General features: G+C 58.5%; 44 protein-coding genes and 3 tRNA genes (2 of these 47 only partly in view). 32 read left to right on the top strand and 15 right to left on the bottom strand.

Features of this window, described 5'->3' with window-relative positions; translation table 11 throughout:
• Positions 1-840, top strand: the final stretch of a protein-coding gene (locus GYN01_RS01050) for a hypothetical protein (RefSeq protein WP_238936065.1). It extends 2085 nt beyond the left edge of the window; 840 of the gene's 2925 nt are visible here — the last part of the coding sequence; its start codon lies off the left edge, out of view; the stop codon is at positions 838-840.
• 155 nt (positions 841-995) lie between these two features.
• On the opposite strand, the gene GYN01_RS01045 is transcribed toward GYN01_RS01050, so the two are convergent.
• Together GYN01_RS01045 and GYN01_RS01040 are read right to left on the bottom strand one after the other, a co-directional pair.
• A complete protein-coding gene (locus tag GYN01_RS01045; protein ID WP_048399422.1) occupies positions 996-1445 on the bottom strand; it encodes a DUF1289 domain-containing protein in 450 nt (149 codons plus the stop codon).
• Positions 1446-1488: 43 nt separating this feature from the next.
• Positions 1489-2721 (bottom strand): ribonucleotide-diphosphate reductase subunit beta, encoded by a 1233-nt coding sequence (locus GYN01_RS01040; RefSeq protein WP_048399424.1) that lies wholly within the window; start codon positions 2719-2721, stop codon positions 1489-1491.
• A 331-nt stretch (positions 2722-3052) separates the two neighbouring features.
• On the opposite strand from GYN01_RS01040, the gene GYN01_RS01035 reads away from it, so the two are divergent.
• Entirely contained in the window at positions 3053-3967 is a 915-nt protein-coding gene (locus GYN01_RS01035) for a LysR family transcriptional regulator (protein ID WP_048365400.1), read from the top strand.
• A gap of 4 nt (positions 3968-3971) precedes the next feature.
• Here GYN01_RS01035 and GYN01_RS01030 read toward each other — a convergent pair whose 3' ends face one another.
• The 7 genes from GYN01_RS01030 to GYN01_RS01000 form a co-directional block, all read right to left on the bottom strand.
• Entirely contained in the window at positions 3972-4913 is a 942-nt protein-coding gene (locus tag GYN01_RS01030) for a cupin domain-containing protein (protein WP_203306467.1), read from the bottom strand.
• Between the two features lie 243 nt (positions 4914-5156).
• The gene (locus GYN01_RS01025; protein ID WP_203306466.1) at positions 5157-5519 is read right to left on the bottom strand and encodes a hypothetical protein; all 363 of its coding nucleotides are present in this window, start codon (positions 5517-5519) and stop codon (positions 5157-5159) included.
• A gap of 90 nt (positions 5520-5609) precedes the next feature.
• Positions 5610-8087 carry a TonB-dependent siderophore receptor gene (locus tag GYN01_RS01020; RefSeq protein WP_048399428.1) on the bottom strand — a complete coding sequence of 826 codons (2478 nt, stop codon included), beginning with the start codon at positions 8085-8087 and terminating at the stop codon, positions 5610-5612.
• 170 nt (positions 8088-8257) lie between these two features.
• On the bottom strand, positions 8258-9922 hold the full coding sequence (locus GYN01_RS01015) for a cyclic peptide export ABC transporter (RefSeq protein WP_048399431.1): 1665 nt from the start codon (positions 9920-9922) through the stop codon (positions 8258-8260).
• A gap of 159 nt (positions 9923-10081) precedes the next feature.
• Positions 10082-10954 (bottom strand): dihydropyoverdine dehydrogenase, encoded by an 873-nt coding sequence (pvdO, locus tag GYN01_RS01010; RefSeq protein ID WP_203306465.1) that lies wholly within the window; start codon positions 10952-10954, stop codon positions 10082-10084.
• A 15-nt stretch (positions 10955-10969) separates the two neighbouring features.
• On the bottom strand, positions 10970-12319 hold the full coding sequence (gene pvdM, locus GYN01_RS01005) for a pyoverdine-tailoring dipeptidase-like protein PvdM (RefSeq protein WP_048399434.1): 1350 nt from the start codon (positions 12317-12319) through the stop codon (positions 10970-10972).
• A gap of 132 nt (positions 12320-12451) precedes the next feature.
• On the bottom strand, positions 12452-13360 hold the full coding sequence (locus GYN01_RS01000) for a LysR family transcriptional regulator (protein WP_203306464.1): 909 nt from the start codon (positions 13358-13360) through the stop codon (positions 12452-12454).
• Positions 13361-13455: 95 nt separating this feature from the next.
• Between GYN01_RS01000 and GYN01_RS00995 the strand changes: the two genes are divergently transcribed.
• Positions 13456-14322, top strand: a complete 867-nt coding sequence (locus GYN01_RS00995) for a pirin family protein (RefSeq protein WP_048399439.1) — start codon at positions 13456-13458, stop codon at positions 14320-14322.
• A gap of 80 nt (positions 14323-14402) precedes the next feature.
• Positions 14403-15029: an isochorismate family cysteine hydrolase YcaC gene (gene ycaC, locus GYN01_RS00990; protein WP_048399441.1), complete on the top strand. Its 627-nt coding sequence runs from the start codon at positions 14403-14405 to the stop codon at positions 15027-15029.
• Between the two features lie 27 nt (positions 15030-15056).
• Here ycaC and GYN01_RS00985 read toward each other — a convergent pair whose 3' ends face one another.
• Positions 15057-16535, bottom strand: coding sequence for an alpha/beta hydrolase (locus GYN01_RS00985; protein ID WP_203306780.1), 1479 nt, complete (start codon positions 16533-16535; stop codon positions 15057-15059).
• A gap of 138 nt (positions 16536-16673) precedes the next feature.
• On the opposite strand from GYN01_RS00985, the gene GYN01_RS00980 reads away from it, so the two are divergent.
• Positions 16674-17930: a cytochrome P450 gene (locus tag GYN01_RS00980; RefSeq protein ID WP_048399445.1), complete on the top strand. Its 1257-nt coding sequence runs from the start codon at positions 16674-16676 to the stop codon at positions 17928-17930.
• Positions 17931-18176: 246 nt separating this feature from the next.
• Here GYN01_RS00980 and GYN01_RS00975 read toward each other — a convergent pair whose 3' ends face one another.
• Positions 18177-19358, bottom strand: coding sequence for an acetyl-CoA C-acyltransferase family protein (locus GYN01_RS00975; protein WP_203306463.1), 1182 nt, complete (start codon positions 19356-19358; stop codon positions 18177-18179).
• 204 nt (positions 19359-19562) lie between these two features.
• Here GYN01_RS00975 and GYN01_RS00970 point away from each other — a divergent pair, with 204 nt between their 5' ends.
• The gene (locus tag GYN01_RS00970) at positions 19563-20021 is read left to right on the top strand and encodes a lipocalin-like domain-containing protein (RefSeq protein ID WP_048365410.1); all 459 of its coding nucleotides are present in this window, start codon (positions 19563-19565) and stop codon (positions 20019-20021) included.
• Between the two features lie 23 nt (positions 20022-20044).
• Here the strand turns inward: GYN01_RS00970 and GYN01_RS00965 are convergent, their stop codons facing one another.
• Positions 20045-23251, bottom strand: coding sequence for an EAL domain-containing protein (locus GYN01_RS00965; RefSeq protein WP_238936092.1), 3207 nt, complete (start codon positions 23249-23251; stop codon positions 20045-20047).
• 81 nt (positions 23252-23332) lie between these two features.
• Positions 23333-24238: a LysR family transcriptional regulator gene (locus GYN01_RS00960; protein ID WP_048365412.1), complete on the bottom strand. Its 906-nt coding sequence runs from the start codon at positions 24236-24238 to the stop codon at positions 23333-23335.
• Between the two features lie 130 nt (positions 24239-24368).
• Here GYN01_RS00960 and leuC point away from each other — a divergent pair, with 130 nt between their 5' ends.
• From leuC to pelG, 26 genes are all read left to right on the top strand, one after another.
• Positions 24369-25787 (top strand): 3-isopropylmalate dehydratase large subunit, encoded by a 1419-nt coding sequence (gene leuC, locus GYN01_RS00955; RefSeq protein WP_203306461.1) that lies wholly within the window; start codon positions 24369-24371, stop codon positions 25785-25787.
• Between the two features lie 10 nt (positions 25788-25797).
• Entirely contained in the window at positions 25798-26442 is a 645-nt protein-coding gene (gene leuD, locus GYN01_RS00950) for a 3-isopropylmalate dehydratase small subunit (protein WP_048365414.1), read from the top strand.
• Positions 26443-26543: 101 nt separating this feature from the next.
• Positions 26544-27308: a class I SAM-dependent methyltransferase gene (locus GYN01_RS00945; protein ID WP_203306460.1), complete on the top strand. Its 765-nt coding sequence runs from the start codon at positions 26544-26546 to the stop codon at positions 27306-27308.
• Positions 27309-27364: 56 nt separating this feature from the next.
• Positions 27365-28447 carry a 3-isopropylmalate dehydrogenase gene (gene leuB / locus GYN01_RS00940; RefSeq protein WP_203306459.1) on the top strand — a complete coding sequence of 361 codons (1083 nt, stop codon included), beginning with the start codon at positions 27365-27367 and terminating at the stop codon, positions 28445-28447.
• Between the two features lie 68 nt (positions 28448-28515).
• Positions 28516-29628: an aspartate-semialdehyde dehydrogenase gene (gene asd / locus GYN01_RS00935; RefSeq protein ID WP_048365417.1), complete on the top strand. Its 1113-nt coding sequence runs from the start codon at positions 28516-28518 to the stop codon at positions 29626-29628.
• A 157-nt stretch (positions 29629-29785) separates the two neighbouring features.
• Positions 29786-30796 (top strand): aspartate-semialdehyde dehydrogenase, encoded by a 1011-nt coding sequence (locus GYN01_RS00930; RefSeq protein WP_203306458.1) that lies wholly within the window; start codon positions 29786-29788, stop codon positions 30794-30796.
• A gap of 186 nt (positions 30797-30982) precedes the next feature.
• Complete coding sequence (locus tag GYN01_RS00925; protein WP_203306457.1) at positions 30983-33628, top strand: motility hub landmark protein FimV; 2646 nt, start codon at positions 30983-30985, stop codon at positions 33626-33628.
• Positions 33629-33823: 195 nt separating this feature from the next.
• A complete protein-coding gene (gene truA / locus GYN01_RS00920) occupies positions 33824-34648 on the top strand; it encodes a tRNA pseudouridine(38-40) synthase TruA (RefSeq protein WP_048365545.1) in 825 nt (274 codons plus the stop codon).
• Positions 34649-34712: 64 nt separating this feature from the next.
• A complete protein-coding gene (locus GYN01_RS00915; protein ID WP_048399462.1) occupies positions 34713-35336 on the top strand; it encodes a phosphoribosylanthranilate isomerase in 624 nt (207 codons plus the stop codon).
• A gap of 270 nt (positions 35337-35606) precedes the next feature.
• Complete coding sequence (gene accD / locus GYN01_RS00910; protein ID WP_048365421.1) at positions 35607-36527, top strand: acetyl-CoA carboxylase, carboxyltransferase subunit beta; 921 nt, start codon at positions 35607-35609, stop codon at positions 36525-36527.
• On the top strand, positions 36524-37831 hold the full coding sequence (folC, locus tag GYN01_RS00905) for a bifunctional tetrahydrofolate synthase/dihydrofolate synthase (protein WP_203306456.1): 1308 nt from the start codon (positions 36524-36526) through the stop codon (positions 37829-37831). Before accD ends, folC begins: the two co-directional genes overlap by 4 nt.
• Positions 37815-38447 (top strand): SPOR domain-containing protein, encoded by a 633-nt coding sequence (locus tag GYN01_RS00900; RefSeq protein WP_203306455.1) that lies wholly within the window; start codon positions 37815-37817, stop codon positions 38445-38447. Before folC ends, GYN01_RS00900 begins: the two co-directional genes overlap by 17 nt.
• A 106-nt stretch (positions 38448-38553) precedes the next feature.
• A complete protein-coding gene (locus GYN01_RS00895) occupies positions 38554-39111 on the top strand; it encodes a CvpA family protein (protein ID WP_048365424.1) in 558 nt (185 codons plus the stop codon).
• A gap of 41 nt (positions 39112-39152) precedes the next feature.
• Positions 39153-40658 carry an amidophosphoribosyltransferase gene (gene purF / locus GYN01_RS00890; RefSeq protein WP_203306454.1) on the top strand — a complete coding sequence of 502 codons (1506 nt, stop codon included), beginning with the start codon at positions 39153-39155 and terminating at the stop codon, positions 40656-40658.
• Positions 40659-40725: 67 nt separating this feature from the next.
• Positions 40726-41937, top strand: a complete 1212-nt coding sequence (locus tag GYN01_RS00885; protein WP_048399466.1) for an O-succinylhomoserine sulfhydrylase — start codon at positions 40726-40728, stop codon at positions 41935-41937.
• An 8-nt stretch (positions 41938-41945) separates the two neighbouring features.
• Entirely contained in the window at positions 41946-42713 is a 768-nt protein-coding gene (locus GYN01_RS00880) for an SDR family oxidoreductase (RefSeq protein WP_420850372.1), read from the top strand.
• A 122-nt stretch (positions 42714-42835) separates the two neighbouring features.
• Positions 42836-42911, top strand: a tRNA-Val gene (locus GYN01_RS00875).
• Positions 42912-42966: 55 nt separating this feature from the next.
• Positions 42967-43043, top strand: a tRNA-Asp gene (locus tag GYN01_RS00870).
• Between the two features lie 100 nt (positions 43044-43143).
• Positions 43144-43220, top strand: a tRNA-Asp gene (locus tag GYN01_RS00865).
• A gap of 521 nt (positions 43221-43741) precedes the next feature.
• Entirely contained in the window at positions 43742-46552 is a 2811-nt protein-coding gene (locus GYN01_RS00860) for a bifunctional glycoside hydrolase/polysaccharide deacetylase family protein (protein ID WP_203306452.1), read from the top strand.
• Positions 46530-50141, top strand: coding sequence for a tetratricopeptide repeat protein (locus GYN01_RS00855; RefSeq protein WP_203306451.1), 3612 nt, complete (start codon positions 46530-46532; stop codon positions 50139-50141). The genes GYN01_RS00860 and GYN01_RS00855 overlap by 23 nt, the downstream gene beginning before the upstream one ends.
• Before the next feature lie 34 nt (positions 50142-50175).
• A complete protein-coding gene (locus tag GYN01_RS00850; protein ID WP_048365431.1) occupies positions 50176-50694 on the top strand; it encodes a hypothetical protein in 519 nt (172 codons plus the stop codon).
• Between the two features lie 5 nt (positions 50695-50699).
• On the top strand, positions 50700-52064 hold the full coding sequence (locus tag GYN01_RS00845; RefSeq protein WP_048365546.1) for a PelD GGDEF domain-containing protein: 1365 nt from the start codon (positions 50700-50702) through the stop codon (positions 52062-52064).
• Positions 52042-53028: a transporter gene (locus GYN01_RS00840; protein WP_048399478.1), complete on the top strand. Its 987-nt coding sequence runs from the start codon at positions 52042-52044 to the stop codon at positions 53026-53028. The genes GYN01_RS00845 and GYN01_RS00840 overlap by 23 nt, the downstream gene beginning before the upstream one ends.
• On the top strand, positions 53025-54542 hold the full coding sequence (pelF, locus tag GYN01_RS00835) for a GT4 family glycosyltransferase PelF (protein ID WP_203306450.1): 1518 nt from the start codon (positions 53025-53027) through the stop codon (positions 54540-54542). Before GYN01_RS00840 ends, pelF begins: the two co-directional genes overlap by 4 nt.
• Entirely contained in the window at positions 54543-55913 is a 1371-nt protein-coding gene (pelG, locus tag GYN01_RS00830; RefSeq protein WP_048365434.1) for an exopolysaccharide Pel transporter PelG, read from the top strand. It abuts the gene before it with no gap.
• A 24-nt stretch (positions 55914-55937) separates the two neighbouring features.
• On the opposite strand, the gene GYN01_RS00825 is transcribed toward pelG, so the two are convergent.
• Positions 55938-57035: a GGDEF domain-containing protein gene (locus GYN01_RS00825; RefSeq protein ID WP_048365435.1), complete on the bottom strand. Its 1098-nt coding sequence runs from the start codon at positions 57033-57035 to the stop codon at positions 55938-55940.
• Between the two features lie 167 nt (positions 57036-57202).
• Positions 57203-57671, bottom strand: partial view of an HPP family protein gene (locus tag GYN01_RS00820; RefSeq protein WP_048399481.1) — the 3' portion only. 251 nt of this gene lie beyond the right edge of the window; only the last 469 of its 720 coding nucleotides appear in the window; its start codon lies beyond the right edge, outside the window — the gene reads right to left on this strand; its stop codon occupies positions 57203-57205.

Genomic DNA, 57671 nt, shown 5'->3' with positions numbered 1-57671 from the left:
GATTGGATTCGCACTGAGGGGCAAGGAGGAAGTTGGCCATGGCGCAGGAGCAGTTCGCCGACTACGCCAGTTGCTGAAGAGAGGCCTGCTTCACCCTTGGCAGCCAAGTTTGAGGTGGAAGGGCTGGACACCACGGGCGCCGAAAAGCTTGATGAATATTTAAAGTTCGATAAAAACATCGAATACGATTACGGGGTTAAAAATACACGGCAAGAAAACGGAGTAGTAACGCAAAAGCAATTCCAGCTTTCTTGGCAGGTTGAAGAGGATAATTTTATGGTTACGGAAGGGGAAAGAGCCAGACCCAACCACTTGTCAGACACCGACTATTCGCACAACTTTTTATTAGACCTTGATCGCAATTACTACTCGGTCATCAATCGAGAAAAACCTGAGCTCAATATGATGCCTGACGCTGAAATTATGACGGGAGATGAATTTACCTTACTAAAACTTCGTCAGTTTGAGGCCGCTATTCCTGATCCGTTAATGCGTACGCGCATTTCCGAAGTGGCGCATCAAGGTGCGACGGTGCACGGATTTAGTAATGTAACGAGCGGGGACGCCGGATTAAAAGGCGATCTGCTGCCCAGTGGCAGGGGCTTGAGTTTTATAATTGATTATGATCCTGTACATAAGGCAGCTAATGTCAATGTCGTTGCCAAAAATATCGTCTTTGACGTCGGTGATGAAATACGGCAAGTTCCGGATGTAGACTTTACGGTAAAACGCACTTATACCATAAGGGAGGGCAATGAGATCGGCGTGGACAGTAATCCTTACGTAATCGATAAACATGCGCCTTCCACCATAGAGTTTTCGCTGACCACGGATGTTTAAAACGGGCTGCTGACAACGTTGTGCATCGCGGATAACTCTCCCGGCTTGAGAGTCAGCCTCTTAGGTCGGTTTAAACGATGCCATGTTGCAGTGCAATTACGCCGCATCAGAACGCGAGTAAGCGCGTTCTGATGAAGTGTTGTCTTGTTGAATAATTAACGCTCGCCTATCGGTATTCGCTGGTAATGCATCTCGGACAGGATAAAAAACTCCTTGTCCAGCAACGTACGCACATCAACCAGGGGCATCCCCCGTAAGTCGGGGGCCAGCCTTATCCCATAATCCTCAATGTTCTTGATCGTCTGCGCTCCTCGCCAGATCACGTGGTACGCCAGGTAATACACCGACTGGCCAGGGCGCAGCCCAATGTTTCGCTGCGCCAGTTTGTCAATGAGCAATGGCTCATCAAACACATCGACCAGGCCTTGTGTTACACGCTCCAGCACGTGCTCCAGGCGCAGCAGCACAGACTGCTTCTCGGTTTCGCTGTACCCGTTCCACCCTACGATTTCGTGATGAAAGCGTTTGCAGCCACGGCATACAAGGTCGCCAAAAACCGTTGAGCATAATCCCACGCAGGGCGTTTTAATTTTCTGGCTACACATAAGCATCAGTTTGTAAGGGGGAAGGGTGAATGAGGCAGCGGGCTCAATCCCAGCTCAATGCGCCGCCAGTCTGGTACTCGATGACGCGGGTTTCGAAGAAGTTCTTTTCTTTCTTCAAATCCATGATTTCACTCATCCACGGGAAGGGGTTGGTGGTGCCCGGGAACTCTTCCCTCAAACCGATCTGCGACAGGCGGCGGTTGGCAATGAACTTCAAATAGTCTTCCATCATCGCCGCGTTCATCCCCAATACACCGCGGGGCATGGTGTCGCGGGCGTATTCGATTTCCAGCTGGGTGCCCTGCAAAATCATTTGCGCCGCTTCATCCTTTAAATCGGCATCCCACAAGTGCGGGTTTTCCAGTTTGATCTGGTTAATCACATCAATGCCAAAATTCAGGTGCATGGACTCGTCGCGCAATATGTATTGGAACTGTTCAGCCACGCCATTCATTTTATTGCGCCGTCCCATGGACAGGATCTGAGTAAAACCGCAGTAGAAGAATATGCCTTCCAGAACGCAGTAGTACGCGATCAGGTTTTTCAGCAGTTCTTTGTCGTTTTCGACGGTGCCGGTTTCAAATGTCGGGTCGCTGATTGAACGGGTGTACTTCAATCCCCACGCGGCCTTTTTAGCCACCGACGGGATCTCGTGATACATGTTGAAAATTTCGCCCTCATCCATGCCCAGCGACTCAATGCAGTATTGATACGCGTGGGTGTGAATGGCCTCTTCAAAGGCCTGGCGCAAAATATATTGGCGGCATTCCGGGTTGGTGATCAGTCGATAGACGGCCAGTACCAAATTGTTGGCCACCAATGAATCGGCCGTAGAGAAGAACCCCAAATTGCGCATGACAATGCGGCGCTCATCATCGGTCAATCCTTCAGGATTTTTCCAGAGGCTGATGTCGGCAGTCATGTTGATTTCTTGCGGCATCCAATGATTCGCGCAACCGTCCAGGTACTTCTGCCACGCCCAGTCGTACTTGAACGGCACCAACTGGTTAAGATCGGCGCGGCAATTGATCATGCGTTTTTCATCCACCGCCACCCGTGCCGAAGCGCCCTCCAGCTCAGCCATGCCCTCAGCGATGTCCAGCGAATTCAGGGCCGCCTTGGCCCGAATGATGGCCGGGGTGTCACCTGCGGTGACTTGGCGTGCTTTGGCGGCCTCTTGATCGCCAGCGTTGTTGAGTGCGTCCAGTGCAGCCGGTGCGGGTTGCGCGGCACGCAAATCAATGTCTTCGTTGTCAGAGCTGTCCCAATTCAACATAGGAGTTTCCTTTCGCAGGAGGCGGGTTTGACCAGGGTGTGTGGTCTTGGACGGGCGTAAAAATGTTCAAGCATTAACAAAAACACACCAGGAGTGAGCTGGCCTCGCGATCTTGCGGGTGCGACCTCTCGCGAGTAATCGCGCTCCTGACGGTCGTGTTGATAGCGTAGCTTCTCAGGCTAAAAACACACTATGTGGTGTTTGTCGCTCTTTGGTGACACACCATATAGTCGACGGGGAGGGTGGTCAACCAGATTTCCTGTTCGTGACCACGCCAGCGCAGTGATCAATCTGATAGCCTTTGGCAACTTTTCTTTCGTGCGGACTCGCCATGGACTATTTCGCAGCGCTGAATGCTTTTGTCGAAGCGGCGCACGCCAACAACTTTTCCAGGGCCGCCGAAAAACTGTCGATCAAAGCCTCAACGGTGTCGCGTTACATCAAGGATCTGGAACACGATCTGGGCATCGCCTTGTTCAATCGCTCAACCCGTACCTTGCGCTTGACCGAGGGGGGCGAGACGTTCCTGCACCATGCGGTGCGGGTACTGGATGAACTGGAGCAGGCCAAGCACGCGACGGCGTCGCTCAACCAGCACCCGCGTGGCCTGCTGAAACTCAATCTGCCCCCCGCATTCGCCCGGCATCACGTTCTGCCACTCCTCGGTGAGTTCATGGCGCAGCATCCCGAAGTCCGCCTGGAACTGATGCTGGACGATCAACATGTGAACTTGATCAATGCCGGCGTCGATCTGGCCTTGCGCATTGGTGTCTTGCCCGACTCCACCCTCAAAGCGCGCCAGCTGGCCAGTGAACGCACGCTGGTCTGTGTCAGTCAGGCGTTCGCCCGTCAACACCCGGCCCCTTCAAACCCGCAGGCGCTTGGCGCGGTGTTGTTGAACGGCAATTTGCCCGACGATGTTTTCTTTGTGCCGGCTGACGGTTTTATTCACCCCGTGCAGCGGGTGCAAGTGGCAGGCGGGCTGCGCATCAACGACCTGGAGGCGCAATTGCTGGCGGTTGAGCAGGGCTTGGGGGCGGCCTGTTTACCGGACTGGCTGGTAGCGCACAAGCTGGCCTCGGGCGCTTTGGTGCGTTGGTTGCCTGAATGGCAGGTGCAAGCGACGCAGGTGCCTGCGTCGCTGTGGTTGGTGTACCCACCCAAACGCACGGTGTCGTCGAAGGTGCGTTGTTTCATCGACTTTATGGTCGAGCGTGTCGGCAGCCCCGCGTATTGGCAGTCTTGAGGGGTTAGCTGAAGCGGATATCCAGCGCCCGCAGATACGTTTGCAAACCTGCGTCCTGGATCGGGATCAAGAACGCTTCGCTCTGCGACTCATTGAAGTGCGCATGCCAATAACCCGGCGGCGTGACAAACGCCAGCCCCGGCGCCCAGTCAACTCGGGTCGGATTACGGATCTGGCCGTTTTCATCGATGTCCGTGCCGACCAGGGTGTAGCAACCCGCAGGGCAGTCAATGATGAAGTCCAGCGCAATGGATTGATGGCGGTGTGGTTTTTGCACCGAACCTGCGGGCAAAATCCCGTACATCGCCCATAACACGTGAGTCACCGTGCGGGTTTGAGGAAAATGCCGATTACCCAGCAAGATACTGATACGGCTGCGATCCTGCGCTCGCGGGTCATCCGCGGCTTCGCGCAGCTTGGTATTGGCGGTGTGAGCGGGATACAGCGTGGCGCTGAACTGTTGTTGCGCAGGCACCACCCCCAAGTAGCGCAGCAGCGGCTCGTCATGTACGTAATAGAACCGCGCATCTTCACTGGCGCTCAGCTGAACCGCTTCTATTCCGGGCATGGCGATAAAACAGCCTTTCTCCCATTCAAAACGCGTGCTGCCCTGCACCAATTGCCCACGCCCGGCGATCACATACACCACCTGAGAGGTCGTGACAGGCGCCAGCGTCAGGCTGTCACCGGCATTCAGACGAATGAAGTTCGCCAGCAACCCCGGCCCGGTTGCGGGTCCCGGACAGCCCAGTGCCTCGCTCAAGTCCAGCGGGACCACGCGACTTGGGCCTGTGTCATACAGCGATGAAGGGAAATTTTGATAAGGAATACGGGAAATCAACCCGGCACTGATCGGGTTGGCGGCTTTGCTGTACTCAAAGTATTGCGCGTCGTGTTCGGCATCCAGCACATCAAGGTGTTGCAATGGGGCATTCAGGCTACTCATGGAAACCTCTTCTTATCAGTCGCATCACGGCTGCACGGAGTCGCCACTATAAGAGGCGTTCACGCCCGGATTAAAGCCTCAAACGGAACAGCAGTTGTGCCGAAAGGGGTGTCCAGGACAACGCTTTACCCCCGACAGGCGTTAGGGGGGTAAGTGGTTAAAAGTGGACAGTTATCCTGGCTGGTGTGCGTTATCGATCATCAAGTTCCAAAAGTCACCGAAATAATAGGGACTGGTCTTGACTCAGTACTCTTTGCCGGTCGCAGAAAGGGCGTATGACGATGCGTGACGGTGTATGAAGCCAAACGCAGTGCTCACATTAAGCAGCGTATTCATTGCCCGTGGCGCAAGCCCAAGATGATTGCTTAATGAGGTGATACTCCATTCGCCCGGTTGATGGAGTGTTTCAAACAGGCCCAACGTGTGTGCGATTAAAACTGCGGGGTAGGTAAATAAATTCAGGGTGGTATCAAAAACGTGGGTGTCTTGAGTCTTTGGGGGCGTTAAGCGCATGTGTTTACCTGCGAAATGATGGCAGCGCTTTAGGAGGGAAGGTGCGGTACGTCTGGGTTTGAGCGCTGCAACGCGAAAGTCTAGTTCAGGCATGCGCGCGCCCCCGTACAGCCGCTGGCAACCCTCAAACGCAAAAGCCCCGGCACGTGAGCACCGGGGCTTTTTGGGTGGGGCGGGTGACGCTTAGAACGTGTATTTGGTGGTCAGCATCAGGCTGCGTGGCTCACCGTAGTACGTGGTGTTGAAGTTGCCCAGGCCGGACAGGTACTTCTTGTCGAAAACGTTGTTGGCGTTGAGGTTGAACGTCAGGTGTTCGTTGTACTCGTAACGGGTCATCAGGTTAACCAGCGCGTAGCTGTGCTGTTCGATGATGTCGTAGTCTTCTTTGGCATCGTTGTAGATCTGGCCGTAGAACGGGCTTTGCCAGTTCACGCCACCGCCAACAGTCACTTTGTTCAACACACCGGGCAAGCGATACGTGGTGAACAGTCGCGCCACGTTTTCAGGCTTGGTGGTTTGCAATGGATAGCCATACACGCGCTTGCCATCTTCGGAGCGGGTTTGAGCATAGGTGTAACCGGCGATCAGGTTCCAGTCCGGCATGATTTCGCCGGTCAGCTCCAGTTCAACGCCCTTGGTGGTGGCACCGTCCAGAGACTCATAAATGCCTTCGTTAGTGATCGGGTTGGTGCCCACGTTGATGGGTACCTTTTTCTGCTCGGTACGGAACGCCGCGATACTGGCGTTCAGGCGACCATCGAAATACTCGCTTTTCAAACCGATTTCGTAACTGTTGCCTTCAGTCGGCGCCAGGGTGGTGCCTGAAGCGCTTCTGTCCGTGACCGGTTTGTAAATGGAGGTGTAGCTGGCATAGACCGAGTAGGTGTCGTTGATGTCATACACGGCACCGGCGTAAGGCGTCACACGGCCGTGTTGCTTGGACGTGGTTTTGTTGTCTTCGAAGTTCGGTGGTGCTTGTACGTAGTATTTGTAAGTACTGTTGTATTGGAAGTCGCTCACACGACTGCCCAGGATCAACGACAAATCGTCGGTAGGCTTGAAGCGTGCCGCTATGTAAGCGCTGTTCTGGTTTTGATTGGTCTCGTACTTGCCGTTTTTCGGGAAGTCAGGCTCCGGGTATTTGCCCTTCCAGTCAAAAATGCTGCCCGGTACTTTGGTGAACTGGCTGCCGTCAAACGTGGCCCCTGTTTGTCTGGATTCCTGAGAGGTGTAGCCCACCACCAATTCATGCTCACGACCGAACAGGCTGAATGGGCCGGTTGCGTTGAGATCGAAGGTGTTTTGAACGCGATGGCCTTCCCATTTACCCCAGTAGAAGAACATGCCATCGCCGGTCACCGGGTCAGGCTTGTCGCCACTGGCAGAGCCTAGCTGTGTGTCGTGATCGTTGACCTGCTGGTTGATCGTGCCTTTGATTTTCCAGTCGTTGGCAAAGCGGTGCTCAAGGGACGCGAAAGTGGAGCGCGCTTGCACGTCACGGCGGCTCCAGTCGGTGGCCGGGTTGAACGAGCGGCTGAAATCGGTCTTGGTGTAGTTGGAGAAGTAGTACGGGTTACCGGTCCAGGATGAGCCGCGCGGCTTGATGTCCTGGTAATCCATGCCAAAGGTGAACAGGGTGTCCGGGGTGATGTCGGCTTCAATAATCCCGTAGAACACTTGGTTCTTTTTTGTGTAGTGGTCGCGGTAGGAGTCGGCATCCTGAAACGCCGTCACAAAACGCCCACGCACACTGCCGTCGTCATTCAGCGGGCCGGAAATATCACCTTCGGTCCGGTAGTCGTCCCACGAACCGGCACTGGCGGTAATCGAAGCCTTGAATTCGCGGGTCGGTTTTTTGCGGATCAGGTTAACGGTCGCGGAGGGATCGCCGGAACCGGACAACAGGCCCGTTGCGCCCTTGACGATGTCTACGCGGTCGTACAACGCCATGTCGACCTTGGTCGCGCCTTCGTCGAATACCCCGTCGTATAACGAGTTGACGCCGTCGTACTGGAAGTTGGTGATGGCGTAACCGCGTGCCGAATACTCCATGCGGTCACTGTCGTACGCCTGGGTGCTGATCCCCGGCGCGTTACGCAACACATCACCAATACTTTGCGCGCCTTGGTCGTCCATGTTCTGACGGGTGATCACGGTCACGGTTTGCGGCGTTTCACGAATCGACAGCGGCAGCTTGGTCGAGCTGCTGGTGGCGCCGGTGGTATAGGAACCGGTGTCTTCGGTCGTCAGCGAGTTGCCCAGACCTTGGCCGGAAATGGTGGTTGCGCCCAGCTCCAGCCCTTTGCCTTGCGGGGCGTTGAGGATCACGGTATCGCCATTGAGCTGGTAGGAAATGCCGCTGCCTTGCAGCAGGGTTTCCAGGGCTTTAACGGGTTCCAGTGAGCCGGACACGGAATGCGACTTGATCCCTTGAACTTGATCGGCGCTGTACAGGATCTGCAAGTTGGCTTGCTTGCCCAGCTCATTCAGCGCGTTGGCCAGCGACTGCGCCGGGATGTTCAAGGCTACCGGGGCTGCTTGAGCAACCGATGAACCCAGCAGCACCGAAGCGACAAAAGCACTGGACAACAGCGTGCGGCGAACGGTCTGGCGCTGGGTAGCGATCGAAAGCGGGGTCCGTCTCAAGTTTGGTCGTTGCATGGCGTGCCGAGGCTCCGAAGGAGGGGGAATTATTGTTTGTTAATGGGAATAGTTATTAGACGCAGCGCGATTAATAAACCGGAAAGAAGTTCCTCATTTAGTTGGAATTTATTTTTTCTGAGCAAGAAATCACCGTAGGAGCGAGCAAACTCGCTCCTGCATGGCGGGGATCAGGCAGGTTCCAGCGCGGTGCTGACCTTGCCGCTGTCCATGCGCACCAGTTGGTCTGCGACATCGAAGTAACGGTCGTCGTGGGAGATGACGATGATGGTTTTGCCCAGGCGCTTGAGGTCCGGCAACAACTCGGTGTAGAAAATGCGGCGGAAGGTCGGGTCTTGATCGGCCGCCCATTCGTCAAACACCAGAACCGGGCGTTCTTCGAGCCACGCGTTGACCAGGGCCAGACGTTTGCGTTGGCCGGTCGACAGGTCGGTGGTGCTGAACTGACCGTCGTTGATGCTGACCTTGTGCGAAATCTCCAGACGTTTGAGGTACTGCTCGGCGTCCTGCGGGATTTTCATGTCGCCCTGCACCACGTCGTCGAACAGGTAGTAGTCGGCAAAGATGGTGGTGAACAGCTGGCGGTAGTCATCGCGGGTTTGAGCGCTGACGGCCTGGCCATTGAGACGGATTTCGCCCTGTTGCGGTGCGTACAGACCCAGCAGCAACTTGATAAGGGTGGTTTTGCCACAGCCGTTTTCGCCGACGATAAACACGATATCGCCTTGATTGATTTTCAGGTTCACCGGTCCCAGGCGGAAGGGCGCGCTGCCCTCTACGGCCGGGAAGCTGTAGTTCACGTCCACCAGTTCGAGGCTGTTAACGGTTTTGTCTTGCGCGCCATCTTCGCTCAACAGCAGATGTGGCTCTGGCGAGTTGAATTGCTCGGAGAGGTCGGCAATGCGGCGGAAGGCAATTTGCGCGCGGCTGATGATCGGCAGGGTGCTGATCAAGTGCTCAAGCGGCCCTTTCATGTACAACAGCACCAGCACAAACCCGCTTATTACGCCAGGATTGGCGCTTGGCCACAGCGATTGCATGGCCAGCGCCAGGCCTATGACCACGAAAAACAGCATCGACCCCAGGCTTTTGGCGATAACGAAGGTGTTGATCGAGCGCACCTGAATGTCACAGATTTTTTGTGCGGTGCGCGCGATGCCTGACACAAACATGCGCTGACGACGCGGGCGGTGAATGCGCAATTCCTTGGCGCCTTCGGCAATCGCGTTGTAATGCTTTTGCAGCTCATCTTCAGCTTCGCGGGCCTGGGTAAAACCGTTCAGGCCGTAGCCGCGCGCGATGTACTGAATCACCGTGCCGATCACAATGGCCACCAGCATCATCAAAAACATCGGCCACGAGAGCATGGCCAAATAGCCCATGCAACCCAGCGTCACCGTCAGGGAAATCGCCAGCGGGGCAAAGGCAAACGCGAAATCGCTGATGGTGTCGACGTCGTGGGTCAGCACCGGGATCAGTCGGTGGCTGCGGTAGCGTTCGATTTGCGAAATGGGCGCCGAGAGCACTTTTTCGCCCAGCTCTTTGCGCAATTTGGCAATGATGTGCTGGCCTACATAGTTGCTGCCAATGTCTGAGCAAATGGTGCTGATCAGCGCTAATACGCACAGCCCGGCGAACAGGGCGACCACATGGTTGGTGAGGCCGCTTTCGCTGTGCAACGCATTATTGATGGTGGCCAGCAGCACCGTCACGCTCAAGCCGCCGACCATGCCCAACAGGACGGACAGGCTGACAATGAGCCGGAACGGCTTGAGCAGTTGGAACAGTTCTCGAAGAACCCCGGGGTTGTGTCGGGGCGTGGCGGGCTGGCTCATAAACAAGAGTTCCTTGAATCAAGGTAAGGGCAGTCTCTTGAGAACGAGCGATTGGGGTGGGGATTTAGTGTGAGGCGGCCCAGGTCTACATCCCTTGGGCTGCGGTCTTTTTTATCAACATAAAAGCCCGCAGCCTTCTCCAGCGGCTACACAGTGGGGTTAAAGTTCGCGCTGCACGCGAAAGCCCACCCAGTCGCCACGGGTTTGCGGGTAAATATCGTTGCGGTTGCCGGAGCGGGAGAACACCGGCGCTTCGCCCCAGTCGTTGCCGCGGATCTGGCGCAGTTCGCAGGTGCTGCCGCTCACCCAGGCACTGCCATCAGTCGGCGCGCCGACGTAGTCATGGTGCTTGCAGTCTTCCAGCCATTCGTAAACGTTACCGTGCATGTCATACACCCCAAACGCATTGGCCGGGTAGCTGCCTGCGGGCGAGGTATAGCTGTAACCATCGGTCGGGCCGTAGGTGTTGGCATGTTTGGCGATGCTGTACTCCTTGCCTTCGTCCATCGGGAACGGGAACGGGCCGGTCGAGCCTGCGCGCGCTGCGTATTCGCGGGTGGCTTCGCTGACCATGCGATAAGGCTTACCGGTTTTTTTCGCAATCCAGCTGACGTAGTTTTTGACGTCGTCGAAGTCCATGCACACAGCCGGCTGGCGTGGGCCTTGCGGGTAGCGCGGTTTGCTGGCAATGCACTCGCGTCCCGGGCGGTCATCGCCATCAGCAATCTTGACCCCGGTTTCCTTGATATAGGCGTCAAACTCGGCAGCAGTGACCTGGAAGCGGCTGATGGCCAGCGGCTTGCTGAAGGTCACTTTATGCCGGGGACCTTCATCGGGCTCACGCCCGACTTCATCCTCTGGCGTGCCCATCATGAAGCTGCCCGTCGGCAGGACCACCATTTCAGGGCAGTCTTTACAGTCTTTGAACACCGTGCCCGGCTTGGCAGGTTCGGCTGCCTGAGCCAGTGCAGGCACCAGGCTGGCAAGCAAGGCGGCCAGCGATAAACGGTAAAGCGGTTTCAACGTAAGCATGGTCGGCAAGTTCACTTATAGAGTTGATGTGGGTTTGGCAGCTTTTTGCACGGTGTCCCACACGCGCAGGAAATTGCCACCCCACAATTTGGCGATATCAGCCTCCGAGTAGCCGCGTTGCAGCAGTTCGGCGGTGACGTTGCGGGTTTCGCTCACATCCTTCCAGCCGTCTAGTCCGCCGCCGTCATTGAAGTCAGAACTGATGCCCACGTGGTCGATGCCGATTTTTTTCACCGCGTAATCAATGGCGTCGCCGTAATCCTTGAGCGTGGCTTTGGGTTCTTCTTCGACGATGCCGTACAGACCGGCCGCGTACTGGCCAAAGCGTTGTTCGGGCCATACGGTGATAATCGCGTCGCCGGGCATCAGGGCCATTTCCAGGCTGTGCAACGGCGGCAAGTCAAACTGGCTGCGCAGGGTGTTGAGTTTGTCCTGGCTGGCAGTGCTCAACGGGCGCAAGTAGGTCGCAAAACCCACAATCTGCACCACGCCGCCACTGTCTTTGATCAGTTGCATTTCTTTGTCGCTGAGGTTGCGCGGGATGTCCACCAGCGCCCGTGGGGCTGAGTGCGACGCGATCATCGGGGTACGGCTCAGTTGGCTGACTTGCTCCAGTGCCTTGGTCGACATCTGTGACACGTCAATGATCACGCCCAGATCGTTCAGGCGTTGCACGGCTTGCTTGCCCGTATCGGACAGGCCGCCGAGGGCATCCGGGGTGTCGTTGAAAAAGGGCAGGGGGCGCGAGGAGTCGGCCCAGTCGTTGTTGCCGACATAACTGAAGCCGAACATGCGCATGCCGCGCGCCGCCCATTTGTCCAGTTGGTTGAGGTCGTTGCCCAGCGGGTAAGCGTTGAGCATGCTGATAAACACCGCGAACTTGCCTTCGCCATGCAAGCGACGCAAATCATCCGGGGTATAGGCAATGCCGACCTGATTGGGAAAGTCGCGCACCATGCCCGTGATGATCTGATAGCGCGCTTCTTGCTCGTTGCGCGCCGCTTCGACAAACCCTGCGGTGGGGCGGTGCGGTGCGTTGGGTCCGTTCCAGATTTCCGGCCAGCCGAAAACCGTCAGTGCTGCACCGGACAGCCGTCCCTTGGCGGCCTTGGCCAGGTCGAATTGGCCAGGGCCGTCCTTGTCGGCTTCATTGCCCGCTGTGCCGAACTCCAGCGGCACCGTGATGTGGCTGTCAAAAGACAGCACGCGGTCCTGTAGCTCGTCGGCTTGCTTGATGATCTTGAGCGGGTAGCCCGGGTTACCGTTGTAAAACGTGTTCCACACCAGGAAACCACCGCCGATGGCTGCGGCCAGGGCCAATGGGATACCGATTAACAGGGCTTTTTTTGAACGTGATTGAGTCATTGCCATCTCAGTAGAAATCCGCCGTCAAGGGGCCGGCGCACGGCCTTTGCTATCTGGAGAGAACGAGGGGCAAGACAAATAATTTAGCGTCACGCAGGCCCGTCACCGCCGCAGATGCCACTTGGGTATGAATCAGATGACATCGCTGTGGCTGAATTCCTCGGCCAGAAAGTCAATCAGCGTACGCACCGACGGCAGTAGCCCCCGGCGAGAAGGGAAAACCGCGTGCACGATCCCGCTTTTGGGTGCCCATTGCGGCAACACGTTGATTAACTGCCCGCTGGCGATGTGATCGCGGACCACCACATTGGGGACATGCACCACGCCGAGGCCGGCCACAGCGGCCTGGCACAGTGCCGGCAGGTCATCGGTAATGAGTTTGGGGGTGTGCGAGATGAGTGCGGTGGCTCCGTCGGGTCCGAACAGCTCCCAGGCATAGTCGCGCTGGGCCGACCCCCAATACAAACTGGGCAGGCCACTCAAGTCGGCGGGCGTGGGCGGCGTTGAAAAACGCGGCAGGAACGCAGGGCTGGCGACCAGACTTTGAACGCTGTTGCCCAGCACTTTCATCACCAGATCGCTGTCTTCCAACGGCGGAAAACGCACCCGGATAGCCATGTCGAAGCCTTCTTCAATTACGTCTACCCGGCGATTGGTGCTTTCAACATGCAATTGCACCAAGGGGTAAGTGAGCATGTAACGCGCCAGCATGGCACTGACCCACGAGTTGAGCAGCGAGGTGGGGCAACTGAGACGCACAATGCCCTGTGGTTCTGAGCGATTTCGTTCAATGACTTCCGCCGCTGCCTGCGCCTCAATGCACATGGCCCGACACCGCTGGTAGTACTCCTGTCCGATTTCAGTCAGGGAGCAGTGGCGGCTACTACGCTGTATCAACCGCACGCCAAGGCGCTCTTCGAGTTGGGCAATACGCCGGCTGAGTTTGGACTTGGGCATGTTCAGCGCCCGGCCCGCTGCAGCGAAGCCACGATGCTCGACCACTTGGGTGAAGTAATAGAGGGTGTTGAGGTCTTCCACCATCGTTCTCCAAATAGAACGCAACGGTTCAAAAACGCAGTCTAGTCGACAAAACAGATCAAACCTATGCTGTTGCCATGAATTACAGGAGGTGCAAGATGAAAAAAATTCTTGGCGTTTACACCGCTCCACGTCCCCATTGGGTGGGTGATGGCTTTCCGGTTCGCACGCTGTTTTCCTACGACAGCATGGGGAAACACGTCAGCCCGTTCTTGTTGCTTGATTACGCAGGGCCAGCCGAATTTACCCCGACCACTGAGCGTCGTGGTGTAGGCCAGCACCCGCACCGCGGTTTTGAAACGGTGACCATTGTCTATAAAGGCGAAGTGGAGCATCGCGACTCCACGGGCAATGGCGGCGTGATCGGGCCGGGCGATGTGCAGTGGATGACTGCGGCATCAGGGATTTTGCATGAGGAGTTCCACTCCGAGGCTTTTGCCCGCAGTGGCGGCACCCTGGAGATGGTCCAACTGTGGGTCAACCTGCCCGCCAAAGACAAAATGGCCGAGCCGGGTTACCAAGGCATTGTGGATCGGGACATTCCTGAGGTGGCGCTCAAAGACAATGCCGGGCGTTTACGCCTGATTGCCGGTGAGTTTGACGGTCATCGCGGCCCGGCACACACGTTTACTGACATCGACGTGTGGGACATCCGTTTGAACGCGGGCAAGTCGACTGCACTCGACGTGCATCAGGGTCGCAACACCGCCTTGGTGGTGCTGCACGGTGCGGTTGAGGTCAATGGCAAGGAGGTGGTGCGCGAAGGACAGTTGGCGTTGTTCGAGCGTGACGGTCAGCGGGTGCAGCTCGAAGCCAATAACGACGCGGTGCTGCTGATCCTCAGCGGTGAACCCATCGACGAGCCGATTGTGGGTCACGGGCCGTTTGTGATGAACACCGACGCTGAAATCCATCAGGCGTTTGCGGATTTTCAGTCGGGTCGTTTTGGCCGCATGCCGGCCTGACGCATCCGCTAACCCGCACACCCGGGCCGTGAACGGTCATGGCCCGGGCTTATCGTTTCATCCCAAGAGAGGAACATCCTGTGACAACTTCTTACAAGCGCTTGGACAAGGACAATGCCGCCGTTTTGTTGGTGGATCATCAGGCCGGTTTGCTGTCGTTGGTGAGGGACATCGAACCGGACAAGTTCAAAAATAACGTGCTTGCACTGGCCGATCTGGCCAAATACTTCAACTTGCCGACCATTTTGACCACCAGTTTTGAAACAGGCCCCAATGGCCCGTTGGTGCCGGAATTGAAAGCGCTGTTCCCGGATGCGCCCTACATTGCGCGCCCTGGGCAGATTAATGCATGGGACAACGAAGATTTCGTCAAGGCGGTCAAGGCTACCGGCAAGAAACAACTGATTATTGCTGGCGTGGTGACTGAAGTTTGCGTGGCTTTTCCGGCGCTGTCTGCCTTGGCAGAGGGCTATGAAGTGTTTGTCGTGACCGATGCATCGGGCACGTTCAACGAAATCACCCGTCACTCAGCCTGGGATCGCATGTCGGCCTCTGGGGCGCAGTTAATGACCTGGTTTGGTCTGGCCTGTGAGCTGCATCGCGATTGGCGCAACGACGTGGAAGGTTTGGGGGCGCTGTTTTCCAACCACATCCCGGACTACCGCAACTTGATCACCAGTTACACCACCCTGACGGCGGGTAAGTAAGCTGACAGGCAACTGGCGCTTTTCGCGTCAGTTGCCTGCATCTTTAACCTGAGTTCCGCGCTTAATATCCTGCTCAATACGTTCAAGCAAATACCCATAGAAGGGGTTTGAAGTGACGCGCATCAGTGTGTCCATCGGCACCATTAATACGCCGCGCTCACCGCGTGCCGCGAGTGTGCCCAGGTGTACGCCAAAATCTTCGTCTTTGTCCGGTTGCTGACCATAAAGCGCATCGCTTTGTGGGAAGGGCAGCGCGACATGTGACAGCGAATAAATGTCTTTCGGGTAGTCCAGCCCTAAGGGAGTTTGTGTGGCTATTTCAGACCGCGCCGGTGTGTTACGTACAACCATTTCGCTGCTTTCAGCGGACAGGTGGGTGACCAGGCTGGTTTGATAATTACGCGGTGGCGGTGGCAGCATCTGCTCGATTGAAGCGCTGGCAGCGGGGGTCAATAAACCACCGAATTCGCGGCTGCGATTAATGTCGAACAGCACCAGCTCGCTGCCATTGTCAGGCAATAAACGGAACAAGCCGTTGACCACAGCGGGTGTGCTGACCGTGTGGTCCATGAGTGATTGAAAGGCAAGAATCGGCGGTAAGTCGCGCAGGGCATCTTGCTTTGACAGTAGCAACAGCTGGCTTTGCAACGCGTCAGTCAAAAGCCACGATTGGCGAGCACCGTTGACTGGAAATGAGTTGTATTTGAACGGATTGAACTCCGGCAAGCGGCCTAGCCAGGCGGCTTTACTGAACGCCGGCAGCACCGCAGGCAGTCCGGCCAGCCCGGCATAGCGGGCGAAACTGTTCACCCCGATCATGGGCGAGATGAGGATCAGTTGGTCGGCCCGCGCCAGTTGCGGATCGCTCAGGCTGTCGAGGGCATATTTCACCGCCAATGCGCCGCCGTTGGAAAACCCCACGAGGTGCAAAGGCGCAGGTGCGGGCACTTGTTGGCGGGCTTCGCGCACCGCCAGGCGAGTGGCGGCCATCCAGTCTGGCCAGTCAGCGTCGGTCAGGCCCGCGGGGACGGTGCCGTGACCGGGCATGCGAATACCGATGGCCACAAACCCCGATTCACAATAGCGACGGGCAATGTGCCTGAGGCTGTAGGGCGAGTCGGTAAGGCCGTGCAACAGCACCACCACACCTTTGGCCACACCCACGGGTTCGAGCACGTAGGAACGGTTCCAGTCTTGAGTGAAGCGGGCAGGATAGACACGGCTCTGTGGCTGATAGCGGTTGATGGCCGGGGTGTCTTCTACGGCGAGTTTGTCGCTGACCTCGCGACGTACTTCGTCAAACACTCGCTGCTCCGCCGCCTGCCATTGCGCCCAGTCGGCCTTGTCGATCTGCTGTGCACTGAGTTCGTGAGGCACCACGGTGTGCCAGAGCTCCAGCGGCGGCCCAAGCTCAGTGTCATAGACACGCCAGGCGAGTAGCGTCACGGCCGCCACGCCAGCGATCAGGGCACTGCGTTTTAACCAGAATTTAAGCGGCGCAAGCATCGTGGCAAAAACTCCGGCAATGAAGGAGGCGAGCTGGTTCGGGTAAAGCAGGCGTTTCGTCAAATCCGTTCTAGGCTTGTGCCCGGGCGCGAAGGACGCTGCCTCAGTATGGCTCGCTACTCACATGGAGACGTGGACATGGACAACTATTATCAGGAAATGGATTACATGCTGACCGCCGATCCGGCGACCTTGGCGTTGGACCGCTTTGACGTCAGTCATCCAGGGTTGGTGCAAAACGACACCCTGGGCCCTTTTTTCGCACGCATGCGCCGCGAAGCCCCGGTGCATTACTGCGCGCACAGCCCTTATGGCGCTTACTGGTCCGTCACCAAATTCAAGGACATAGCTGCTGTCAGCACCAACCACGCGGTGTTTTCTTCGGACGCGGCCTTGGGCGGGGTCACCCTTCACGATCAACCCAAGGACTTTCACCTGCCGATGTTTATCTCGATGGACCCGCCTCTGCATACCCAGCGGCGCAAGGTCATCAGCCCGTTCACCACGCCTGAAAACCTGGCCAAGCTGGCGGGCACTATCCGCTGTGTGGCCGGACGCATCCTGGACGACTTGCCGCGCAACGAAACCTTCGATTGGGTCGAGCGGGTCTCCGTCGAGCTGACGATCCATATGCTGGCGGTGTTGTTTGACGTGCCCCAGGCGGACCGGCACAAGTTGATGCGCTGGTCGCAAGTGGCCACTTCGATCCCAGGTTCAGGTGTGGTGAAGAACAAGGCGCAACTGCGCACAGAACTGCTGGAGTGCCTGAGTTACTTCACTGACTTGTGGAATGAACGGGTTAACCGTGAGCCGCGCAATGACCTGATTTCGATGATGGCCCATGCCGATGTGATGCGTGAGATGCAGCCCATGGAGTACCTGGCGCATGTGCTGCTGTTGATCGTGGGCGGTAATGACACCACCCGTAACTCGATCACGGGCGGGGTGATGTTCTTGCACCAAAACCCTGAGCAGCAGCGCAAACTGCACGCCAATCCGGCACTGGTCGAGGGCATGGTGCCTGAAATCATTCGTTATCAAACCCCGGCCACGCACATGCGTCGCACGGCTTTGCAGGACATTGAGCTGGGAGGCAAGTTGATTCGTAAGGGTGATCGCGTGGTGATGTGGTACTTATCCGGCAACCGTGACGAAGAGGTGTTTGAGCAGCCCGATGCGTTCATCATCGACCGGCCCAATGCGCGGCGGCACCTGTCGTTTGGGCAAGGCATTCACTACTGTGTGGGCAACCGGGTGGCCGAGATGCAGCTGAAAATCCTGTGGGAAGAAATCCTCAAACGTTTTCCGGCCATTGAGGTGATTGAACCGCCACGGCGGATCTTCTCCAGCATGTTGCGTGGTTTTGACCGCATGCAGGTGCGCATCCCCGGTTGAAGCACGGGTAGCACCGCGCTCTGGCGGCGTAGCCGTTGCCGAATTGTCGTGAACCCAGGATTTTCGACGACGTTGTCGCCAGACGCAGCCTGCGCAAGCTACGGGGTTGAGAGGTTGTTGACGGGCACGTGTCGTTGCTGCCCAAGGCTGCGTCCGATTGCGCAGCGATCGCAAAACCGGAGGACACGGTTTAGCAGGCGGATTCAATACGCGGGTTCAACGACGGCTACGCCCCAGCACACAGCGTTACACCCGTTCGAAAATCACGGTAATCCCCTGGCCGCCTCCGATGCACAGGGTGGCGAGCGCGTAACGGCCTTGAATGCGCTGCAACTCGTGTATGGCTTTGGTCGCGATAATCGCGCCGGTTGCACCCACCGGATGGCCCAAGGCTATCCCCGAGCCGTTGGGGTTGACCTTGGCCGGGTCCATGTCCAGTTCCTGCATCACGGCGCACGCTTGCGCTGCGAAGGCGATGTTGGTTTCGATCACGTCCATGTCGCCGATGTGTAGCCCGGCCCGCTGGAGCGCAAGACGGGTGGCAGGGATTGGTCCCAGCCCCATCAGCTCAGGCTCGACGCCTGCATGGGCATAAGCCACTAATCGGGCCATCGGCTTCAGGTTGCCCGCCAGCACGGCGTCAGCACTGGCCAGTACCAGCGCGGCAGCGCCATCGTTCAGCCCTGACGCGTTGCCTGCGGTCACGGTGCCGTCTTTTTTGAACGCAGGCTTCATGCCCGCCAATTGTTCAAGGGACGTTGCACGCGGGTGTTCATCGGTGCTGAACAACGAAGTGCCTTTACGCGTCTGGACCTCGACCGGGGTAATTTGCCGCTCAAAGTAGCCGTGTGCGATCGCGTGGGCGGCACGCTGCTGGTCGGTATGGGCCAGCCTGTCCTGTGTCTCGCGGCTGATGCTATTGCGCTCGGCGATGTTCTCGGCGGTGATGCCCATGTGAATGCCATGAAAAGGGTCGTGCAGCACACCGAGCAGGTAGTCCTGCACCTGTGCATTGCCCATGCGCGCGCCCCAGCGGGCCGACGGCAGCACATAGGGGCCACGGCTCATGGACTCGACACCCGCGCCAATGGCGAAGTCAGCATCACCGAGCATCAGGGTGTGGGCCGCCGAGATAAGTGCTTGCAAACCCGAGCCGCACAGGCGGTTAACGTTGTAGGCCGGGGTGTGCAGGGGAATGCCGGCGTTGATGGCCGCGACCCGCCCTACATAGGCATCCTGCGGCTCAGTGGGTATCACATTGCCCATCACCACATGCCCGATGCGCTCAGGCTCGACCTGGCTGTTGAGCAGCGCCGCCTTGACCGCAGTGGTGGCCAGGTCACACATGGGCACGTCTTTGAGTGCGCCACCAAAGGTGCCAATGGCGGTGCGCTGGGCACTGAGGATGAAAATGTCAGGGGTAGGCATCACGCGTCCTTGTGGTTGTCTGGTTGGCCGTTGTGCAGTATTCCACAGCGGGCACGCTGGCAGAGTAGTCCGTTTGAGGGGGAATTGGATCAGTGGTAGTGCCAGTGGGTGGTTGTCTGTGTCTGTGTGGCTAAGCTGTTCCGGTGCTGAGAAGTGTTATCCCCTTCGTGTTTTCATCCCCCCCATGCAAAGGGTAGGCATGCCATGACAAACATAGTACGCAACGCGCTGATTGGCGCATGGAAGCTGGTCAGTTTTGTAGAACGTGATCCTCGCACCGGTATAGAAACGTACCCGATGGGCACACAACCCGAGGGCATCATCATGTACACGCCCGATGGCTATATGTCTGCGCAGTTCTGCCCGCCCGGTCGACGTGAACTGGCCGGCAATGACCCGTTCACAGCCAGTGAACGTGAATATAAAGACGCTGCACAAACCTATTTTGCCTACAGCGGGCCGTTCTATCTGGATGAGTCACGCGGGTTGCTGGAACACGAAATGTTCGTCAGTTTCTTTCCTAATTGGCGCGGACAACGCCAGGTCCGTACCTGTCGTATCGAGGGCGACATGCTCTACCTGTCCCCTGAAGACCCGGTCAGGTTCAACGGCTCGATGAAAATCGCCCACCTGGCGTGGCAGCGCGTCCCGCCAAACATCTAACACCGCAGGCAAGCGAGCGCCTCTCACGCCAGCAGCAAGGTTTTGAACTCGGCCAAGGGCACGGGTCGACTGTGCAGATAACCTTGGTACACATGGCAGTCCAGGCTTTGCAAAAATTGCAATTGCTGCATCAGCTCGACGCCTTCTGCCACCACGTTGAGTTTCAGACTGCGGGCCATCGCCACAATGGCGCGGATGATTTCCGCGTCATTGGGGTCGTTGATGGCATCGCGCACGAACGATTGATCGATTTTCAGCGTGTCGACGGGCAAGCGCTTGAGGTGGGTCAATGAGGAGTAGCCGGTGCCAAAGTCATCCATCGCGAAACTGACACCCAAGGCCGTCAGTTGGTGCATTTTGGCGATGGTGTCTTCCAGGTTTTGAATCACGATGCCTTCGGTGATTTCCAGTTTGAGCATGGAGCTGGGCAGGTGGTGAGCCAGCAGGCTGCGCTGCACGCGTTCGACGAAGTTGCTTTGGCGAAATTGCCGGGGGCTGATGTTGACGCACAGGCTGAAATCGCGTGAATCAATCAAACCTTCACTCAGCAGCGTGCCAAACGCGCGGCAGGCTTCATCCAGAATCCAGGTGCCGACTTCGAGGATCAGTCCGCTGTCTTCCAGAATCTTGATGAACTCGGCGGGCGACTGAGGCCCCAGCAGCGGGTGTTGCCAGCGCACCAAGGCTTCGGCACCGACGATACGGTTTTGGCGGGCGTCGATCTGAGGCTGGAAGTGCAAGCTGAATTCGTTGCGCGCAAGCGCAGTGCGCAAGTCACTTTCCATGCGCATGCGTTCACTGGCGGCTGCCTGCATGTCGTGATGAAACAGTTGCGTGGTATTACGCCCCGAGTCCTTGGCGCGGTACAGCGCGATGTCGGCGCGCTTGAGCAAGTCCGCCGGGTTCGAGCCGTGGTCGGGCATCAGGGCAATGCCAATGCTGGGCGTGACTTGCAGGCGTTGACCGTCGAGAAACATCGGCTCGGCGAGCAACTCGCGCAAGGTGTCGGCGGTGGCGCGCACGTGCTGGGTGACGTCATCGAGCGAGCCTTGAAGGCCGGTGAGTAACACCACGAATTCGTCGCCGCCCAGTCGCGCGACGGTGTCTTCGATGCGCACGCTGGCCTCCAGGCGCGCCGTGATGATTTTCAGCACCGCATCGCCCACCGGATGGCCCAGCGAATCGTTGATGTGCTTGAAGTGGTCAAGGTCCAGAAACAGCAAGGCGCCGCGCAAGTGTTGCCGGGTGAGCAAGGCACTTTGCTGGCTCAAGCGGTCCATGAGCAAGGCGCGGTTGGGCAAGTTGGTTAGCGGGTCGTGGTAGGCCAGGTGGCGGACTTGCGCCTGGGCGGTTTTAAGCTGGCTGATGTCGCGGGCCGTGAGCAGCAAGCACGCAGTGCCGTTGAGGGTAATGGGCTCAATCGAGAGCTCAACGTTAAGCAGGTCGCCGCGCCGCGAGCGTCCAAGCACTTCGCGGTTGCTGATACGGCCCTTGGCCTTCAGCTCATCCAGTAACTCCTGACGTTTGGAGCTGTCGCCCCAAATCCCCAGCTCGTAGGGGCTGCGGCCCATCACCTCGGCGCTGGTGTAGCCCGTGAGGCGGGTGAAACCGTCGTTGACCTCCAAATAACAGCCGGTGGCGTAATCGCTGATGGTGATTGCATCCGGGCTTGAGTGAAATGCCTTGGCGAATTTCTCTTCACTGGATTTCAAGGCGGCTTCGGCGCGCTGTTGCTGGGTGATGTCGCGCAAGGTGATGACGATGCAGGGCTGGCCGTCCACTTCAATCGGACGGCTGGACAGCACGCAGGTCAGCGGTTCTGCGCTCTTGTGGTGCAAGGTCAGTGTGGCGTTGTTTTGGATCGGGGCGCGAAGCGTACTCAGCAGTTGCTGTAAATGCGGTTGGTCGTGAGCCGGCTCGCACTGCAAATCCACCATGTGCCAGCCGAAGGTTTGACTGAAGCTGGTGTTGATTTCGATCACTTGCCCGCTTGGCGTCTGTATCACGCAGATCGGGTCAGGGCTGGTCTGAAACACGCTGGCAAACTTTTCTTCAGAGGCGCTCAGGCGTTGCTCGCGCTCCACTTGTTCAGTGATGTCGAGCAGGGTACCGGCCATGCGCAACGGCTGGTCGTCAGGCCCGCGATAGAGGCGGGCGCGGCTCTCCAGGTAACGCGAAGTGCCGTTTTCGAGCTGTACGCGGTAAGTCAGTTGGTAATTGCCAGCCGGGCCTTCGCGCAGGGAGCGGTAGGCATTGCGCATGTTGTGGCGCTCCTCGTCCGGCACGCCTGCAAAAAACGCATCGAATGATTCATTGAACGCCACGGCGTCCAGGCCGTGTAACTGCGCTGCACGGGCCGAGCCGTAGAGGCGGCCGCTGGGAATATGCCAATCCCAGGTGCCCAGTTGGGCAGAGTCCAGTGCCAGATCCAGGCGTTCCTGGCTGTCTTTGAGGGCCTGCTCGTTTTTTTTACGTTCGCTGGTGTCCAGAAAGGTGCTGACCAGATAGGCCTCGCCCTCCAGCTCGACGCGTTGTGCACTGAGAATGCCGTCGTGCAACTGGCCATGACGGTCGCGCAGTTGCACTTCCATATCGACCGGCGCGTGCTTGCTGCGTATCGCCTCGATGAAGGCTTCGCGCTGTTGCGGGTCCGGCCACAGCCCTAATTCCACCGTTGTGCGACCAATCGCGTGTTTGACCGGCCAGCCCAGCAAGCTTTCAAAGCAGTGGTTGGCTTCACTGATCAAGCCGTCTTCGAGGCGTACCAGCAGCACCATGTTGGGCGACAGATGAAACAGCGTGGCGAAGCGTTTTTCTGAACTGTTGAGGGCTTGCTGGCGTTGGCGCTGTTGAGTGACTTCGCGGATGACGCCCATCATCCGCGGTTGCTCATCCGGGCGGGAGACTACACTGCCGCGTATTTCCAGCCAGTGCAGGCTGCCATCGGCCCAGCGGATGCGGTGATGCAGGCTTTGCTCCAGAGGAGCGCCCTTGCTCACCGCCTCGAAGGCGCACTGGGCTTTGGGCCAGTCGTCAAATGGCAGTTCAGACAATTGCTCAAGGTTGCCAGGCAGCGGGTGATGCGGGTCAAGCCCAAATAACGCTTGCGAGCCGTGGGACCAGCGAATGTCGCCGCTGTCCATGTCCCAGCACCACGCGCCGAGTTGCGCAGCGTTCAAGGCCGCCAGCAATGGGGGGCCTTCATGCCAGTGTTGTTCCACGCCTGGCATGTCTATATCTGTCAAACCACCAAGAAATGGCACAGGGTCAGCGGGGTTTGGCATTGACGGCAATCCTTGAACTGAAAAGCTTTAGGGCTGGCTGGCGGGTTGCGCAGTGTGCCGCGTGTCCACCTGACCATCCAGCAGTGTCATGAAGGCATGTGCGGCATTCGACAAAGTTCGTTCTGTATGAACGATATAGCCTAGCTGGCGTGTCAGTTGTATGCCCGGCAAGGTGATGGATGCCACTTGTTCATCGAGCATGGTGCGCGGCAATACGCTCCAGGCCAGGCCAATGGACACCATCATTTTGATGGTTTCAAGGTAGTTGGTGCTCATGGCGATATTGGGTGTCAGCCCTTGGGCTTCAAACAAACGCTGCACGATGTGGTGTGTAAACGTGTTGCCGCCGGGGAAAACTGCCGGGTGATGGGCGATGTCCGCCAGGCTGATCGGGCCTTTATGGGTCAGCGAGTGCTCGGGCGCGACGACGAAATCCAGCGGGTCATCCCACACCGGTACCGCGCGGATCAAGGAATGCGGCTCGGGCGCCAACGTGATGACTGCCAGTTCGGCCCGGCCGTGCAGGATTTCTTCGTAGGCCACTTCTGAATCGAGAAACTGAATGTCCAGCGCGACCTTGGGGTAGGTGCGGGTAAATTCGCGCAGCAACGGCGGCAAACGATGCAGGCCAATATGGTGGCTGGTGGCCAGGGTCAGGCGACCGCTGACTTCTCCATTGAGGTTGTTGAGGGCGCGACGGGTGTCGTCCAGCACGTTGAGAATCTGATAAGCGCGTGGCAGTAAGGCGCGGCCTGCCTCGGTCAAGCTCACCTCGCGGCCCAGGCGGTCAAACAGCCTGAGCTGGAGTTGTTGCTCAATGCTGGCGATGCGTTTGCTGATTGCAGGCTGGGTCAGAAACAGCCGTTCGGCGGCGCCCGAGAAGCTGCCGGTTTCAGCAATCGCAATAAAAGCATTGAGATTGGCGAGGTCCATGTTTCGAATTCCTTTTGGTTATCCAAACTATGAAAATTATGAATTTGAGTTATTAACTGTAACGCCCTAGCATCGACCTCACAAGCCAAGTGGTTATTGGCACAGAAAGTAGCTGATGAGGAACCGTGTGATGGCCGGCAAAACGCTCTACGACAAGCTCTGGGATTCGCATTTGGTCAAGCAGCGCGACGATGGTTCGGCGCTGATCTATATCGACCGTCACATCATCCATGAAGTGACTTCGCCGCAAGCCTTTGAAGGGCTGCGTCTGGCAGGGCGCAAGCCTTGGCGCATCGATGCCAACATCGCGACCCCGGATCACAACGTACCGACCACGCCAGAGCGCAAAGGCGGGATCGAAGCGATTGCTGACCAGGTTTCACGTTTGCAAGTGCAAACCCTTGATGACAACTGTGACGAATACGGCATCACCGAATTCAAGATGAATGACGTGCGTCAGGGCATCGTGCACGTTATCGGCCCCGAGCAAGGCGCCACATTGCCAGGCATGACCGTGGTCTGCGGCGACTCGCACACCTCGACTCACGGCGCGTTTGGTGCATTGGCCCACGGCATCGGGACCTCCGAAGTCGAACACGTGCTGGCCACCCAGTGCCTTGTTGCAAAAAAAATGAAGAACATGCAGGTGTTGGTAGAAGGCCAGTTGCCATTTGGCGTCACCGCCAAGGACATCGTCCTCGCGGTGATCGGCAAAATCGGCACAGCCGGTGGCAATGGTCATGCGATTGAGTTTGCGGGCAGCGCAATTCGCGACTTGTCGGTAGAAGGGCGCATGACCATCTGCAACATGTCCATCGAAGCGGGCGCGCGCGTCGGTCTGGTGGCTGCGGATCAGAAGACCGTTGACTACGTAAAGGGCCGTCCGTTTGCACCTCAAGGCGCCGAGTGGGCATTGGCGGTAGAAGCATGGAAAGACTTGGTCTCGGATGCAGACGCACGCTTTGACAGCGTCATCGAGCTGGATGTGACGCAGATCAAGCCACAAGTGAGCTGGGGCACGTCCCCGGAAATGGTCTTGGCGGTGGATCAGAACGTGCCGGACCCCGCGCAGGAAGCTGACTTGGTCAAGCGTGGTTCAATTGAGCGTGCCTTGAAGTACATGGGCTTGAGCGCCAATCAGGCGATCACCGACATCCAGTTGGACCGTGTGTTCATTGGCTCGTGCACCAACTCGCGCATCGAAGATTTGCGTGCGGCCGCGGTCATCGCCAAAGGCCGTAAAGTGGCTTCGACCATCAAGCAAGCGATTGTGGTTCCGGGCTCCGGTTTGGTGAAGGCTCAGGCCGAGGCTGAAGGGCTGGACAAAATCTTCCTTGAAGCCGGTTTTGAATGGCGTGAGCCGGGTTGCTCGATGTGTTTGGCCATGAACCCGGACCGTCTGGAGTCGGGTGAGCATTGTGCATCCACCTCCAACCGTAACTTCGAAGGCCGTCAGGGTGCCGGGGGACGCACCCACTTGGTCAGCCCGGCGATGGCCGCCGCCGCCGCTGTCAACGGTCGTTTCATCGACGTCCGCGAATTGATTTAAGGAGCGCAGCATGAAAGCTTTCACCCAGCACACCGGTCTTGTTGCCCCTTTGGATCGAGCCAACGTTGACACCGACCAGATCATTCCCAAGCAGTTCTTGAAGTCCATCAAGCGCACCGGTTTTGGTCCTAACCTGTTCGACGAATGGCGTTATCTGGACGTGGGGCAGCCGTATCAGGACAACTCCAAGCGCCCATTGAACACAGACTTCGTGCTCAACGCCGAGCGCTATCAAGGGGCGAGCGTGTTGCTGGCCCGCGAGAACTTCGGGTGTGGCTCCAGCCGTGAGCACGCGCCGTGGGCGCTGGAGGAATATGGCTTTCGCAGCATCATCGCGCCGAGTTATGCCGACATCTTCTTCAATAACAGCTTTAAAAACGGCTTGTTGCCGATCATCTTGAGTGACGCCGAAGTCGACGAGCTGTTTGCGCAAGTTGAGGCGACACCGGGTTATCAGCTCAATATCGACCTGCAAGCCCAAACCGTGACCCGCCCGGATGGCAAGGTGTTGAGCTTCGAGATTGATGCGTTTCGCAAACACTGCTTGCTCAACGGCCTGGATGACATCGGTTTGACCTTGCAGGACGATGACGCGATTGCGGCGTTCGAAAGCAAGCACCGAGCCAGTCAGCCGTGGTTGTTTCGTGACGCCTAACCCCCGCAGGTGCTGGCGCAGGCTGTGATGTTTTTAAACGTTCAACACATCGCAGTCCACGCCAGCCCTAACGATGAGCCATTGGCCTGAAGGACATCAGCATGACCAACGCCCAGCACAGTCAGGTCGTACAAAAACAGTTCGGTGAACAGGCAGCGGCCTATCTGAGCAGCGCCGTGCATGCGCAAGGGGCCGAGTTCGGGCTGCTGCAAGCTGAGTTGGCAGGCAAGTCAGGTGCGCGCGTGCTGGACCTGGGGTGTGGCGCGGGGCATGTCAGTTTTCACGTCGCGGCACGGGTCAAAGACGTCGTGGCCTACGACCTGTCGCAGCAAATGCTCGATGTGGTGCAGGCGGCGGCTTCAGAACGTGGCCTCCACAATATCAGCGCCGTGCGGGGGGCTGCCGAACGCTTGCCCTTTGCCGACGGTGAATTCGATTACGTGTTCAGCCGCTATTCGGCGCATCACTGGAGTGATCTGGGCCAGGCCTTGCGCGAAGTGCGACGGGTGCTCAAGCCGGGCGGGGTAGCGGCCTTTATTGACGTGATCTCGCCGGGCAGCCCGTTGTTCGACACCTACTTGCAGAGTGTGGAGGTGCTGCGCGACACCAGCCATGTGCGTGACTACTCGGCAGGCGAATGGCTGCGTCAGGTCAGCGAAGCCGGTTTACACACCCGCAGTACGCTGCGTCAGCGTTTACGTTTAGAGTTCGGGTCCTGGATTGCACGCATGCGCACACCGGTCGCCATGAGCGTGGCAATACGGGCGTTGCAGCAATCAATGGGCAGTGAAGTGCGCGAGTATTTTGAAATTGAAGCCGACGGATCGTTCAGCACCGACGTGCTGGTGCTGTGGGCTGAGAAGTAACCCTACCTATTTCAAGGTGCGCCTGCGGGGGCACTAACAGACAAAAAGAGGAACCCATGAGCAAGCAGATTCTGATTCTCCCAGGTGACGGCATTGGCCCAGAAATCATGGCTCAGGCGGTCAAGGTGCTGGAGGTAGCCAACGACAAGTTCCAGCTCGACTTTGAACTGACCCATGACCTGATCGGCGGCGCCGCTATCGACAAACATGGCGTGCCGCTGGCGGATGAAACTTTGGCGCGTGCGCGTGAAGCTGACGCCGTGCTGCTCGGCGCGGTGGGTGGGCCTAAATGGGACACCATCGAGCGTGACATCCGTCCTGAACGCGGCTTGTTGAAAATCCGCGCTCAATTGGGCCTGTTCGGCAACCTGCGTCCGGCGATCCTTTATCCGCAGTTGGCGGATGCTTCCAGCCTCAAGCCCGAGATCGTTGCGGGTCTGGATATTCTGATCGTTCGTGAGTTGACCGGCGGCATCTACTTCGGCGCACCACGGGGCACCCGTGAGCTGGAAAACGGCGAGCGTCAGGCGTATGACACGCTGCCGTACAGCGAAAGCGAAATCCGCCGTATCGCCCGCGTCGGTTTTGACATGGCGCGTGTGCGCGGTAAAAAACTGTGTTCGGTCGACAAGGCCAACGTGCTGGCCTCCAGCCAGTTGTGGCGTGAAATCGTCGAACAGGTGGCCAAAGACTACCCGGACGTTGAACTGAGCCACATGTACGTTGACAATGCCGCGATGCAGTTGGTGCGCGCACCCAAGCAATTTGACGTGATCGTGACCGACAACCTGTTCGGCGACATCCTGTCTGATGAAGCGTCTATGTTGACCGGTTCCATCGGCATGCTGCCATCGGCTTCGCTGGATGCCAACAACAAAGGCATGTACGAGCCGTGTCATGGCTCGGCGCCGGACATCGCGGGGCAGGGCATTGCCAACCCGCTGGCGACCATTTTGTCGGTCTCGATGATGCTGCGTTACAGCTTCAATCAGCACTCGGCGGCAGACGCCATCGAGCAGGCGGTGAGCCGGGTTCTGGATCAGGGCTTGCGCACCGGTGACATCTGGTCGGCGGGTTGCACCCAGGTCGGCACACAGGAAATGGGCGATGCAGTAGTCGCCGCGCTACAGAATCTGTAATCTCTCGGGCCCGTTACTTCCTGTTGGTGGAAGTAACGACCCCACTTTTTGTTAAAGGTGTAGTTGCGATGAAACGTGTAGGTCTGGTCGGTTGGCGCGGTATGGTCGGTTCCGTGCTCATGCAGCGGATGCTGGAAGAGCAGGATTTCGATCTTATTGAGCCGGTGTTTTTCACCACTTCCAATGTCGGTGGACAAGGTCCGTCCGTGGGCAAAGATATTGCCCCGCTGAAGGATGCTTACAACATTGAAGAGTTGAAAACCCTCGATGTGATCCTGACCTGCCAGGGCGGCGACTACACCACTGAGGTGTTCCCCAAGCTGCGTGAGGCAGGCTGGCAAGGTTACTGGATCGACGCAGCGTCGAGCCTGCGCATGCAGGATGACGCGGTGATTATTCTGGATCCGGTCAACCGCAAGGTGATCGACCAGCAGTTGGATGCGGGCACTAAAAACTACGTGGGCGGTAACTGCACCGTCAGCTTGATGCTGATGGGCCTGGGCGGCCTGTTTGAAGCCGGTCTGGTTGAATGGATGAGCGCCATGACCTACCAGGCAGCCTCCGGTGCCGGTGCGCAGAACATGCGCGAGCTGATCAAGCAAATGGGCGCAACCCACGCCGCAGTGGCCGATGAACTGGCTAACCCGGCCAGCGCCATTTTGGACATCGACCGTAAGGTTGCAGCCGCCATGCGCAGCGATGCGTACCCGACCGAGAACTTTGGTGTGCCACTGGCTGGCAGCTTGATCCCCTGGATCGACAAAGAGCTGCCTAATGGCCAGAGCCGTGAAGAATGGAAAGCGCAAGCAGAAACCAACAAGATTCTGGGTCGCTTCAAAAACCCGATTCCTGTCGATGGTATTTGCGTGCGCATCGGCGCCATGCGCTGCCACAGCCAGGCGTTGACCATCAAGCTGAACAAAGATGTGCCGATTGCCGACATTGAAGGCTTGATCAGCCAGCACAACCCTTGGGTCAAGCTGGTGCCCAATCAACGCGAAATCAGCATGCAGGAACTGAGCCCGACCAAAGTCACGGGCACCCTGAATGTACCGGTAGGGCGTTTGCGCAAGCTGAACATGGGCTCGCAATTCCTCGGGGCTTTCACGGTCGGCGACCAACTGCTGTGGGGCGCAGCTGAACCGTTGCGTCGCATGCTGCGGATCTTGCTGGAGCGTTAATTCGCGCTGCTCGCTCTCAAGCCCGCGTCTCGCAAGAGTCGCGGGCTTTTTAGTGGGTGTAATGTTTGTCTGATTGTTGAACGGCGCCACCGTGCGTTGCCTACCGGGGTTGTGCCCGGTAAAGTGCCGCTCCCAATGTTTCGCCTGAGGTAGCTACATGAACCAGTCCTTTGATATCGCCGTCGTTGGCGCCACCGGCACTGTCGGCGAAACCCTTGTTCAAATTCTCGAAGAACGTGATTTTCCGATCACAGCATTGCATTTGCTGGCCAGTATCGAATCGGCCGGAAGCTCGGTGCCTTACCGCGGTAAAAATGTGCGAGTGCGTGAAGTCGACGCGTTTGATTTCAGTACCGTGCAGTTGGTGTTTTTTGCCGCCGGGCCCGCCGTGACGCTAAGTTATGCCGCCAAAGCCAGTGCCGCTGGTTGCACAATCATTGACTTGTCCGGTGCATTGCCCGCCGTGCAGGCGCCGCAGATCGTGCCCGAAGCCAATTCGCACGTACTCAAGGGGCTGGCCAAGCCGGTGCAAGTCAGCAGCCCAAGTGCCTCTGCCACCGCATTGGCGGTGGTATTGGCGCCTTTGCGCGGCGTGCTCGATATTCAGCGGGTGAACGTGACGGCGTGCCTGGCTGTTTCGGCCCAAGGTCGCGAAGCGGTATCAGAGCTGGCGCGTCAAACGGCCGAATTGCTCAATCTACGGCCGCTGGAATCGACGTTTTTTGACCGTCAAATGGCCTTCAACTTGCTGGCTCAAGTCGGCAAACCCGACGCTCAGGGCCATGTGCCGCTAGAAAAGCGCCTGGTCAGTGAGTTGCGTGAAGTGCTCGGCCTGCCTGCCCTCAAAGTGGCGGTGACCTGCGTTCAAGCGCCGGTGTTTTTTGGCGATAGCTTCAGTGTCTCGGTGCAACTGGCCGGGCCGGTAGACCTGGATTCCGTTAATGCATTGCTTGAAGCGGCCGATAGTATCGAGTTGGTCGAGGCGGGCGACTATCCGACTGCGGTGGGTGATGCAGTGGGCCAGGATGTAGTGTATGTAGGTCGTGTTCGCCACGGCGTGGACGATACTTCTGAACTTAATCTGTGGTTAACGTCAGATAACGTACGTAAAGGCGCTGCATTGAATGCCGTGCAAGTGGCCGAGTTGTTGATAAAAGCCCCACTGTAAAAGATACTTGGCGTCAATTTGCAGAATGATTCTAGCCAGACGGCCAATCGTTGCAGTTCAGCTGCTGTCAGGGCTCGTAAAGCGTAATGGGATGATTGCCGGGCACCTGAGCAGTGCGGGCATCGTCTTAAGGCAGCAGCTACACAGAGCTCGCAGGACGGGTTCTGTACCAATAAGGAAGAGGCTATGGTTAAAGTTCGCAAATTAGTGTTAGCAATAGCCGCCGCTTCGGCGCTGTCATCCGGTATGGCACAGGCGCTTGGGCTCGGGGAACTGACGCTGAAGTCGACTCAGAACCAGCCACTGCTTGCCGAAATAGAATTGCTGGATATCAAGGATCTAACAGCGGCAGAGGTGGTGCCAAGCCTGGCGCCGCCTGAAGAGTTCACCAAGGCAGGCGTTCAGCGCCCAGCATTCCTCAATGACTTGCGCTTTACCTCCGTGATCAACCCTGAGGGCAAAAGCGTACTGCGTGTGACGTCCACCCAGCCGTTGTCCGAACCCTTCGTAAAGTTTCTGGTGCAAGTGATGTGGCCCAACGGCCGTTTACTGCGCGACTACAGCGTCTTGCTTGATCCGGCCAAGTTCTCGCCACAAACCGCAGCTGCCGCGTCAGCGTCTGCACAGCCTGCAGCGGCTGGCGCGTCAACGCAATACACCACCTCGGCGCGTGACACCTTGTGGGAAATCGCTGCCAAGGCGCGTAACGGCGGCTCCGTCCAGCAAACCATGCTGGCGATTCAAGCGCTCAACCCTGACGCCTTCATCAATGGCAACATCAACCGCTTGAAAACCGGCCAAGTGTTGCGTTTGCCCGATGCGGCGCAAAGCACGCAGTTGCCGCACGCCAAGGCGATGGCGCAGGTGGCCGCGCAGAATGCTGACTGGCGCAACGGTCGCCGTACTGCTCCGCAAGCGCAGCAAGTCGATGCGACGGGGCGTAAAGCAGCACCGCTCGCGCCTGCAAAGGCCGCTACTGGCGATAACCTGAGCCTGGTCTCTGCGCAAGCGGCCAAAGCATCGGGTAAAGGCGCTGCCGGCGACGCACAGAATTTGAGCGATAAACTGGCGACGACCCAAGAGGGTCTGGATGCCAGTCGTCGTGAAAATGCCGAGCTTAAAAGCCGCATGCAGGACTTGCAAAGCCAGCTGGACAAGCTGCAACGCCTGATCGAATTGAAAAACGACCAGTTGGCCAAGCTGCAAGCGGGCAATGCGCCGGGCACTGAGGCCGTGGCGGCTGCGCCTGCGCAGTTAGTCGCTCAGGCGCCTGATTCGCCAGAAGCCGATATCGAACCGGCCACCGAAGGCACGCCAGCCACAGCAGTCCCTCCTGCACCGGTTGAAGGCGATGCGAGCACCGAGGAGCGCAGCATCCAGGACCTGCTGAGCAGCCCGCTGTTGCTGGGTTTGATTGGCGGTGGCGCGGTCTTGCTGTTGTTAATGCTTATGTTGCTGCTGGCGCGTCGGCGTAAAGCGCAGCAAGCGGCTGAAAAACATCTGCGCATGGCGCGTGCTCTTGAAGAAGAGTCAGAGTTTGCAGCGGACCTGGAAATGCCCGAAAGCAGCTTCGAAGGGCTTGAGGTTGCGCCGCCCAGCGTCAAACTCGAACCTGCACCTGCACCTGCACCTGCACCTGCACCTGCACCTGCACCTGCACCTGCACCTGCTCCGGTCGTTGAGTCTGTGGCGCCGGTGGTGGCTGCTGCGGCCGTGGCTGCGGCGGCCGTCGCCGCAGCTGCGACCCAAGCCAAACCGGACGCCGATGTATTGGTTGAAGCTGAGCATTTGATCACCCGCCGCCAATTCAAAGAAGCTGAAGAACTGCTCAAGTCCGCGCTTGAACAAGCGCCGCAACGCAGTGATTTACGTCTCAAGCTGATGCAGGTGCATGGCGAGTTGGGCGAGCGTGATGCGTTTGTCGCGCAAGAGCGCCAATTGGTTGCCAATGGCAAGAACCACGCTGAAGTTGAGCAGCTCAAAAGCCGTTATCCAGCCATGGTCGCGGTAGCGGCTGGCGGTATTGCCTCGGCTGCTGTTGCCGCTGAACTTGAGGTGCAGTTTGTCAAAGACATGCTTCAGGATGAGCCGGTTAGCGAACCCAAGGTCGAGCCTGCGCCAGAAGCACCGCTGGCTGCTGATGAGTTCGAACATGATTTCGACTTGAGCCTGGATGATCTCGAAGCCGCTTCGCCTGCGGACCTGGCACTGGAGCCAAGCCTGGAGACCACACCTGTTGCGGTAGATGAAGCGCTGAGTTTTGAGGCTGTGATGGCACAGCAAGCCGAGGCCCAAGCGTCAAGCGAAGACCTGTCGGGCTTTGATTTGGACTTGTCGGCCGATGAGCAGGTCGCACCGACACTGGCTGACGATGACCTTTTGGGGCTGGAGGACGAGCTTAAAGGCTTGTCTGACGTTGAATCGCCCTTGTTCGATGTCGAGGGTCACGATGATCTGGATATGCCTGCCGACTTTGACCTGTCGCTGGCCGATGAAGATGTCACGGCTGCTCCCGACAGTTTTTCTGTCGAACTGGACGAAGTGAATGCCGAGCTGGAGCGCTTGTCGCAAAGTCTTGAACATCCACCTCTTGCTGACCCGCTGGCCAATAAAGCCAAGTTCGAGGCGGATGATGCCGTGGAGCAAGGTGAGGAGCCTGAATTCGACTTCCTCTCAGGCACCGATGAAACCGCCACCAAGCTCGATTTGGCGCAAGCCTATGTCGATATGGGGGACGTTGATGGTGCGCGGGATATTCTGACCGAGGTACTGGGCGAAGGCAGTGTTGATCAGCGCAATGAAGCCAAGGAAATGTTGGCTAACCTTCGTTGAAATGAACGTACGCAACACATGACGGCAGCCTTGAGGGCTGCCGTTGTTGTTTGGGGCAATGCTCGTGCCACTTACAATCGTCGCCGGGCTGCATTTGTTTCATGGCGTCTTGGCGGGTGCGCCTTATAATGCCCGCCTTTGCGTTCATGAGCAGGCTGTAAGTCCTTGGCAAATTTAGATAACGCCGCCGCTGAAATGGCGGCTGAAGGTTTTTCCCGCATTGCGTTGGGGGTGGAGTACAAAGGCTCGCGTTACAGCGGCTGGCAGCGTCAGACCAATGGAGTGCTGACGGTGCAGGAAACCCTGGAAAACGCCCTGTCCAAAGTCGCCGCATCCCCCGTGTCATTGTTGTGCGCAGGCCGCACCGATGCAGGTGTACATGCGTGCGGGCAGGTGGTGCATTTTGATACTCAGGCCGAGCGCTCGCTGAAAGCCTGGGTCATGGGGGCCAATATCAATTTGCCCCATGACATCAGCGTGAGTTGGGCTCAGGTCATGCCTGCGCATTTTCATGCGCGATTCAAGGCGGTTGCCCGGCGTTATCGTTATGTCATCTACAACGATCAAATACGCCCGGCGCACTTGAACCAGGAAGTGACCTGGAACCATCGTCCGCTGGATGTCGAGCGTATGGCGCAGGCTGCTCAATATTTGCTGGGCGTGCATGACTTTAGCGCCTTCCGGGCGGGTCAATGCCAGGCCAAATCACCGATAAAGCACATGCATCACCTGCGAGTGACTCGGCACGGGCAGATGATTGTGCTGGATATTCGTGCCAGTGCTTTTTTGCATCACATGGTGCGCAACATCGCCGGGGTTCTGATGACCATTGGCAGTGGTGAGCGCCCGGTCGAGTGGATAAAAGAGGTGCTGGAAAGTCGTGAGCGTCGTTCAGGCGGCGTGACGGCGCATCCTTACGGCCTGTATCTGGTCCAGGTTGAATACCACGATGAGTTCGCACTGCCTCAACGTTACATTGGTCCGCATTTCCTGACCGGTTTTAGCGAACTGGACGGCTGACGCCTGCAAAACCATTTGTTACCATCCGGCACTTTCGCGCGCAAAGCCTTGGGGTGAACTCGATATGTCAGTCGTTCGAAGCAAGATCTGCGGTATTACCCGCATAGACGATGCGCTGGCAGCCGTTGCCGCTGGGGCCGACGCGATAGGTTTTGTGTTTTATGCCAAAAGCCCGCGTGCTGTCAGTGCCACGCAGGCACAGGCGATCATTGCGGCCTTGCCGCCGTTCGTGACGACCGTTGGCTTGTTCGTCAATGCGAGCGCATGCGAACTGAACGAAACCCTGGATGCCGTACCGCTGGATTTACTGCAATTTCACGGTGACGAAACCCCTGAGCAATGTGAGGGCTTCCATCGGCCTTACATTAAGGCGCTGCGGGTGAAGGCGGGTGATGACATCGCACAGGCGTGCAGGGTTTATCAAAGTGCCAGCGGTATTTTGCTGGATGCTTACGTAGAAGGTGTGCCGGGGGGAACCGGTGAGGTCTTTGACTGGTCTTTGATACCTCAAGGGCTGAGCAAGCCGATTATTCTGGCGGGCGGCCTGATGCCGGGCAATGTGGCTCAAGCCATTGCTCAGGTGCGCCCGTATGCTGTGGATGTCAGCGGCGGCGTAGAAATCAGTAAAGGCATCAAGGACCACGACAGGATTCGTGCCTTCATGCAGGTTGTTCGCGCAACAGCCTGATGCACGATGTGACGGCTGGCTGTCTGCCACCGTCCATCATTACCGCTGCTGTAAAGCAGACGGGCCCGGTGGTTAGACGGGCAGAAATTAAAGTGGCAGCCGCTCTGTAGTGTGTTGTCGGGAAGGCTGAGGGTTGCAAGGTCGATGCTGGTTTGCCGAGTGCCGACCGCAGGGGTTTGCAACCATCGCCACACACCTAATGAATTAGCTCAAGGGCATACACGGGGCCTGAACCCAGCGTTCGGGTCGCCGGTACTGGAGAAAAAAAGCATGAGCAACTGGTTGGTAGACAAGCTGATTCCTTCGATCATGCGTTCCGAAGTCAAAAAGAGTTCGGTACCTGAAGGCCTGTGGCACAAATGCCCGTCCTGCGATGCAGTGCTTTATCGCCCAGAGCTGGAAAAAACCCTGGACGTTTGCCCTAAATGCAATCACCACATGCGCATTGGCGCACGTGCGCGCATTGATATCTTCCTGGATGCCGAAGGCCGTGCCGAGCTGGGTGCAGACCTGGAGCCGGTTGACCGCCTTAAGTTCCGTGACAGCAAAAAGTACAAGGACCGCCTGGTCGGTGCGCAGAAACAAACGGGCGAGAAAGACGCGCTGATTTCCATGAGCGGCACGCTGTTGGGCATGCCGGTTGTGGTGTCAGCGTTTGAGTTCTCGTTTATGGGCGGCTCGATGGGCGCCATCGTGGGCGAGCGTTTTGTCCGTGCGGCCAACTACGCACTGGAAAACCGTTGCCCGATGATTTGCTTCGCCGCCTCCGGCGGTGCGCGCATGCAAGAAGCGTTGATCTCCCTGATGCAAATGGCCAAGACCTCGGCGGTATTGGCGCGTCTGCGCGAAGAAGGCATTCCGTTTATCTCGGTGCTCACTGACCCGGTTTACGGTGGTGTTTCGGCCAGTCTGGCGATGTTGGGTGATGTGATTGTTGCCGAGCCTAAAGCGCTGATCGGTTTTGCCGGTCCGCGTGTGATTGAGCAAACCGTGCGTGAAAAGTTGCCAGAAGGCTTCCAGCGCAGCGAGTTCCTGCTGGAGCACGGCGCAATCGACCTGATCATTTCGCGTCAGGAGCTGCGCCCACGCCTGGGCAACCTGCTTGCACAAATGATGGGCCTGCCAACGCCTGTGTTCGTGGCACCGCCTGTTGAAACCATCGTTGTACCTCCGGCTCCAGCGAATCTATGACCCAGCGCACCCTTGGCGAGTGGCTCGCCTATCTTGAACAGTTGCATCCATCGGCCATCGACATGGGCCTGGAGCGCTCGCGAGAGGTAGCGAGCCGCATGGGGCTACTCAAGCCTGCGCCTCGGGTGATAACGGTGACCGGCACCAACGGCAAAGGCTCGACCTGTGCGTTTGTGGCCTCATTACTCCAGGCGCAAGGGCTTAACGTCGGGGTTTACAGCTCCCCACACCTGTTGCGCTACAACGAGCGCGTGCAAATCTGCGGCGTTGAAGCGTCAGATGAACTGCTGTGCGAGGCCTTTGCGGCCGTTGAAGCAGGCCGTCGCGAGATTTCCCTGACCTACTTTGAGGTGGGCACGCTGGCCGCTTTGTGGCTGTTTGAGCGTGCCGCGCTTGATGCGGTGGTGCTGGAAGTCGGGCTAGGCGGGCGACTGGATACCGTCAATCTGGTGGATGCTGATCTGGCGCTGGTCACCAGTATTGGTGTCGACCATGTCGAATACCTGGGTAACACCCGCGAATCCGTGGCGTTTGAAAAGGCCGGCATATTTCGGCCGGGCAGGCCCGCGCTGTGTGGTGACCTCAATCCCCCGCACACATTACTGGACAAAGCCAATGAGCTGGGTTGCCCGCTGTTTGTGCGCGGTCGTGACTTCGACCTGGCCACCACCGATCAGGTCTGGCATTGGCGCGGTCTGAACGGGCAGGGCGGGGTTGTCGAGTTGCGTGATCTGCCGCTTCTGGATTTGCCGATGGAAAACGCAGCGCTGGCCGTGCAAGCCTACGCGCTGATGGATTTGCCCTGGCAGCCGGAGCGTATTGTTCAGGCACTCAAAGCCACGCGTGTGACCGGGCGGCTTGATCGTCGCCAGTTTAATTGGCACGGTAAAACCTTGAATGTGCTGCTGGATGTGGGTCACAACCCCCATGCGGCGCACTATTTGGTGCAGCGTCTGGCTCAGCGTCCCATAACCGGCAAGCGCTTCGCGGTGTTTGGTTTGCTGGCCGACAAGGACCTGGATGGCGTAGTGTCGCAATTCACCGCACCGATCGAGCATTGGGCGGTTGCACCGCTTGATACAAGTCGCACGCGGCCCGTGATGCAAGTCCAGGCCGCATTGCAGCGTCACGGTGCATCCGTAACCGCCCATGACAGCGTCATTGCTGCGTTGCAAGCTCAATGCGAACGGGCATCCCCGGCCGATGAAATTCTGTTGTTCGGTTCTTTCTATTGTGTCGCCGAAGCCCTTGAGTGGCTGGAGCGGCATGCGACGCAGGAGGCAGCACATGGCTTTGCTGGATAAGGCATACAAGCAACGCATGGTGGGCGCGCTGGTGCTGGTGGCATTGGCGGTGATCTTTTTACCGATGCTGTTTTCGCGTCAGGACGAGCAGCGCCAGATTCAGGTCGATGCGCCCACCGCGCCTCAGGTGCCGGTGCTGCCGCAGGTTCAGGTCGAACCGGTCGCTGTGCCACAGCCGCAGGTGATTGCCCAAGAGCCGATGCCTGTTGAGGAAGTGGTTGCAACCCCGCCCGCTCCGACGCCTGTCCCGGTGACTCCGGCAGTCGCAAAACCGCCGGCCCCGGCGCCAAAAGCGCCTGCGGTCACTCCGGCCCAGACGGTGGCTCAGGCCCCCGCCAAGCTGGACACCACGCAAAAACGCATCGATGCCAATGGCTTGCCTATCAGTTGGTCCGTGCAATTGGTCAGCCTGTCCAATCGGGCGAGCGCTGATAACCTGCAAAAAACCCTTCGAAATCAAGGTTATAACGCTTACGTTCGCACGTCAGGTGGAATGAACCGGGTGTTTGTGGGGCCGCTGCTTGAGCGTGCAGAAGCCGATCGCCTGCGGGATTTGCTGGGTAAACAGCAAAACCTCAAAGGTTTTGTGGTTCGCTTCCAGCCGGAACGTGGCTAAGCGTGAAAAAAGGTTTCATCGGATCGCGAATGCACCGCTAAATCGCCTTACCTGAGCGGCGGCGCTCTGCTAAAATGCGCCGCCTTATCTGTCCGTAGGCTGCACTGTGCCATTTACTTGGGTTGACTGGGCAATCGTTGCAACGATTGCCATTTCCGCACTGATCAGTTTGAAGCGCGGCTTCGTTAAAGAGGCGTTGTCGCTGTGCACCTGGATCATTGCCGGGGTCGTCGCCTGGATGTTCGGTGGTTCGCTGTCGGAATATCTCAGCGGATACATCGAAACACCTTCCGCCCGCGTCATCGTCGGGTGCACCATCATGTTTGTCGCCACCTTGCTGGTCGGCGCAATGATCAATTTTCTTATCGGCGAACTGATTCGCGTCACCGGGTTGTCCGGGACCGACCGGTTCCTTGGCATGGCCTTCGGCGCAGCGCGTGGCGCATTGCTGGTGGTCGTGGCAGTCGGGTTGTTAAGCCTGGGGCCGGTACAGCAGGACTCGTGGTGGCAAGAGTCACGGCTCTTGCCACAATTTCTATTGGTTGCCGACTGGTCAAAAAATCTCATTTTGGGATTGAGCAGTCAGTGGCTCGCCAGCGGTATCAGCGTACCCGCTGATATTCCGTTCAAGGAGCATCTCTTGCCGGCTATCCAGCCCAAGTGAGTGATGTTCAGTTCAGATCCATAAAGTAGGGGTTGCGTCGCATGTGTGGCATCGTCGGTATCGTCGGTAAGTCGAACGTCAATCAGGCGCTGTATGACGCGCTAACCGTCCTCCAGCACCGCGGCCAGGATGCTGCCGGTATTGTAACCAGCCATAACGGCCGGTTATTTCTGCGCAAGGACAACGGGCTGGTACGTGACGTGTTTCATCAGCGTCACATGCAGCGTCTGGTCGGCAGCGTGGGCATTGGCCACGTGCGCTATCCAACCGCAGGCAGCTCGACTTCAGCTGAAGCTCAACCGTTTTATGTCAACTCGCCTTACGGCATCACCCTGGCGCATAACGGTAACCTGACCAACGTTGAGCAACTGGCCAAGGAGATCTACGAATCTGACTTGCGCCACGTCAACACCAACTCCGATTCGGAAGTGCTGCTCAACGTGTTTGCACACGAACTGGCCCAGCGCGGCAAGTTGCAGCCCACCGAAGAAGACGTCTTCGCGGCTGTCACCGACGTGCACAATCGCTGCCGCGGTGGCTATGCCGTGGTTGCGATGATCACCGGTTATGGCATCGTCGGTTTCCGTGACCCTAACGGCATCCGTCCGATCGTGTTCGGTCAGCGTCACACCGACGAAGGCGTCGAGTACATGATCGCTTCCGAAAGCGTGTCCCTGGACGTGCTCGGCTTTACCCTGATCCGCGACCTCGCGCCGGGCGAAGCGGTGTACATCACCGAAGATGGCAAATTGCATACCCGTCAGTGCGCGGCTAACCCGCAACTTACGCCGTGTATCTTTGAACACGTGTACCTGGCGCGCCCGGACTCGATCATCGACGGCGTGTCGGTGTACAAGGCACGCCTGCGCATGGGTGAGAAGCTGGCCGAGAAAATCCTGCGTGAACGCCCAGAGCACGACATCGACGTGGTCATCCCGATTCCAGACACCAGCCGTACCGCTGCACTGGAGCTGGCGAACCATTTGGGCGTCAAGTTCCGCGAAGGCTTTGTCAAAAACCGTTACATCGGCCGTACCTTCATCATGCCGGGCCAGGCTGCACGCAAAAAATCCGTGCGCCAGAAACTCAACGCCATCGAGCTTGAATTTCGTGGCAAGAACGTGATGCTGGTCGACGATTCGATCGTGCGTGGCACCACCTGCAAGCAGATCATCCAGATGGCGCGCGAAGCGGGTGCCAAGAACGTTTACTTCTGCTCGGCGGCGCCGGCGGTGCGTTACCCCAACGTGTACGGCATTGACATGCCAAGCGCCCACGAGTTGATTGCACACAATCGCAGCACCCAGGACGTTGCCGACCTGATCGGCGCAGACTGGCTGATTTATCAAGACTTGCCAGACCTGATCGACGCGGTCGGCGGCGGCAAAATCAAGATCGAGAAGTTCGATTGTGCGGTCTTTGACGGCAAGTACGTGACCGGCGACATCGATGACAACTACCTGGAGCGTATCGAGCGTGCACGCAACGATGCCTCCAAGGTGATAGCGCAAGGTGTGGGCGCCACCATCGGCATCTACAACAACTAAGGCTTCACCGAACCGGCCCTGATGGGCCGGTTTGCATTGGTGCGATATACAGCAAGGAGTGGTCAGTATGAGTCAGGATTGGGATGCCGGTCGGCTGGATAGCGACCTTGAGGGCGTAGCGTTCGACACCTTGGCGGTGCGTGCGGGTCAGCACCGCACACCTGAGGGCGAACACGGTGACGCCATGTTCCTGACCTCCAGCTACGTGTTCCGTACGGCTGCTGATGCGGCTGCGCGGTTCTCGGGCGAGGCAGCAGGCAACGTTTACTCGCGTTACACCAACCCGACGGTGCGCGCCTTTGAAGAGCGCCTTGCTGCACTCGAAGGTGCCGAGCAAGCAGTGGCCACGGCCACGGGCATGGCCGCTATTTTGTCGGTAGTGATGAGCCTGTGCAGCGCCGGTGACCACATTCTGGTCTCGCGCAGCGTCTTTGGTTCGACCATCAGTCTGTTCGAAAAGTATTTCAAGCGCTTTGGTGTGCAGGTCGACTATGTGCCGCTGGCCGAGTTGTCGGGCTGGGACGCCGCCATCAAACCCAATACCAAATTGCTGTTCGTAGAATCGCCTTCCAACCCGCTGGCCGAGCTGGTCGACATTGCGGCCCTGGCCGAAGTGGCCCATGCCAAAGGCGCGATGCTGGTAGTAGATAACTGTTTCTGCACGCCGGCACTGCAACAGCCGCTCAAACTGGGCGCCGACATCGTGGTGCATTCAGCGACCAAGTTCATCGACGGCCAAGGTCGTTGCATGGGGGGTGTTGTTGCAGGGCGCAGCGAGCAGATGAAAGAAGTGGTCGGTTTTTTACGCACGGCCGGGCCGACCTTGAGCCCCTTCAATGCGTGGATTTTCCTCAAGGGTCTGGAAACCCTCAACTTGCGTATGCGTGCTCATTGCGCCAGTGCGTTGGCCCTGGCCGAGTGGCTGGAGCAGCAAGACGGCATCGAAAAAGTGCATTACGCGGGCCTCAAGAGTCACCCGCAACACGCACTGGCTCAGCGTCAGCAGCGTGGTTTTGGTGCCGTGGTCAGTTTTGAAGTCAAAGGTGGCAAAGAGGGCGCCTGGCGCTTTATCGACGCCACACGCCTGATTTCGATCACCGCCAACCTGGGCGACAGCAAAACCACCATTACCCACCCGGCCACCACGTCCCATGGTCGCCTGGCGCCGCAGGAGCGTGAAGCAGCGGGTATTCGTGACAGCTTGATCCGCATAGCCGTTGGCCTGGAAGACGTCTCCGACCTGCAAGCCGATCTGGCGCGAGGTCTCGCCGCACTGTGACCGACCTGATTCTAGAAGCGCACGCGGCCGGTAACGGGCGTGTAGCGCTGGTGACCGGCGCAGCGCGCGGTATTGGCCTGGGCATTGCCGCGTGGCTGGTGAGTGAAGGCTGGCAAGTGGTGCTGACTGACATTGACCGTGTGCGCGGCTCCAAAGTGGCCAAGGTGCTGGGCGAAAATGCCTGGTTTGTGGCGATGGATGTGGCGCTTGAGTCGGACGTTATCCAGTGCGTGGCTCAAGTGCTTGGGCAGTTTGGCCGTCTGGATGCACTGGTGAGCAATGCTGCCATTGCCGATCCGTACAACATGACCCTCGAAAGTCTCGACCTTGAGCACTGGAACCGGGTGTTGGCGGTCAACCTGACCGGGCCGATGCTGTTGGCCAAGCATTGTGCGCCTTACTTGCGTGCGCACTGCGGTGCCATCGTCAACCTGGCTTCAACCCGCGCCCGCCAATCCGAGCCCGATACCGAGGCTTACGTGGCGAGTAAAGGCGGGCTGTTGGCGTTGACGCATGCGTTGGCCATCAGCCTTGGGCCGGAGATCCGGGTCAATGCGGTCAGCCCCGGCTGGATTGATGCTCGCGACCCCTCGGTGCGTCGTGCGCAGCCGCTCACCGACGCCGACCACACCCAACATCCGACAGGGCGTGTCGGCACTGTCGAAGATGTGGCGTCGATGGTGGCGTGGTTGTTGTCGCGCAATGCCGGTTTTGTGACGGGGCAGGAATTTGTGGTTGACGGCGGCATGAGCAAGAAAATGGTCTACGAAGCGTAGGGCGTAGCTGTCGTGGGTAATAGTCGAGGTTTATCGGTTTTAGCTTTTTTAAAAAAAAGTTCAATCTTGTCCTTGACTTAGCTTCGATAGATGCGTAAATTTCGCGGCCTCAACGAAGCAAAGGGTGATTAGCTCAGCTGGGAGAGCATCTGCCTTACAAGCAGAGGGTCGGCGGTTCGATCCCGTCATCACCCACCACTTCTTGAGTTTCCCGCAAGGGAAGGTCGTTCTGAAAAGAACCACCAACCGACGCGCAGCGGTAGTTCAGTCGGTTAGAATACCGGCCTGTCACGCCGGGGGTCGCGGGTTCGAGTCCCGTCCGCTGCGCCATATTTGTACAAATCAGGCTTGCCTGGTTTGCGATTGAAAAGCACCGAAGCTTTCAGTCAACGGTTTCAAAGTTTCAAACGGACGCAAGTCCGAGCGATACGCAGCGGTAGTTCAGTCGGTTAGAATACCGGCCTGTCACGCCGGGGGTCGCGGGTTCGAGTCCCGTCCGCTGCGCCATATTTGCTACAGAGCCCTTGAACTCTCTGTAGCTACAAAGAAAGCGACCTCAGGGTCGCTTTTTTTGTGCCTGCGATTTGACCCGGCCTCCCGCTCGGTCTTGGTTCACTCGCCAACCTCTGATGTCGTCTGCATTCAGCGACGCGTGCAGCCAGGTTGTTCAAGAAAAGCGTACCGATGTCACCCGGATGCTCTATATCGGGCCTCTTAAAGGTGTGTCATTTTTCCAGCGCTTACGATTCTGTCTTGTAAGTCAGTGTTGGGTCGTCAAAAAACCGCCGCTTATTGCTTGCCGAGATAAAAAATCAAATTGGACGGTGCAGGCATGGATCCATAGGCTTGCCCGCAATTGGTGCGCAGTGCTGTGGCCGATTGAATTGAGCCGCAGGATCAGTAAAGGCCACGTGAGGGTGGGTGGCCAGGTCGTTTAACGGCTGATCAAACGCATTCTGCAAGGACTCCAATCGTGTCAGCACTGCAATAACCGCTTTGTACTCGGTCATTAAGGTCAAACATTATTTATGGAGTTCAAGTTTCGCAGGAGGCGTGCGTTGACTGTCGCTTTGCGTCTGTTTGCCGCGTTGTCACTCTCGGTCGGGGCAACGGCCAGCCATGCTGCGCAAGCGGCGCCTGAGAGCGTTGCGTTCTGGTACGCCGATAATCCGCCGCTTCAGGAACTCGCTCAGTTTGATTGGGCGGTGGTTGAATCGGGCCACCTGTCCACCGCCGACGTCGCCCGTATTCGACTACTGGGCAGTCAACCGTTTGCGTATCTCTCCGTCGGGGAGTTTGACGGCGACCGTGCCACGCTGATTGAGTTGGGGCTGGATCAAGGCGCCAGTTCAAAGCGCAACAAAGCCTGGAACAGCCAAGTCATGGATTTGACCTCGCCGCAATGGCGCGATCACCTGTTCAAGCGCGCCCATGCGTTACAAGCCCAAGGCTATGCCGGGTTGTTTCTCGACACGCTGGACAGTTTCCAACTGCTGCCGCCCTCCGAGTGGCCGAGCCAACAAACGGCCCTGGCCAGCTTTCTGCGCGAGCTTCACACCCGCGAGCCGGCCCTGAAACTGTTTTTCAATCGCGGCTTTGAAGTGCTGCCGCAGTTGGACGGTGTTGCCGCGGCCGTGGCGGTCGAGTCGATCCATGCCGGTTGGGATGCAGGCGCCAAGCGTTATCGTCCGGTGCCCGAAGCTGACCGTGAATGGCTCGACATCCATTTAAAGCCCTTGCGTGAAAAGGGCATCCCGCTGGTCGCCATTGACTATCTCCCGCCCAGCCAGCGAGAGCAGGCCAGGAAGCTGGCCCGGCAACTGCGTCAGGAAGGCTTCATCCCCTTTGTCACCACGCCGGACCTCGATTACCTGGGCGTCAGTACGGTCGAGGTGCAGCCGCGGCGCATCGCCCTGTTGTTTGACCCGCGTGAAGGGGACCTGACCACCAACGCGGGCCACGTCATGCTCGGCGGTCTGCTCGAATACCTCGGCTACCGGATTGATTATTTTGCGGTGGATCAACCGCTGCCCATGCATCGCTTCAGCGGTTTATACGCAGGCGTAGTGAGCTGGATGAACACCGGGCCGCCGCAGGATTCGCAGCACTTCAATGCCTGGATCAACCAACGCTTGGATGAGCAAGTGCCGCTGGTGTTTTTGGCCGGTATGCCGATTGAGAACACGGTGCTGCTCAAGCGTCTGGGCTTGCAGCAGGGCACGTTCAGTGGCCCGGGCGCCTTAAAACTGCTGAGCCATGACCCGCATTTGATTGGCAGTTTTGAAGCCCCGCTGGTGCTGCGCTCGCGTGAGCTCACCCCCCTGTCAGTTTTGCCGGACGGCCCTCGGCCCGGCTTGCTACTGGCCGACGAAAAAGGTAACTCATTCGCACCTGTCGCCATCGGCGCGTGGGGCGGTATCGCCCTGGCACCTTACTTGATTGAGACCAACGGTGAGGCCAGTCGCTGGATCATTGACCCGTTCACCTTCGTGCAGCGGGCCTTGCGCTTGCCGCTGCAACCGCACCCGGACACCACCACCGAGAACGGTCGGCGCATCGCCACGGTACACATTGACGGTGATGGTTTTCCGTCCCGGGCGGAGATTCGCGGTACGCCTTACGCGGGTCAGTCGGTGTTGGACCTGTTTATCAAACCGTATCCCTTCCTGACCTCAGTCTCGATCATCGAGGGCGAGATTTCGCCGCGCGGCATGTTCCCGTTTCTGGCCAAGGAGCTGGAGCCTATTGCGCGGACGATCTTCGCCGACCCCAAGGTCGAAGTCGCCACTCATACCTTCAGCCACCCGTTCTTCATGCAGCCTGAAAAGTCCATGAAAGAGGAGGGATTCGATCCGCAATACGGCCTGAACATGAAAATCCCCGGCTACAACAAGATCGACTTCCGGCGTGAAGTGTTTGGGTCCCGCGATTACATCAACAATCACCTGAGCACGCCGCAAAAGCCGGTAAAGATGATTTTCTGGCCGGGGGATGCGTTGCCAGACGAGGCAACTATTCAGTACGCCTATGACGCGGGTTTGCAGAACGTGAATGGCGGCACCACGGTCATCACGCATGCCAACCCGTCGCTGACGGGCCTGTCGCCGCTGCTGCGCCCCACCTCGGGCGGCTTGCAGATCTACGCGCCGATCATTAACGAAAACATGTACACCAACCTGTGGAAGGGGCCGTTCTACGGCTTTCGCGATGTCATCGATACCTTCGAACTGACCAACAGCCCGCGTCGTATGCGCGGGCTGCACCTCTACTACCACTTTTACTCCGGCACCAAGCAGGCTTCGATCAAGGTCATGGACGACATCTATGCCTTCATGATCAAGCAGCAGCCAATCTCGTTGTGGATGAGTGATTACCTGCCACGGGTGCGCGGTTTATATGAGTCGAGCCTTGCACGCACGGCCAGCGGTGACTGGCAAGTGCGTGGCCTGAATGCATTGCGCACCTTGCGCATCGACCCGCAGATGGGCTGGCCTGATTTGACCCGCTCGCAAGGGGTGGCCGGTGTGCGCGATCTGCCCGAAGGGCGTTATGTGCATTTGAGCAGCGACCACGCGCTACTCGCCTTGCGCCCTGAGCGCGACCCGCGTCCGGCGCTGGAGGAGGCCAACGTGCCATTACAACAGTGGCGTTATCGGGATGATCGGCGGGTGAGCTTTTCGTTTGCCGGTGAATTCGACATCCAGTTTTCAGTACGCGCGGCAGGGCCATGCAGCGTTGATGTCAAAGGGCAGCGTTTTACCGCTCGTGCGGATAACGGCCTGTGGGTGTTCCAATTGCCAATCAAGCAGGTGAGTGATGCCCAGCTCCTCTGCCATTAAGAAAACCCGGCTGCTCAACCCGTGGGCATTGGGTGTGGTCGCCACAGCCGTGGGTGGCTTGTTGTGGATGGCCTTCCAACAGGAAAGCGTGTTCCGTCCCGACGAACGCCAACCGGATGAGGTCTCTGCCAACTACGCTGAGCTGCTGCTCACCGCGCACCCGCAAGACGACGCGTTGCGCATCAAGCTGCTGGACTTGCTGATGACCCTGGGCGATTACCCCAGGGCACGCAAACACCTCAACCAGTGGCCGCACCCCAATACGACCGTCGCGCAGCTCTATGCATTGCACCTCGATGCGCTGGACTTGCCCCAAGGCGGTGATCAGGCCGCGCGCACGGCGTTGGTCGAGCGCTTGAGCCTGCTGGACCGCAGTCAATTGCCGGTGCCTGCACTGGAGCGCATGGCCGACTTGCTATTAGTGCTGCAAGCCCCGGCGTTGGCGGGCCAGTGTTATGCCGAGCTGGCCAGTCGCGACCCTGAGCAACGCCTTAAGTGGCTCAGCGCTGCTGCGCAGTGGTCGATGGCAGGCGAGCAACCTGGGCGGGCGGCGGACCTGTACCTGCAACTGGCAGCGGCCAGTAGCGCGCCCGAGCAGCATAAGCGCTACGTGCGCCAAGCCTTTGATGCCCTGATTGCGGCGGATCGGGGCGGCGAAGCGGCAGTGTTGCTGAGCAAGGCCGTGGCGCTACTCAACGACCCGCAAAGCGACCCGCAATGGCTGGAGCACGGCGTCGAAACCGCCATCGCCCACGACCAGCTGCACGAGGCAGAAACTCTGATCCAGCAGTGGCGCACCCTGCAACCGGGCAATCGTGAAGCGCTGCGCAAAGAGTTCAAATTACGCCTGGCCTTTGGTGATCAGGAGGGTGCTTGGGCGGTGGGCCAGGAGTTATTGCAGAGCGAAACCGGCGATGCGGCGTTTTTGGCGCAGATGGCCCAGCTTGGCGAGTGGAAGGGTGACACCTACCAGGCGCTGGACTATTGGATGGCCTATCTCGAACTGCAAGACGACCCCACGGCGTATGAGCATGCGTGGCGTTTGTCGATTCAGCTGTTTGATTTCGATCACGGTATTCCATTGCTCACCCGCCTGCTGGAGACGCGCCGCCTCAGCGATGGCGAACTGGATGCGCTGGTGTTCGCTCACGAGCAGCGCGGTACGCCGCAATTGGCCGAAGCGGTGTTGCGGGCGAGTTTGCAAAAATACCCCAAGCAACGTCTGGCCTGGATGCGTCTGAGTCAAAACCTGGAGAACACCGAACAATACCCGGCCAAGACGCAGGTCATGCAAGACATGGCGCGGCACTTTCCAATCACCGTCGCCGAGCGCGTGGACTGGGCCAGTACCCACTTGAGGTTCTTTGACAACCAAGGGGCATGGCAGGTGCTGGACATCGACAATCAACACATCGATGACGCCGAGTATTGGGACCTGCGCGCCGCCTTGGCCTGGGAGCTTGAGCGCGACGATGACTTGCAGCCCGCACTCGAAAGGCTGTTGGCGATCAAAGGCTCGTTGAGCTACGGCGAAGAAGAGCAATTGGCCAACCTGTACCTCAAGCGTGACCCGGTCAAGGCGCTGGCCTTGATGGTTGCCAGTTGGCACACCACCCACAACCCGCAACGACTGGTCGTGGCTTTGCAGGTGGCGCAAGCGCTACAGGATTGGGCGCAAGTCAGTGCGTTACTCGACAGCGCCAAGGCATGGCCCAAGGCTGATGCTCAAGAACAGGTGCTGGCCGCCCGGGCCGGGCTGGCCGTGCATGAAAAACGCTTCGCTGATGCCGAACGCCTGCTCAAACAAGGGCTGGCGCGCTACAACGATGACAACCTGTTTCGTGAGCGCCTGTTGTGGCTGTACATCGATCAGGGGCGCACGGCTGATATGGCGCCGTTGCTGCAACAGTGGCGGGCCCGGGCGCGCAACGACAACCTGCTGTGGTTGCCGTTTGCCAGTGCCAGCCAGATGGTCGGGCGTACCCGCGAGTCGCTGGCTTGGTACCGCCTGTACCTCAAAGCCAACCCGCAGGACTGGCTGGTGCAAGCCGGGTATGCCGATGCGCTGGAGGCCGCAGGTTCACTGGAAGCGGCTCAGCGGTTGCGCCTGAAGCTGACGCGCACCGCCGACCTGCAACCGGGCGTGGAATCTTCCCAGCGTTACGCGATGTGGCTACGGCTGTTGGCCAGCAGCTATTCATCACGGCTGGCACAAAGTCAGGCTTTGCAGTGGCAAGACGGTTCGCCAGCCATGTTGCAGCTGTGGTTCGAACGCCTGCTGGCGCGCCTGGACGAAACCAATCAAGGCGCGCAGAAAAACGACTGGCTGGCCTGGGCCCGTAGCCAAGGCTTGAAGGTCGACCGTTTTGAGTTGATCCAACAAGCGCTGCGTGACCGCAATCGCGACATGCTCAAGCAACTGCTGGCCAGCGGCGAGCTGGACCCGGCGCAGCAGGTCGAAGCCCTCAGCCAATTGGGCCAGGGCGCTCGTGCCTTGGGCGTGAGCCTGTCGGCGCTGGGCGATCAACAACCCGCGGTGATTGGCGAGCAGTTGCGCCGTCAGGCCGTTGAAATGCTCGACCGCACGCCGCAGGGCATTCAGTTGGCGTGGGAGGGCAAGGATTTCGGCGGGCTGGACGTGTCGGGGCCGCAACTGACGGTTGCGCGCCACCTCAATGACGACTGGTACGCCAGCCTGGTGCTCGGTCAGGGACGCTACAACAGCGATCAGTTGCGCGACGGTGAATTGGGTCAGGAACGTAATGCGTTGCTGAACTTGCAACGCCAACTCGATAACGGGCGCTACAGCCTGATTGCCGACATCAGCACCCGCAAGGACCACAACCGTAACGGGTTGGGCTTGAGCCGTGCCTGGCAGTTGAGTGCCACCGATGAGATCGAAACCGGCGTCGACTGGCATCGTCAGAGTGACGACACCGGGCTGATGCGCGCACTGGGCCAGCATGATGGCGTTTGGCTCAAAGGCCAGCACGGCTTTTCGGCCCGTGACCAATTGAGCTGGACACTGTCGCACAACCGCTTCTCGACCCGTGCGGGCGATGCGCTGGGGTCGGGGCAGGAAGCCAAGCTTGAGTTCGCCCACACCCTTGAGTTTGAAGGGCCGAACTGGGTGGTGCGCGCGGGCGCCGATTATCAACGCAACGCCCTTAAAAGCGGCGAGCTGAATGACCTCAATGCCTTCCTCAAACCGGTTTATGAGCAAGAGCCGGTCGAGGATGACGATGGCCGGGTGATCGGTGCTCAGGCTGTCGATGTGACAGCGCCGCTGACCGCCAGCGATTTGCTGCAGGCGCGCTATGGCCAAGTGTATGTGGGCAGTTCGTGGCGGCGTGGCATGCCGGGCGCACTGAACCGCACCCAACCGCAATACACCTGGCTGGTGGACGTGACGGCCGGTTGGCAGTGGGTCGATAAAACCTTCAATTACGGCATCGACACCGGGATCGGCATGGTGCTGTTGGGCGATGACGAGTTGGCACTCAAAGTCGGATACCAGTCCTCACCGCAAGGTGGCGCGGGGGCGGGCGGCACGCTGGGCGTGAGCTACGGCTTGCGTTTTGGACGCTGAACAATCAATGACAACGAATACGTGGAGAAACACTATGCAAGCAATCCGTAACCTGACGCTGGTGCTGAGTGTGATGCTCATGGCCGGGTGCAGCAGCTTCACCGGCAAAACCAGCCCGGCACTTTCACGCGATGCGCAGTGGGGCATCGTGCCGTTAGTCAACTATTCGCAAACCCCGCAAGCCGGGGAGCGCAGCGAGCAAATCCTGCTCAGCGTATTGAGCAGCAAAGGCTTGCAGCCTCAGGTGTACCCGGCCAGCGTGCAGGGCGAACAGGCGTTGCTGGATGACAATGAGCGGTTGAACAGCGCGCTGGAATGGGCGCGTCAGCAAAAACTCGATTATGTGGTCGCGGGCAGCGTCGAGGAGTGGCAGTACAAGAACGGTCTGGATGGCGAGCCAGCGGTGGGCATCAGCCTGCGCGTGATCGAACCCGCCACCGGCCGTGTGCTGTGGAGCAAAAGCGGCGCGCGTGCGGGTTGGTCGCGTGAAAGCCTGGCCGGTTCAGCACAGAAAGTGCTGAACAAACTGGTCGGTGGCCTGCGGGTCGAGTAACGATGATGAATTCCCCTCATATGGATTTCAGCCTGGCGCCCCGGGCCAAGGGTCCGGCCTCGTGGATCGAAACCGTGCTGGTCAGTGCGCTGGCCCTTGGCCTTGGCCTGTGGCTGACGCCTGATGACCCGCTGCAATTGCGCGGCGATTTTCCCTGGCCGTTGCTCGCGCCGCTGCTGATCGGTGTGCGCTATGGCTTTGTGCGCGGGCTGGTCAGCGCGTGTTTGGTGGTGATGACGTTTTTTGTCCTGCGCCAACAAGGCTGGCCGGTATACGCTGACATTTCGCCGTCATTCATTGTCGGCATTCTGGTGTGCACGATGGTAGTGGGCGAGGTGCGCGACTTGTGGGACCGGCGCCTGCAACGCTTGCAAATGGCCAACAATTACCGGCAATACCGACTCGACGAGTTCACTCGCCATCATCAGGTGCTGCGCGTGTCCCATGACCGTCTGGAACAGCGCGTGGCGGGTAGCGATCAAAGCCTGCGCAGTTCGCTGCTGGGCCTGCGTGAACGCCTGCGCAGCTTGCAAGGCACGCACGACCCGTTGACGGCCATGGCCGAGCCGATCCTGGCAATCGCGGGGCAGTACGGTTCGTTGCGCGTGGCGGGCCTGTATCGGGTTGACGCGCAACGTTTGGTCATCGACCAGCCGCTGGCGACCCTGGGGGTGATGGGGCACTTGCCGATCCATGACCCGTTGATCACGTTATGCCTGGCGCGCAACGAGTTGGTCAGCGTGCGCAGCAACCTCACCGATAACGGTGAGCAGAGTGAGTTCTCCTCGTTGCAGGTGTGTGTGCCGCTGATGGACACCGAAGGTCGGCTGCTGGCTATTTTGGCGGTGCGCCAAATGCCGTTCTTTGCGTTTCAGGAGCGCACGCTCAGCCTGTTGGCGCTTTTGGCAGGGCACATTGCCGATTTGTTGAGCAGTGATGCGCACAGCTTGAAACTGCCCGATGCCGATGCGCAGCATTTCGCGCAGCAACTCAAACGTTCCTTGATCGATGTGCAACAGCATGACCTGTCGGCCTGTTTGTACTTTTTCGAATGGAGCGAACCCAATCCTGAACTGCTCGGGCTGTTCGAGCGCAGCCAGCGCGGGCTTGACCTGCAATTGAGCGTGCGTAATCAGCGCGATCACGAGGGGTTGCTGGTGTTGCTGCCGTTGACCAGCAGCGACGGTGCGCAAGGCTATCTGAGCCGCCTGGGCACGTTGGTGCATGAACACTTTGGTCAAGAGCACACCCTGCACAGTCTGGGCGTGCGCGTGTTGCCGTACACCCTGACGCCTGTCAGCGAGCGTGGCGGTTTGCGTAATTTCCTGTTCAACGAGTGTGGTCTGAATGATCAGCAAATGGCTATTTAGCCTTGGCGTAATACTGGAGGCCAGCGGCTGGTCCAGCCTGTGGCTTGACTTGCCGGCGGGGCAGGCGTTTGCGTTGTATACGCTGGTGCACGCAACGGCCAGCGGTCTGCTGTGTGCCGGGGTGTGGATGCTGTTACCGGCGCGCTATCGCAGCCCATTGCCCTGGAGCCCGTTGTTTCTGTTTTCACTGGTGTTTTTTATCCCGGTGATCGGGGCGCTGGGCGTCGCCTGTGTGATATTCCCGGCGCTGTACTTGCCGCGCCCGCGTGATCAGCAAGCGTGGCAGGCGTTGGGTATCCCGAAGCTGCCGTTTCGCTCGCAGCCGCTGCATTCGCCGATTTTTCGCGACGGCGGGCTACAGGATGTACTGCGCCATGCACCGGACCCGGACCTGCGGCTGTCCGCCTTGCTGACCACGCGGCGGATGCCGGGTAAAGAGGCCATTCCAATGCTCAAATTGGCGCTGGCCGATCCCAGCGATGATGTGCGCTTGTTGGCGTACTCGATGCTCGACAAGCAGGAAAACGACATCAACCAGCGGATTCAGGCCGACCTCAAACAGTTAGCTGGCGCCAAACCTCCCGCGACTGGCGCCTTGCACGCCACGCTGGCGCGCTGGTATTGGGAACTGGCGTATCTGGGGCTGGCACAGGGCAGTGTGCTGGAGCACGTATTGCGCCAAGCCTGCGAGCACGCCGAACAGGGTTTGCGCGAAGGTGAGGGGGGCGAGTTGCATCTGCTGGCGGGGCGTATCGCGCTGGAAATGGACTTGCTGACCCCTGCGCAGGCCCACCTGGATGCGGCTGAAAAAGCAGGGATCGATGCCACCTTGTTGATTCCTTTTCACGCCGAAATTGCTTTCAGGGCCGGGCACTACCAACAAATTCCCCCGCTGCTGGCCGCGTTGCCCGCCGACGTGTTGCGTCGTCCCCCGTTTGCCGATTTGGCCAGGTGCTGGTTATGAACCCCTCTCAAAACGAAACGCCCATGGCGGATGTCTGCTTGCTGCTTGAAGGCACTTGGCCGTATGTGCGCGGCGGGGTCTCAAGCTGGATTCATCAGATGTTGTTGGGTTTGCCCGACGTGACCTTTTCAGTGCTGTTCATCGGTGGGCAGCGCACGGCGTACAGCCGCCGCAATTACGACATTCCGCCCAACGTGGTGTACATCAAAGAAGTTTTTCTGGAAGAGGCGTGGCAAGGCCGCCCTGCGGGTAAAACTGACCACCAGGACATCGCCCCCGAGCTGGCCAATCTGTACCGGTTTTTACATCATCCCGACCCACCCACTGTCGCCCAAGGTGAGCAATTGCTCGATGCGTTGGCGCAAGACCGCCTGAGCCTGGCTGACGTGCTGCGCAGTCGCGCCAGTTGGGAGACCTTGAGCGCGGGTTATCTCAAGCACTGTGGCGACCCTTCGTTCGTGAACTACTTCTGGACCCTGCGCTCGATGCAGTCACCGTTGTTGATGCTGGCTGAAGCCGCACGCGACATGCCGCGCGCCAAGGTGTTGCACGCTATCTCAACCGGTTACGCGGGGCTGGTGGGCTGCATCCTCAAGCAACGCTGGGGGTGCCGTTATTTGCTCAGCGAGCACGGTATTTATACCAAGGAACGCAAGATCGATCTGGCGCAGGCCAGCTGGATCGCCGAAAGCAGCGAACAGGCGCTCAATGGCAGCCTGGAAGCGGGTACCGGCTATATGCGTACGTTGTGGATTCGGTTTTTCGAACGCATCGGTCGGTTGGTGTATGACCATGCCGACAACATCATCGCGCTGTATGACGGCAACCGTCAGCGCCAGATCAAAGACGGGGCGCAAGCCGTGCGCACGCAGGTGATCCCCAACGGCATCGACCTGCCCAAGTGGACCGCCGCGCTGCAAGCCCGCCCAGAAGGGATGCTGCCGGTGGTGGGGTTAATCGGCCGTGTGGTGCCGATCAAAGACGTGAAAACCTTTATCCGCGCCATGCGCGGCGTAGTCAGCGCGATGCCTGATGTACAGGGCTGGATCGTCGGTCCCGAAGAAGAAGACCCGGCCTACGTCAGTGAGTGCCGCAGCCTGGTGGCCAGCTTGGGGCTGGAAGACAACGTTCTTTTTCTGGGTTTTCAAAGCATTCAAAACATCCTGCCGCAGTTGGGGCTGATGGTGCTGACCTCGATCAGTGAAGCGCAACCGCTGGTGATCTTGGAAGCATGGGCAGCAGGCATTCCGGTGATTTCCAGCGACGTGGGGTCGTGCCGTGAGCTGATCGAAGGCGGTGTGGCTGAGGACCGCGATCTGGGGCTGGGTGGGGAAGTGGTGGCGATTGCCGATCCGCAGGCCACCTCGCAGGCCATTCTGGGCCTGTTGCGCAGCCCCGGGCGTTGGCAGGCGGCGCAGGCCAGCGGCTTGCAGCGGGTGCATCGCTATTACGGAGAAAACCTGATGTTCGAACGTTATCGCGCGCTGTATCGCGCAGCTATGGAGGCGGTGTAAATGGCCGGTATCGGTTTTGAACTGCGCAAAATACTGTCGCGCGACTCCTACACCGCGACCTTGCACGCCTATGTCTACGCCGGGTTGATCAGCTCCGGGCCGTGGGTACTGTCGATTGTCAGCGTGATGTTGGTAGGGGTGTTGAGCCTGGGGTTGCTCATGCCCGAGATGCTGGTCAGGCAATTTCTGATTACCGTGACCTACCTGATGGCCACCTCGTTGATTCTCACGGGCGGCTTGCAGCTGTTTTTCACCCGGTTCGTGTCGGATCGCCTGTTTGAGCGCAAGTTTTCACGCATTCTGCCCAATCTGGTCGGTGTGCTTCTGCTGGTGACGGTGAGCGCGGGCCTCCTCGGCACGCTGTTGCTGTGGGTGCTGTTTGACGAGCCGTTGATCTATCGCCTGCTGGTGCTCGCCAACTTCGTAACGCTGTGCAATTTGTGGCTGGTGATCATCTTTTTGTCCGGGATGAAGGCCTACAACCGCATCTTGCTGGTGATGCTGGTGGGCTATTCGCTGATGGTGCTGAGTGCGTACCTGCTGAGCTTCATGGGCATCAACGGTTTGCTGTTGGCGCTGTTGATTGGCCACGGCTCACTGTTGTTTTTGTACCTGTACGACATCTTGCGCGAGTACCGCGCCGACACGCTGGTGGCCTTCGACTTTCTGGACCGGCGCCACGTGTTTCCTAGCCTGTTGCTGACCGGACTTTGCTACAACCTGGGGATCTGGATCGACAAGTTCATCTTCTGGTTTAACCCGGCGACGTCCAGCGCGGTGATCGGGCCGATGCGCTCTTCGGTGCTTTACGATTTGCCGATTTTTCTTGCGTACCTGGCGATCATTCCCGGCATGGCGGTATTTCTGGTGCGTATCGAAACCGATTTTGCACAGTGGTACGACCGCTTGTTCCGGGCCATCCGCGAAGGTGAAACCTTGCAACACATCGGCCAGATAAAAGCCGAAATGACCCTGTCGATTCAGCAGGGCCTGTTGGAAATCTGCAAGGTGCAAGGCTTGACGGCCGTGTTGCTGTTTTTGTTTGCACCGCAGTTGCTGGGATGGCTGGGGATTTCCAGTTATTACCTGCCGCTGTTCTACATTGATCTGGTGGGGGTGAGCATTCAGGTGGTGTTCATGGCGTTGCTCAACGTGTTCTTTTACCTCGACAAACGCGCCATTGTGCTCAAGTTGTGCGTGATGTTCGTGTTGCTCAACGGCGCCTTGACCCTACTCAGCCTGTATTTGGGGCCAAGCTTCTTTGGCTACGGGTTTACGTTGTCGTTGCTGGCCTGTGTGCTGGTGGCCCTGCATCAATTGTCCTCGGCACTGGATGACCTGGAGTACCACACGTTCATGCACAGCCATTAAGCACGCATTGCTCGGGTCAAGCCGTCATTCGCGCCCGGTGAGGGTTGAGCGATAGAACGTAAACCGGTCTTTGCCGGCGTGTTTAGAGGCGTACAACGCTTTATCCGCTTTGGCCAGTGCCTGGTTCAGACTGTCCTGATCATCCACTCTGGCCAGGCCGATGCTGACAGTCACAGGGTGGGCTGCCGGGTCATTGCGCACCTGGCTGCACAGCGTCGCCATCAGGCGTTCGACGTCGGCGCGTCGAACGCCTGACACGTACACGGCAAACTCTTCGCCCCCCAGGCGCGCAAATTCATAACCGTTCATCACCGCCTTGATGCTGGCCGCCGTGCGCTTGAGTACTTCATCGCCGATGTCATGCCCGTACAGGTCATTCACCCGTTTGAAATTGTCGATGTCGATCATTGCCAGGTAGTGGTCGTGCATGCGCGGGCTTTGCGCCAAGACGCTGGTGGCGCGGGACATGAATGAGCGGCGATTGGGGATCTCGGTCAATGTGTCGATGTATGCCTGGGTTAGCAACAATTTGGACATGGTGTAGTTGTACAGTTTGACCCTGCGCAGCTTGAAGAAGCTGTAGATGGTCAGGCAACTGAGAAAGGCGAAATAACACAGGATCAAACTGCCGCGCAGGTCAAACAGTTGCACTCCGGTCATCAAGAACGGGTTAAGAACCACCCAGGTCACCCCGACCACCGCCAGAAACCCCCAGCGGCTCAACGGCAAGACCGAAGCGTTATAGAGAATGCTTGAGGTGGCAAGGATCAGCCAGATGGGCTGTGTGTCGGCGGGCAGGCCGAAAATGATTAAGCGAATGCCCAGGGTAATCACCAGCACGAAGATCAGGTTCAACACGTCAAAATGGCGGGCCTTGCGGATAAAACCCAGAGCAATGGTCAGCCCCGCCATCGCGCTGACAAACACGACCGATAACACCGTGAAGCCTTGACCGCCCTTGAAGCTGACGATCAGGTCAAACAGCAGCCAGATGACAATGCTGGCGGCGTAGGTCAGACGGCAAAAGTTGCGCAGTTTTTCAAAGTCGTGCTGGGCAAACTCAGCTTGAACGGCAGGCGGGGCGGCGTATTTTGAGATTTCATGGTCAATGGTTTTGAGCATTGCAAGCCTTGATCACGGTCGGCGAAGTGGGCACTCAGCGGTCGTGAATCCGGGACATCAATGGCAGCAAAACAACGTCCGCGGGCACGTATGGGTAACCCTAGCAGGACTTTGACGGTTAACAGGCCGGATCATTCAAGGGGGCTGTCTCCCCTGTGAACATCTGCTCAATTGGCCTGTGACAAGACCTCGCCAATGCTGCGCCGCCGGGCATAGTGCTCGCTGGTGCGAATCAGCTCTTCGAGGTCTTCAGGGGTGACGTCGATAAAAGCGTCCATCTTGGCCAGTGCATGTTGCAAGTCCTCAGCGGTAATGCCGGGGTCGCCGGGTGCGGGGGGGGCAACCACGGCGGCGGGGGCCGGTTCGGTGTGTTTTTTGGGATAGCGCACACGGGTCAGGTTGTTGTAGGCCAAAGCGGCCAGCAGCATGCACAGCGCACTGAGCATGACGGGTGCCAGTAATTCCCAGCCAAGGCGCGCACTGTCCGGGTCTGCCAGCACCACCAGCAAGGCCAGCGCCCCGGCGGGCGGGTGCAGGCAACGCAACAGGCACATGATGATTAATGCGGCTCCGACGGCCAGGCAGGCACTGGCCAGGTCACGTCCCAAAAAGTGAACCACCAGTAAGGACACCACG

Source organism: Pseudomonas weihenstephanensis (genome assembly GCF_016812185.1).
Lineage (GTDB): Bacteria > Pseudomonadota > Gammaproteobacteria > Pseudomonadales > Pseudomonadaceae > Aquipseudomonas > Aquipseudomonas weihenstephanensis.
Note: the sequence above shows the minus strand (reverse complement) of the source record. Positions and strands in the feature narration are given on the sequence as shown.

Excerpts from the sequence above, each read along its gene's own strand:
- GYN01_RS01045 (WP_048399422.1), bottom strand. The coding sequence starts at position 1,445 with ATGTGTAGCCAGAAAATTAAAACGCCCTGCGTGGGATTATGCTCAACG.
- GYN01_RS01040 (WP_048399424.1), bottom strand. The coding sequence starts at position 2,721 with ATGTTGAATTGGGACAGCTCTGACAACGAAGACATTGATTTGCGTGCC.
- GYN01_RS01035 (WP_048365400.1), top strand. The coding sequence starts at position 3,053 with ATGGACTATTTCGCAGCGCTGAATGCTTTTGTCGAAGCGGCGCACGCC.
- GYN01_RS01030 (WP_203306467.1), bottom strand. The coding sequence starts at position 4,913 with ATGAGTAGCCTGAATGCCCCATTGCAACACCTTGATGTGCTGGATGCC.
- GYN01_RS01025 (WP_203306466.1), bottom strand. The coding sequence starts at position 5,519 with ATGCCTGAACTAGACTTTCGCGTTGCAGCGCTCAAACCCAGACGTACC.
- GYN01_RS01020 (WP_048399428.1), bottom strand. The coding sequence starts at position 8,087 with ATGCAACGACCAAACTTGAGACGGACCCCGCTTTCGATCGCTACCCAG.
- GYN01_RS01015 (WP_048399431.1), bottom strand. The coding sequence starts at position 9,922 with ATGAGCCAGCCCGCCACGCCCCGACACAACCCCGGGGTTCTTCGAGAA.
- pvdO (WP_203306465.1), bottom strand. The coding sequence starts at position 10,954 with ATGCTTACGTTGAAACCGCTTTACCGTTTATCGCTGGCCGCCTTGCTT.
- pvdM (WP_048399434.1), bottom strand. The coding sequence starts at position 12,319 with ATGACTCAATCACGTTCAAAAAAAGCCCTGTTAATCGGTATCCCATTG.
- GYN01_RS01000 (WP_203306464.1), bottom strand. The coding sequence starts at position 13,360 with ATGGTGGAAGACCTCAACACCCTCTATTACTTCACCCAAGTGGTCGAG.
- GYN01_RS00995 (WP_048399439.1), top strand. The coding sequence starts at position 13,456 with ATGAAAAAAATTCTTGGCGTTTACACCGCTCCACGTCCCCATTGGGTG.
- GYN01_RS00985 (WP_203306780.1), bottom strand. The coding sequence starts at position 16,535 with ATGCTTGCGCCGCTTAAATTCTGGTTAAAACGCAGTGCCCTGATCGCT.
- GYN01_RS00980 (WP_048399445.1), top strand. The coding sequence starts at position 16,674 with ATGGACAACTATTATCAGGAAATGGATTACATGCTGACCGCCGATCCG.
- GYN01_RS00975 (WP_203306463.1), bottom strand. The coding sequence starts at position 19,358 with ATGCCTACCCCTGACATTTTCATCCTCAGTGCCCAGCGCACCGCCATT.
- GYN01_RS00970 (WP_048365410.1), top strand. The coding sequence starts at position 19,563 with ATGACAAACATAGTACGCAACGCGCTGATTGGCGCATGGAAGCTGGTC.
- GYN01_RS00965 (WP_238936092.1), bottom strand. The coding sequence starts at position 23,251 with ATGCCAGGCGTGGAACAACACTGGCATGAAGGCCCCCCATTGCTGGCG.
- GYN01_RS00960 (WP_048365412.1), bottom strand. The coding sequence starts at position 24,238 with ATGGACCTCGCCAATCTCAATGCTTTTATTGCGATTGCTGAAACCGGC.
- leuC (WP_203306461.1), top strand. The coding sequence starts at position 24,369 with ATGGCCGGCAAAACGCTCTACGACAAGCTCTGGGATTCGCATTTGGTC.
- leuD (WP_048365414.1), top strand. The coding sequence starts at position 25,798 with ATGAAAGCTTTCACCCAGCACACCGGTCTTGTTGCCCCTTTGGATCGA.
- GYN01_RS00945 (WP_203306460.1), top strand. The coding sequence starts at position 26,544 with ATGACCAACGCCCAGCACAGTCAGGTCGTACAAAAACAGTTCGGTGAA.
- leuB (WP_203306459.1), top strand. The coding sequence starts at position 27,365 with ATGAGCAAGCAGATTCTGATTCTCCCAGGTGACGGCATTGGCCCAGAA.
- asd (WP_048365417.1), top strand. The coding sequence starts at position 28,516 with ATGAAACGTGTAGGTCTGGTCGGTTGGCGCGGTATGGTCGGTTCCGTG.
- GYN01_RS00930 (WP_203306458.1), top strand. The coding sequence starts at position 29,786 with ATGAACCAGTCCTTTGATATCGCCGTCGTTGGCGCCACCGGCACTGTC.
- GYN01_RS00925 (WP_203306457.1), top strand. The coding sequence starts at position 30,983 with ATGGTTAAAGTTCGCAAATTAGTGTTAGCAATAGCCGCCGCTTCGGCG.
- truA (WP_048365545.1), top strand. The coding sequence starts at position 33,824 with ATGGCGGCTGAAGGTTTTTCCCGCATTGCGTTGGGGGTGGAGTACAAA.
- GYN01_RS00915 (WP_048399462.1), top strand. The coding sequence starts at position 34,713 with ATGTCAGTCGTTCGAAGCAAGATCTGCGGTATTACCCGCATAGACGAT.
- accD (WP_048365421.1), top strand. The coding sequence starts at position 35,607 with ATGAGCAACTGGTTGGTAGACAAGCTGATTCCTTCGATCATGCGTTCC.
- folC (WP_203306456.1), top strand. The coding sequence starts at position 36,524 with ATGACCCAGCGCACCCTTGGCGAGTGGCTCGCCTATCTTGAACAGTTG.
- GYN01_RS00900 (WP_203306455.1), top strand. The coding sequence starts at position 37,815 with ATGGCTTTGCTGGATAAGGCATACAAGCAACGCATGGTGGGCGCGCTG.
- purF (WP_203306454.1), top strand. The coding sequence starts at position 39,153 with ATGTGTGGCATCGTCGGTATCGTCGGTAAGTCGAACGTCAATCAGGCG.
- GYN01_RS00885 (WP_048399466.1), top strand. The coding sequence starts at position 40,726 with ATGAGTCAGGATTGGGATGCCGGTCGGCTGGATAGCGACCTTGAGGGC.
- GYN01_RS00860 (WP_203306452.1), top strand. The coding sequence starts at position 43,742 with ATGGAGTTCAAGTTTCGCAGGAGGCGTGCGTTGACTGTCGCTTTGCGT.
- GYN01_RS00855 (WP_203306451.1), top strand. The coding sequence starts at position 46,530 with ATGCCCAGCTCCTCTGCCATTAAGAAAACCCGGCTGCTCAACCCGTGG.
- GYN01_RS00850 (WP_048365431.1), top strand. The coding sequence starts at position 50,176 with ATGCAAGCAATCCGTAACCTGACGCTGGTGCTGAGTGTGATGCTCATG.
- GYN01_RS00845 (WP_048365546.1), top strand. The coding sequence starts at position 50,700 with ATGAATTCCCCTCATATGGATTTCAGCCTGGCGCCCCGGGCCAAGGGT.
- GYN01_RS00840 (WP_048399478.1), top strand. The coding sequence starts at position 52,042 with ATGATCAGCAAATGGCTATTTAGCCTTGGCGTAATACTGGAGGCCAGC.
- pelF (WP_203306450.1), top strand. The coding sequence starts at position 53,025 with ATGAACCCCTCTCAAAACGAAACGCCCATGGCGGATGTCTGCTTGCTG.
- pelG (WP_048365434.1), top strand. The coding sequence starts at position 54,543 with ATGGCCGGTATCGGTTTTGAACTGCGCAAAATACTGTCGCGCGACTCC.
- GYN01_RS00825 (WP_048365435.1), bottom strand. The coding sequence starts at position 57,035 with ATGCTCAAAACCATTGACCATGAAATCTCAAAATACGCCGCCCCGCCT.